We start from the raw sequence: 54,840 nt of genomic DNA on the forward strand, positions 1-54,840 counted from the left end.
GTACCGCAGCGACCTCATAGACGGCTGCCTCGCCGAGACTGGCCTGATCATCAGACCCGCCTGAACCCAGCGACATCACGAGTTCAACCTCAGTAGTGTCGCGTGCTCAGTTCTTCGGGCGGGACACCCCCGTCACGTAGGCGCCGAGGCCGCGCCGGTTGATCGTGCCGCCGGGGATGACCCGGGCGTTCGGCGGTGGCACGGGGACCTTCCGCTTTGCCCGGGTGGTCTGGTCTCCTCCGATCAGGTGCGTGTTGTCCACCTTCGCGGCGCACGGGTTGCCCTTGACCTCGTCGTACGGGCGGCGGCAGCCCCGGCAGTACACCTCGAGCGCCTCGACGCGCTGGGCCTCCTCCGTTTTGAAGCTGCCGCGGAAGTCGGCGATGCTCGCGACTCTCGGCGTGACCATGATCTCGGCCGCCACGACCCACACGTGGGCGACGTCCCGCTTCTTCTTCGCGGCGGGCGGCGCCGGAGGAGCCTTCGGGGCCGGAGCAGCTTTCGCGGTGGGCTCCCAGAGCGGCAGCGTCTGCGCCCTGGCCGGCTTCGCGGGCGCCGCTGTGGGCGCCCGGCGTGGGGTCTTGGCGGGCGTGGGCGTCACCTCGGGTTTGAGCCAGGCGAAGAGGCTCTCCTGCAGGTGTGAGGGGCCTGTCTGGGGCGAAAGGGGCGCTGTCGCGGTCGTCACCGTTCCTCCGGGTCACTGATGGGGTTGACACAAAGCGCAACCGCCTTCACTTCCCGAACGTCAACGGCCAATTTTTGTGACACCTCAACGGAGGAGTGCGAGCCCACGGGGCTCCCTGGGGCATGCCCGGGTCAGTCTCCGTTCTCCTGGAGCTGGAGCAGCTTGTAGAACTCCGAGGCGGTGCCGCGCCCCACGAGCTCCTTGTACGTGCCGCTCTCGATGATGCGGCCGCCTTCGAGGACGACGATGCGGTCGGCGAGGCGGGCATTGGCGAGACGGTGGGTGATGAAGAGAGTCGCCCGGCCGGCGGCGAGGTTCTTGAGGCGCGTGAAGATGCGGTGCTCAGCACGCGCGTCAAGGGCGGCGGTGGGTTCGTCCATGACGAGCACGGGTGCATCGCGGTGGAAGGCGCGGGCGATGGCGATGCGTTGCCACTGGCCGCCGGAGAGGTCGTGTCCGCCCCACCAGGAGCGTGCGAGGGAGGTGTCGAGGCCGTCGGGGAGCTGGGCGATGACGGCGTCGGCGCCGGATGCTTCGGCTGCGGCGTGGATGGCGGGGTCGCCTTCGGGCCGGGGCTGGCCGAGGTGGATGTTGGCGCGGGCGTCGAGGGGCCACCGGGTGTAGTCCTGTGGGACCAGACCGATGTGGCAGTGCACGGTGGCCGGGTCGGCGTCGGCCAGGTTGATGCCGTCCCAGTGGACGGTGCCGCTGGTGGGCAGGTACAGGCCGGTCAGCAGCTTGGCCAGGGTGGTCTTGCCGGAGCCGTTCTCGCCGACGAGGGCGACGACTTCGCCGCGCTTGAGGTCGAGGCTGATGCCGGTGAGCGCGGGCCGGTCGGTGCCGGGGTAGGTGAAGGCGGCGTCGTTGACGCTGATCACCTCGGGCCCGGTCTCCGGGATGCGGGCGGTGCCGCGGCGGGCCGTCCAGGGTCCGGCGACGGCGAGGAAGCGGTGCCAGTCGCCGACGGCGAGCGAGGTGCGGAAGAGTCCGGCCCCGGCGCGCACGGTGGTGCCGAGCGCGGCGGAGGCGGTGCGCAGGGCCAGGGCGGCGGCGCCGGCGGCGGCGAGTTCGATGCGGCCGGTGGAGACGAGCAGGATGAGCGCGGCCCACGCGGCGGCGGTAGCGAGAGCCGTGAGGGCGTCGCCGATGCCACGGACGGTGAGGGCCTTGCGGGTGGCGGTGAGCTGTTCGGCTTCCAGGCGGCTGGAGATGATCTGGTACTGGCTGGTGAGGAAGTCGGCCATGGTGCCGGCGCGGACCTCGTCGGCGGTGGTGTGCTCGGTGGTGTAGGAGCGGAAGACGTTGCGCAGGCGGGAGTCGCCGAGGTTGCGGTGGTGCGCGTCGTGCTCGATCCGCGCGGCGCGCACGGCGCCCCAGGCACAGGGTGCGGCGGCGAGCAGGAGCAGGCCGAGGACGGCGGGGTGCAGGACGGCGACGACGGCGGCGGCGGCGACGATCTGGGCGGCGGCGGAGGTGAGGAGCTGGGCGTCGAGGATCAGGTCGCGGGTCTTGTCGGCGCCGTCGGCGGCGGCCTGGCGGGCGTTTTCGAAGTCGGGGTCCTCGTACGCGGCGAGTTCGGCCGCGGTGGAGGCGGCGATGACGCGCAGGTCTGCTTCCCGGACGACCTGCGGGGCCAGGCGGGCGGCGGCGGCCCTGGTGGCGGCGTCGAAGACGTAGCGGCCGCAGAGTGCGACGCAGAGCACGGCCAGGGCTCCGGCGCAGTCCTGGAGCCCGGAGAGGAGGTCGGTACCGGTGAACAGGCCGGCCAGAACGCGGGTGGTCGCGGCGAGCGCGGCCGCGGTGAGCAGGGCGGCCGCGGTCTGGCAGGCGGCCAGGGTCAGGACGGCGCGATGGTCGGTGGCCCAGCCCAGCCGGATGGCTTCGCGCAGGGTCTTCGGCAGGCGGCGGGCGATGGCCCAGGTCGACATGGTCGCGTTGGCGTCCTGGTACCGGTCGGAGGCCATGCGCATGACGGGGGGCTGGCCGACGGCGGCCGGCGTGATGGTGGCAGTAGAACTCACGGGCCTAGGAACGCGCGCGGTGGTGCTGCGGGGCAACGCCATTGTCAGGGGCATGTGCGCATCGGGGCCGGTCAGACAATCAGCGCGTCAACTTCGCGTTCCAAAGTTCACCCGTTCGAGAAAGCCGTGGTCCGGGGAGACGGAGGCATGTCTCCCCGGACCACGGCGGTTTGTGCGCGCCCTACGGGACGGACAGGACGCGGGTGTAGGGGCGGTCCGCGCCGTCGCCGACGTCGTGGCCGACGGGCCCCTCGACGGTGTCGACCCAGGCGTGTGCGGCGTCGGGCAGCCGGCGGGCTCCCAGGGCCCAGGAGGCGCGGCGGCCGGTGAGGGCGGTCGCGAGGACGGTGGCGAGGCTGATCTCCAGGCACGCGATCCGGCCCGGCCACCACGTGGGGGTGATGTGGCGTACGGCCGTGTCGAGGCGGGCGACCTGCGCGCGGGAGGCGGCCGGGAGGCGGCGCAGGGCGCGGACGGCGGCGATGCGGTGCCTCAGCGGCAGGCGGCTGAGGGTGAGGGAGAGTGCGAGTCCCACGGCGGCGACGGCCCGCTCGGGCAGGGTGGGAGTGTTCAGCGGGGAGGGCACCATCTGCGTCATCGCGTCCACCACCTGCGGCGCGGGGTGCGGGTGGGGTCGATGAGGAGCCCCTCCTGCTTCCACCGGGTGACGAGGTTGTCGATGCCCTGGCGCACGGCGTAGGGGTCGCGGCCGGTGGGGATCGCGAGCTCGTCGGCGAGGCCGTCGGTGGTGCCGTTGGTGACGATCGCCTGCCAGATCCGGGAGACGTCCGGGCTGAGCATCGACCACTTCGCGGTGTGGACGTCGAGGAGCACGATCCCGTGCTCGTCGGCGGCGTGGTGGATGTGGCGGGCCGGGGTCAGCATGATGCCTCCGCGGGAGAGTGGGTGCCGGTGAGCCACCAGGAGGCCGTCAGCATCTGGTGCATGTCCGCGGATCCGATCGGGGTCCGGCCCTGCGCGAGGTGGTCGAGCGTGCCGGTCACGGCCGCGTGGTCGAACAGGCCGGCCGTGACGAGGGGGCTGACGGTGAGGAGGTCGCCCAGCCGTGCGCGGTGCCGCTGGAAGGCCATGACCCGCTGGGCGGTGAAGGACCCCTTCGAGCGGCGCCCCAGCAGCCAGGCGGGCAGATCGGGCAGGGCCGCCGAGAGCAGCGGCTTGAAGGTGTAGAGGCCGCGCCGGGCCGTCGGGGGCACGGCGAACGCGGCGCGGACCACGGTGTTGTCGAGGTACGGGTAGACGGGCCGGACCCCGAGGGCGTCGGCGTAGGGGTCCCAGGCGCGCGCGGCCGCGCCGGTGAACCGCAGCGCGGTCCACTGGTCGAACTCGTCGGCCCGCTCCGGCTGGGAGGTGTCGGCGGCGGCCTGCCGCAGCAGCGCGGCCACCTGGGCACGCCCGTCGGGGGTCAGCCACGAGGCGGCCGCGCCCAGGCGGCACCAGGACCAGCCCACCGTGCCCTGCGCGGGCTGCGGCCGGTTCTTCTCCAGCTGCTCCACGGCCTTCTCCAGCACTCCGGCACGGCCGAGTGCGGCGGTCTCCCGCAGGCCCTTCCAGAACGGGCCGGGCGCCATGTTCCGCAGCCGGGCGTAGGCGACGACCTGGCGGTGCGCGGCGCGGCGCTCGCCCTCTTGCAGCAGCCGGACCCACACTGAGGACGTCGCGTCCAGGACGACGTCGCCGCCGTGTCCGGTCAGGTGGAGCGGCAGGCCGGCCACCGGGGAGAGGTAGGCGCGGTCCATCTCGAACAGGGCGGCGCCCATGGCCGGCTCCAGGCCGGTCGGCTGTCCGGCGGGGAAGGAGAAGGGCAGGTCCTCGGCGGTGCCGTGCGCGATGGTGTGCTCGATGTCGGTGTCCTCGGCGATACGAGCGGCGAAGGAGGCGTCCTCGGCGCTGGTGTAGCCGTCGGTGTAGGTGACCGCGTGCACCCGGCCGACCCGGGAGGCAAGGACGACGGCCGTCGAGGAGTCGAGACCACCCGACAGGTCCGCGCCCACCGTCGCACCGGCGGCGTTAACCCGGTACTGAACGGCCTCGGTGAGAGCGGATCCGAACCGTGCGGCTCCGGACTGCAGGTCCTCGACCGGTGCGGTCGCGGTGATGTCGACGAGCTGCGGTGCCTGCCCGGTACGGAGCAGCAGGCCGTAGCCGCCCGGCACCACGCTGATCCCCTCGTACGGGCTGCGGCCGGGCCAGTGGTCGCTTCCGGCGATGATCCGCGCGGCCGCCAGCGCCAGGTCGGCCACGAGCGGCTTCCCCAGGCGGCGAAGGTCGGTCGCCCATGTCCCGTCGGCGGTGTAGTAGACCGGCCGGAGCCCGGCCAGGTCCCCGCAGACGAACCGCTCCCGCTCGTTCCCGGCGATCACCCAGTACGAGCCCGGCCAGCCCGTCAGGTCCTCCCACCGCCCCGCCCGTACGGCCGCGAGCGCGCCGTGCAGCTCCTTCTCGCCCACCGGGCAGTCGCCGACGACCGCCACGGTGGCGCTGCCCTCGGTCGCGCTGCACGCGCGGCTTCCGGGGCCGGTGCGGACGTCGTCGAGGCCGACGACGCCGATCCCGCTGCCCCCGGTCGCCGGTCCGCCGGCGAGCCACTGCTCTCCCATGCCTCTCTGCCTCCTGCTCGTTTCCGGAAATGGGCCCGGGGGCCGCCGCAGTGCGACGACCCCCGGGTTCGCGTGACGCCGGGGCGGCTCAGCCCTCGAAGTAGTTGTCCTTGTCGGAGTCGTTGAAGACCTGACGCCCGAGGGTGAGCTCGGCGACGTCGTGGGTGTTGATCTCGGCCGCGAAGTCGACGGCGGGGGTGGTGACGGTCTGCTCGGCCATGGCCGGCCTCCTTGGTGTCGGTGGTGCCTTCTTGGGTGGTGCACATCTATGACACCGGATTGGAACTCGCCTTCTTAGAGCGGGAGTTGGTGACTTCTTGGGAGAAAAGTAGGGAGCTGGCGGGACCGGTCGGCCTCGGACATGGCTCCGGGGGCTGCCGCAGTGCGACAGCCCCCGGAGCGGTACGGGATCAGGCCGGTCAGCCCTCGAAGTAGTTGTCCTTGTCGGGGATGCGGCCCGTGTAGGTGCCGAGGGTGAGCTCGGCGACCTCGTGGGTGTTGATCTCGGCCGCGAAGTCGACGGCGGGGGTGGTGGTCTGCTCGGCCATGGCCGGCCTCCTCGGTGTCAGGGGAGTGTCCCCGTGAACGGTGCACGTCCATCAGACCGGGTACGGGCTGCCCGCTGTAGAGCAAGAACTGGTGACTTCCTGGGGGAAAGGTAGGCAGTGGTCAGCGCAGGTCCAGCAGCGTCTCCACGGCCCGCTGGTGGATGGCGTAGACGTCGGGGAGCTCGGCCAGGGAGGCGCGCTCGTCGATGCCGTGCAGGCCTTCGTAGGGGACGCCGAACCCGGCCGTGGCGGGGATGCCGTACCCGGCGAGGAGGTTGCCGATGTTCGACGGGCCCGCGGTCTTCGCCCGCACGTCGAGCCCGGCCGCTCGGGCGGCGGACAGCAGCGCGGCGGCCGGCTGCTCGTTCTCCTCCAGCCGGAACGCGGGCCAGGACGCGACCTCGGTCACCTCCGTCGGAACGGGGGTGGGCAGCTCGGCGTCGAGCTCGGCGACGGCCTTGCGGACCAGGGTCTCGGCGTCGTGCGCGTCGAAGGAGGGGGTGGTGCGGACGTCGACGTTGATGTCGACCCGGTCGGGGGTCACGGAGAAGCCCTCGCCGCCGTGGAAGGCGGTGACGGTGAGCTTCGGTCCGAGCGGGAACCCGGAGGTGCCGTCAGGGCCCGGCAGCTCGGCGGCGTCGAGCAGGCCCACCAGGCGCGCGGCGCGGGTGATGGCGCCGGTGACGGTGCGGCTGGAGCCGGAGTGCCCGGACGGCGCGTGCACGGCGATCGTGGCGCGCCACAGGCCGCGGCCGCCGACGACGACCTCGTCCATGCCGGGATACCCGATGATCACCCCGGCCGGGCGGGCTGCGTGGGGGTCGGCGAGGTAGGCGCGGGCGCCGCCGAAGTTGCCGGTGTGCTCGTCGACGTCCAGGAGCACGGCGAGACCGCCCGCGAAGTCGTTCCCGCGGGCGGTGAGGTCGGCGGCGAGGTGGCAGTACATCGCGGCGGCGAGCTTCGAGTCCGCCGCGCCGCGCCCCAGCAGCCACCCGTCCCTCTCCTGCCCGCAGGTGGGGTGGAACGACCAGCGGGTGGTGTCGCCGTACGGGGCGGTGTCCACGCACGCGTCCAGCGTCCACCAGGGGCCCGGCCGGTCGCCGGCGACCTCGACCAGGAGGCCGACCAGCGCGCCCGCGCTGTCGTGCAGGCGCCGGTGCGGTACCGCGCGGGCGGTCAGCCACTCCTCCAGGACGCCGAGGACGGGGCCGTAGTCGTCGATCCCGCCACGGCTCGGCCGGCGGACCAGCTCTTGCGCGAGCCTCACCACCGACCGCATCGTCTCGTCCTGCCCGGCCGCCTGAGGGCTACTGGTCATGCCCTTCCCACCCCAACTTCCCTATCTGTGGCGCACGGGCAGATCCCGCACGTCCCGTATCGTGCCCAGCAGCCGCGCCGCCGCGCACGCTTCTCGCCCGTGGTGGACGAGACCGGCCGCGGCCTCACCGCCGAGGACGATGCCGCAGTCGAAGCCGTCCGCGCTGTGCAGGGACGGCAGCGGCACCACGGCCTGGCTCTCCGAGGCCACGAAGAAGCGCTCCAGCGTCTCCCCGGGGTCGACAAGTCCGATGTTCAGTGTCCGGACCCCGTTGCGGCGCTCGGCCGGGTCCCTCAGCTCCATGAGCCGCACCAGGTGCTCGGCCAGCTCCGGGTGCCGAGGGGGCCCGTACAGCACGCGCGTGTGCACCAGGTCCGGGTTCTGCGCGACGGCCGTCTCGATCGCGTCCAGGTACGTCTTCTCGCGGCTCCGGCTCCCCGTCACCACCAGGTGCTGCCTGGCGCCGGCCACCACTGAGGTCATCGCCTCCACCAGGTCGGCCCACCGTGTCACGAGCGTGCCCTGCGCCTGGTGCAGAGCCTGCGCGACACCGTTCTGCCCGTCCTGGTGAGCGAACAGCACCTCGCTCGGCTTGCCGTACAGCTCGACCAGACCGCGCCGGTTCCGCAGCCCCGTACGCCGCCGTCCCGACTCCCACGCGCTGAGCTGGCTGGTGTCGCTCGTCCCGCCCGTGATCGCGTTCAGCTCCGCGACTGCCTCCTCCAGCGTGAGGTTCTTCTCCAGCCGTGCGCGCTTGAGTTCCGACTCTCCAAACGTTTCCATCGAAACGTCTCCTCCCGACTCGGCCGTGCTCTCAGAGATCTCAGATCGCCGTGCGGTTGTGCCAGGTGGTACAGAGCGGGGGCGGGAGCGCGCCACCGGATGCGTTCTCCCCTCCCCGAAGTCTTGCTCAGACGGTCAAGGGGCGCTCCCGGCGCACCACGTACAGGCCGGGCCCGTAGGGGCCGTTCTCGTCGTGGGCGATGAGCCGGTCCGCGATCAGCCGCCGGCACGCGCGCAGAAGCTGCGGGGTCAGCAGGCCGTACCGATCGGCGAGTATTCCTGTCGGCAGCGGGGCGCCCTGCCGGTAATGCCCGCTCGCGATCTTTGCGCGTACGTCGCGGTCGAGGGCGACGTCGTCGGGATGCTGTTCATCGCGGCGCAGGCGGTAGGAGCGGCCGGCCCGCGCCCCTCCGCGGTAGACGATCTCGCCGCAGGTGTCGAGGTGCATCAACACGGGGCCGATTTCCGAGGCGTTGAGGTCCAGGTCCATCGCCATGGAGACGGTCGTCGGTAAGTCCGCGCCGAACTCGTACTTGGCCAGATACTGGCGGATCTGATGGAGCAGCGCGGCCCGGCGCTGCAGGAATTCGCGTTGCGTGTCGGGCATCTCGTCGTACGTCGTGCTCATGCTGCGGTCTCCGTGGGGCGGTGCGGACGAACGGTCTTGCCGTCGGGCAGCAGCTCCCCGGTGTCGTCGAAGATCGTGACGCCGTTGCACAGCCGGCCCCACCCCTGCTCGGGGAACAGGACCTGAGTGCGGGCCGCGCCCCGGTCCGGGGAGTCGGCCGTCGGGCACGGCGGGCGGTGGTGGCACATGGAACGTCCTTCGGCAGTCGTGTGGCCCGGCGCGGGATCTTCTGGGCCGTGGGGAGGTACGGGTCGATCAGGCTCCCGCGCCGGGAGCTTGAACTGTCCGGCGGCCCGGTCGAACGTCATCCGGGCCGCCGGACAGAGATCTAGGAGGCCGTCGCGGCGAAGGCGACCACGGTGACGTGGCGCAGTTCGCGGACGACCTGGCGGGCGATGACGAACGGCTCATCCGGCGAGTCGTAGAGGACCAGGGCGTCAGGATCAGGTTCTCCCGGCTCGCCGGGACGGGGGTAGAGCGTGCCCCGGACACCGGCCTTCTCGGCCTCCTGAACGCGGAGCTCGACGTGACCGTCGCGCAGCCGTGGACACGACTGCGTGGCCTTCGTCTTGCAGTCCTCGCACATGGGCGGGATCACGGTGCGCACGCCTTCCCAGACCGTGTCCTCGGCATCGTCGAGGAGCGGCAGCACCCACAGCATCCCGCGCTCGTCGCGCGCGGCCGGCTTGGTGCAGTGCGCGCACAGCAGGCCCCGCATCGCCTCCTGCTGACGAAGCGGATGCAGCTCCCTGGCGTACGCGGGACTGCCCCTACGGGACCCGGAGGTCAACGCCCACAGGATGCCGTCCCGGTCGCGGCGAAGGGCATCCAGGACCGGGTCGGCGTAGGCGACGCCGCGCGAGCTGACCACGGTCTTCGCGGCCCGGACGGTCTCTCCCGTCCACGGGACCACGTACGGCACTGCCGGTTGCATTGGTTGTTCCCCTGCGGGTTGACGGTGGGAAGGCGGTGTAGAACCCCGTTGCCGGAATCGGAACCATTCCGGCAACGGGGGGTAGGGCCGTGCCCGTCGCAGGGACGGTGCGAGCGGGCACGGAGTCTCAGAGGGCGGTACCGAGCTGCGCCGCGAGGGGTTTGTGCGGGGTCGGTTCGGGCCGGTGTCGCGCCAGGAGGGCCCAGAGTGGGCCGGGCGGGATGAGGCGGTCCCTCGCCCAGGGCCGGTACCAGTACGGGCCGGGCGGCTCGGTCCGGTTGAGCGGCGGCAAGGTGATCCGGTGGGGCGCGCCCAGGCACACGGCGTACGAATGCGGCTCCCACCGGTCGGCGGTGCCGGGCGGGACCAGCCAGTAGAACCAGCCGGCCTCGGGGTCCGCGATCACCCCGGCACATCCGCCCTGGATCATGTCCAGCGCGGTGACCGCCGCGCGTGCCTGGGCGGCTCCGGTGATGACGACGTCGAAGAGAGAACCGAGGCGCTCGCGGGTGGGACGGTTCCCCTCGACGCCCTTGAGGGTGCGGATCACCGAGGCGAGGTCACCCATGTCGGGGACCGGCTCCCGCCGGGGCCCGGACCGCTCGATCACGGCGTCCATCAGCTCGGCGGCGCTGGAGACCGTCAGCCGCTCTACGGCCGGGGCGGTCACAGGTCCACCGGGCCGGGCTGCAGCGTGGCGCGCACGGTCTTGCCGTCGTCGTCGGGGAACCAGGAGAGGGCGGCCCCGAGGCGCTGGGCGCCCCACAGGCCGCGCCCCAGCTCGCCCCGGACGGCCTGGGCGAAGCGAGGGAAGTCGGGGACATGGTCCTGGACGTCGATCAGGAGTTCGCGGTGCTCGTTGATCCGGAGCCACGCCTCCAGCCTCCGGCCGGCGCTCTCCTCGGTGAGCCCGTGCTCGACGGCGTTCCGGACCAGGACGTACAGCACGTCCACGGCGACGTGGTGAGGTCCAGGCCACGCCATGATCGTGAGCAGCGCTCGCGCCCTGACCCGGGCGGCCGCGGCCGCGCTGGCGTTGGGCGAGAGCGGGATCACCATCTCGCGTAAGACCTGCGAGGCGGGGGCGCCCGGTGTTGTTTCGGGGGTCTCTTCGGTCAGGGGGAGGGTGCACCAGACCGTCGTGCGGTCCTCCCTGACGCCCCACGAGTCGGCCAGGGCGTCGACGAGAACGAGCCCGCGGCCGTGTTCGGCGTACGGGCCGGCGGGGCGCGGCAGCGGACCGTCGGGGGTGTGGTCGTTCACCTCGATCACGAGGACATCGCCCTGGCGGTCGACGCGGACGTCCACGGTCGGGGCCGACGCGTACAGGATGGCGTTGGTCACCAGCTCGGTGAGCAGCAGGCCCGCGGTGTCCGCCAGATCGGGGCGGCCCCAGTGGTTGAGGCTGGCGCGGAGGATGCGGCGCAGGCGCTGCGGTACGGCGGCGTCCTCCCGGGACATCCCGCCGGAGACGGGATCCGGATGCCGCTCGATGGAGAGGTCGATGGCCGGCGGTGCGCTCTCGCACCATCCCGGGTCTGCTGCGGCACCAGGGATGCGTCGAAGGGCGCGCTCCTGGTCCACGGGGTGTGTCGTCATGCTCACGGGGTCTTCCCTCCGGAGTGGGGTGCCCGGTCCCGACGGGGGGCAGGACCGGACTTTCCTCCATGCGGATGCCGTCACTCCGGCGCCGCGTGACCCAGATAACTCCCTCTTCTGGAGCGGTGGTTAGGGGATCTGGCTCCGAATCTCAGTGAGCCCCCTAGGGGATTTTGGTCATCCCTTTACCTTGCATTGAGTACTCAACGGGCTACCTTGCGTTCATGGAAGCAACGCGCAACGAGGCGCTCGAAGCGTGGATGCGAGAGCACCAGTACAGCGCCAACAGCCTGGCCAAAGCGGTGAATTCAGGCCTGGAAGTGCTCACCGGGAAACCTGGAACCTACGACGGTCGCCACGTCCGCGAGTGGCGCGCGGGCCGGGTCCGCTGGCCCAATGCAGCCACCCGCCAAGTCCTGGCCGACCTCTCCGGGAAGTCCGCGATCGACTTAGGGTTCGTGCCACGGAGCCGCACCTCGTCGGCAGCCGCACCGCAGGAGGACCCCATGTACCGCCGCACCCTCGTCACGGGAGCCATTTCGGTTGCCGTCGCTGCTGCCGCTCCAGGAGCCGCCTCGACCCGCAAGATCGGCATGAGCGACGTCGGCCGCCTGCAGGAAAAGTTCGCTGCTGTGATCGCCAGCGACCACAAGCGCGGCGGCCAGCGCGACATCGAGCAGCAGGCCGCGGACCTCGCCGACACGGCCTTGAACCTCCAGAACTCCGGGAGTGCCACCCAGCGCGTCCGCAGCAGTCTCTACGCCACCGCGGCCAGCTTCCGCTCGTCGGCGATGTGGGCGGCCATTGACGGACGCCGCTTCAAGGACGCCGTCGCCCACATGCGGGAGGCACAGACCCTCGCGGAACTCTCCGGCGACCAAGCGATCAAGTTCCGCATCTGGTCCCACGCCGGCACCCTCTACCGGCACATGGGGCGTCCCGCAGACGCCCGCGCCGCCAACGACGTCGCCCGGAACCTGCACATCACCCGCCGCGACCCGATGTTCGCCTCCCTGGGATTGGCCCGCCAGATGGCCATTCAGGGCGTCTCGCACGAGCTGCGAAGCCTCCCCCGCACCTTCGACCAGGCGCAGGAGGCTATGCACCGCGCCGACCCGAACGCCTGCCGCCCGGTCTGGCTCCTGGCCTTCTGGGACGAGTCAGAGCTTCACTCCCTCGCCCTCAGCGCGCACCTGGCCGCCGGCGACTGGCCAACCGCCGAGTACCACGCGCACCGGTGCCTGGCCTCGCTCCGACCGCACATGCAACGCTCACGCGCCATCGCCACCAGCCGCCTCGCGCAGGCACAGCTCGCACAAGGCGACGTCGACACCGCCACTCACACCGCCATGAAAGTGACATCAGAAGCGGCTACCCAACACCCCCGGGTATCGAGGATGCTGCAAGAGTTCGGCGCTGCCCTGCGCGCTACGGCACCAGGCAGCGTCAACGCGCGCACCTGGACCGAGCACACAGCCGCCTGGAGGGCCCCCGCATGACTTCGGCACCCGCCATCGAACTCCGCTCCTTCACCGATCTGGACGCCGTCCGTGGCGATCTGCTCGACGTGTACGCCGAGGTCCGCGCGCCCCTGCTCCACCTCGCGAACTACGCGGTGAGCAGCTTCGGCGAGCGGCTGGACAGGCACGGGGCCGAAGACGGCTTCCAGGCGGTTCTCGCCTACGAGGGCGGGCACCCGGTGGGCTACGCCTACGGCAACCGGATCGAGGACGGGGACCGTTACTGGCAGCGGATGGACCCGGCACCCAGCGAGAAGTACACGGCGCGCGCGGCCGTCGCATTGAAGGAAATCGGGGTCCGGCCCGTCTGGCGGGGCCTTGGTGTGGCGCGACGCGTCCACGACGCCTTCCTCGCCAGTCGTGATGAGCCGTACGTGACGCTGATGGTCAACCCGGCGGCGGGCGACGGCAAGGTCCACGCCCTGTACCGGTCGTGGGGGTACGAAGACCTCGGCCACAGCCAGCCGTCGCCCGCGTCACCTCGCCTCACCGTGATGATCCGGACGACGGCGTAGGTGTTTCGAGCGAAACGTCTCCCTTCGCCGGGTTGTGCAGCGGCACCCTTTCGAAGGGGTCGTTGCGTTCAGCCTGGGCCGGTCGGACGTACACCGTGCGGGGAACGCGGGATCCGGGCCGCCACCGGCCGGCGCGCTCGAGCTCCTCGTCGGTCGCACCGGCCTGAGCGAGTTCGGTAGCAGCGCCGGCGCGCAGTCCCTGGGAGGAGACGTGCCGGCCGTCGGTGACGAGTCCGGCCGCGGCGAACCAGTGCTTCACCCGGTCGTTCACGGTCTGCCCCCGAAGGTGCAGGCCTCGGACGGTGGCGGTCTTCGCCCGGGTCTCGGCCGTGGCCACCTTGCCGTTCTTGAGCACCTGCCGGAACACGGGGCCGCTCGTGATGCCCTGCTCGGCCATGTAGTCGAGCCACCGGGTGAGCCGGGGGACGAGCTGGAGGTCTGCGCGGTCCTTGAGGACGAGGTTCTGCTCCTCGTCGTGCGTCTTGTCCTCGAGGAGCCAGACGAGAACACCGCCCGCGGTGAAGGTCAGGTCCTCGATCTCGAGGTTGGCGTCCTCAACGCTTCGGCCCAGGAACCGGTAGCCGAAGGCGAACATCGCAGCGTCGCGGCACCCGACCGCTCGACCGTCCTCCTCCGCCTTCTCCATCATCGGGATCAGGTACGGCAAGGTGAGAGGGAACGCCCGGCGCACACGGAGCGCCCGCTTGTTGTTCTTCCGGTACACCTCGAGAAGCCGCAGGTAGAGGCTGTTATCCGGCTGCTTCCCCGGCGGCATGGCCGTCTTGATCTGCGACATGTAGTTCTTGATCGTCGAGACCTTGAGGCCGCGGGCCATCAGGTGCCGGCTGTACTCGGTGTACGTCGCCGTCGTGCACGGCACCGGCACCCGGCCTTCCTGGACGCACCAGGCCTTGAAGGCACGCATCGGGCCGGTGTCCGCCGGATCGGTGTCCTGCAGGATCGCGGCGGTCTCGTCGCTGACGTACAGATCCCGCTCGGTGTACGCCGGGCCGTCGGCGGCGGTCGGTAGCTCCTGGCCCGGGAACAGCACGGTGTTGTGGTCGACGAGCGGCCGGAGACCCGGTTCGTCGATGAGCGCCAGGGCCTCGCTCTCGTCGACGAGCTCGGCGTCGATGATCTCGTCTGCGGCGTCGACGCTCATCGCAGCTTGCCCCAGTCGAACCACGGCCGAATGCCCTGGGCGGCCATCCGGCGTTCGCCGAGCTGCCAGAAGTCCGGTTCGAGGCTCAGGCGGCCGTTCTCCCAACGCCACTCGTACTCGCGGCCGAACAACTGGACGGGCCTGCCGTGATCTCGGCTTGCCGTCATCGCTCGCTCCACTGCCAGCAGCCACGGGCGCAGTCCTCCGGCCGGTGCCACTTTGCGGGCTTTCCGGACAGGAGGGAGGCGGCGTCGTAGTGCACGCCCTCCTTCATCAGTTCGGTGAACCGCGGGGCCTGCCACATGTGGCCGCCGCCGTGGCCCTCGGACGGGGTCCAGCCGGGGTGGATCGGCTTCACGCAGGGGTGTCCGGTCTCCGGCGCCGGGATCGGGCAGGGGAGGGTGCCGTCGGAGATCGGTTCGGGGAACTCGGGGTGGGTGCGCCACTGGTCGGCGATGTTCTTGAGCCCCCACCACTCGTTCTCGATCTTCTCCGGGTCGCCGCCGGCCCAGGCGTCGAGGAACGCCTGATGCTCGGCCTGCGCCTCCTTCCGCTTCTTCCGGTACTCGTCCATGGGGCCCTCGTCCGCGAGGGGGTACACCGCTCGGAGGTCGTCCTCGAGCCGGTCGCGGATGAACTCGTACCAGGCGAGGGCGGACTGCTCGGTGATGAGGGGGTGCGCGGGGCGGGTGAGCTCTGCGGAAGTGCCCTGGTCAGCCACGGGTGACCGCGTAGTGGTGTTCATCGAGAAGGGGTCCATTCATCGTCCTTGAGGACCGCGCGGTGCTGACGCTCCCAGAGTTCGCCGCAGTTGAAGCAGAGCAGACACGGCTCCTGCTTGTTCTCAGCCACCGCGGCTTTGACCAGCGTGTCCATTCCGCAGTCCGGGCAGCCGATCTGGACGGCGGCATCGAAGCGGCGGAAGGCGTCGGGCTCGCGGCTTCCAGTTCGCAGACTCAGGTAGTCGGCGCAGGCCGACTCGGGCTCCCCGTACTCAAAGAGGCAGAACTGGCAGCTGATGGTCGGGGTACCGACCACCAGCGCCCACTGGTCGCACTGGGGGCACTGCACGGTCTGCTTCGTCAGCCGGGCCAGTGCCGCCGCGAGTCCGTTCATCCGCTCGTCCACGAGCCGCTGGATCCTGTGCAGGTTGGTCCGCAGACGTCCCATCGTCTCCGCGACGCCGGGCTCGGCCTTGAGGTGCAGATGGATGAAGTCCAGCAGGAAGCTCAGGACTTGCGCCGCCTGGGCGTCGACTGCGTAGGCATTTTCGACGTGGGCGAAGTGCGTCAGGCCGTTCCGGATCCGCTGGAGCTTGCTGATGGCGGTCCGGCCGTCCTCCGGAATGTGCAGTGAGACGATCCCCTGCAGCCGCTGCAGAGCCTGGTCGATCGTGCAGCTGATGAAGTCGCCGTTGGCGTAGGCCTGCTGCGTTGCCTGACCGGGGTTGGCGAAGACGAGACTCCAGTGCTCCTTCACGAGGCGCGCCTTCAGAAGTACCTCGGTGGCGGCCTGGAGGTGCAGCACGCCGTACTTGAGGGAGCGCGCATCGGGCGGAGCTGTCCCCTCGAGGTGCTCGACGGCGCTGAGCAGGTAGTCGAGCCCGTTGCTTACCGGCGTGAACTCCACGTCCGGTCGTCTGTTCGGGCGGGGGTTGGGGGTGCTCTCGTTACTCACAGGCACGCCGCCTTGTCGTTGTGGTCGGAGACCTTGATCGGGCGGCCCCAGATTACCGACAACAATTGCAGTTGTTGTCGGCTGCTGGGAGGTGACGAAATAGAGTCGTACTCGGGGCGGAGGGCGCCGCCCGAGCTCGTGAGGTCGAGGGATACCCGATGCGGGTGCAACTTTTACATTCGATTTTTCACCTAGAAAAACTCTCCACTCAACCCGCCCGGGGCTGTCGGCAGACCCCAGTGCAAGTGCAGGCGGGGAGTGCCACTTGTTGGCCTCGGGTTCTACGAGTCTTGAAAGTGCGTTTCATCCCGCCTGGGTTGCTTCATTGCAGTTCAGGCGGCGGAACGTTTCGGGACGGCTGGGGCAGTAGACGTCTTTTGTGGCAGGTGAGGCGGATGACAGGCTTCGGGGTCCGTTTCGGTCCTTTCGGTCCAGTCTGACCCCAACATGCCCCCATTTAGGCCGCTTTATGCCCTGCGGCGGGACTGCAGCCGTCGATACTACAGAAACATGTCTCGCAGACAGCGGCCGTAGTGGAAGGGCTGCACCCCACCCACGGGTGCAGCCCTTTTGCGTACAGGAAGGCGGGCTTCCCGCCGTATTCCGGATGACGCTCTGGCCGGCCGTTGTGAGCGTCCGGCGGCAGTGCCCTGGTACTTACCACCGGGCTTACCACGCAGGTCGCAGGCCGCTTACCACCGAACTCACCATGCGGAGTTATGGCCCCGTGACGGCCCGCGCTCCTGGTGGTCAGCCCGGCGGTGAAGGGGCCGTCGAAGAGTGAGGCATCAGCTTCGCCGACCTCTTCAAGGAGCCCCGGATGCCTCCGTCCGCCCCACTCCGCCCGTGCCGTGACCCCGGTCCGGCAGGCGCTTGTTCCCGCGTCACCCCTCTGCGCGGATGCCGCGCGTTCCTGGTACGGGCCGGTGTGTGGGCGGCACTCGCCGCCGGCCCCACCGCCCTCCTGGTCGCTCTCGACCGGCCGGCTCTCGCGCCGGTGAAGCCGCCCGCCGCCGCCCGTCCCGCCGCCGTTCAGCAGACCGCCGACCGCATCGGCGACAGTGGGGCCGCGGGGTTCGCGGAGACGGTCCTGGGCTTGTGGCTGGAGTCCGGCACGGCCACCGAGTCATCCTCGGAGATGGCCCAGCTCCGACTGCTGGCACCGGGCGTTCCGGCCCCGCGATGGGGCCGCCGGTCCGTCGCGGTCGTCCAGGTCGCCGCCGTCCGGACCGAGCGGCGGGGGACCGGGGCCTGGGCGGTGACGGTTGCCGCGCGCCTCGCGGACGCCGTCGCCGGTGTGCCGGAGGGCCAGTCGGCGCGGGGGCTTCGGTTCTTCACCGTCCCCGTCACCGAGACCGGCAGCGGTGACGGCCGGGCGTACGTGGCCGGGGCGCCGATGGAAGCGGCCGGACCGCAGGCCGGGCGTGAGCCCGCCTCGCCGTACACCGCCCGGGTCGAGGACACCGCGCTCGCCGACACGATCGGCGGCTTCCTGTCCGCGTTCCTCGGCGCCGACGGCGCGGTCGAGCGCTACCTCGCGCCGGGGACAGCCCTGGCCCGCCCCGAGGCCCGGTTCCCAGCCGTCGAGACCCTCCAGGTCCTCTCCCAGGGCCGGCCCGCCGGCGCCGGACAGGACGGTGCGACCGCCCGCGTCCGCGCCGAGGTGACCGCCACCGACGCGGCCGGCCGGTCCTGGCCGATGGCGTACGCGCTCACCCTCACCGCCCGCGACGGCCGCTGGGAGGTCGCCTCCCTCGACACCGGCCCCGCGGCCCCGGCCGCTTCCCGTCCCTGACCCCTCACCACCCACCCCTGGTTCTTCTGAAGGAGCCCGTCATGAGCACCACTTCCGTCGTCCTCGCCACCCCGATCAAGGAGATCGGCGACCACCTGCTCAGCCTGAGCGGCGAGTGGGGCGAGAAGGCCCTGATGGTCGTCATCCTCATCTCCGTCGTCATCGCCGTGGGCAGCAAGATGAGCGTCAAGGCCGGGATCGGCGCCCTGATCGGCCTGGTCGTCTGCGTCGGCATCTACCAGTCCCGCGACGAGCTGGCAGACGCGTTCAAGGAAGAGATCACCAACGTCAGCACCTCGACGCCGGCCTCGACCGCGCCGACGGACAAGTGACGGCCGCGCGAGCATGAGCGTGACTCCCGCCGGGCCCGCGTCCCGGGTCGGCCGCAACTACACCAAGGGCCGCACCCACCCCTGGGTCCTGGGCAAGCTGGGCGACTTCGTCCTCTGGTTCGGCCCCTATAACGCCGGCCAGCTCGTCATCGCGGCCGTCGGCGTCCTGGTCCTGATCAAGACGTTCGACTGGTGGTCAGGGCTCGGGCCCATCCCGGTCCTCGCCCTCGGCGTTCTGGTGTGGGCGGCCCGCGCCCAGCGGGTCGGCGGCCGCGCTCCGATGTGGGTCCTCTACGGACTGGCCCGGCGGGCGCTCCAGCCGAAGGCGGGCCGGATCGGCGGCAAGACCGCCCGCCCGCCACGGACGCAGCACCTGACCGGCACCGTCCTGATTGAGCACACCACCGGGCCCACTGCCCCGACGGGACGCGCCGACCGGCCGGCCGGGACCGGCAGGGCGGGGGAGCGTACCGGCCCTCGCCCGGCCGGCAGGCCCGCCCGCGGCCGTCACCCGGCCGACACCGAGCCGGCCGCCCCGGCGCCCGCCCCCAGGCCCGCCCGGACTCCTGTCAGAACACCCAGGGGCGGTGGCCCGGCCCCGACTCCCCTGCAGCAGATGCTCCATGACCGATCGAAGACGAAGGCAGCAGCCCGATGAAGCTTCCTCTGCGGCACATCGTCGACCACCTCGTCTGGTCGACCAGCGGCACCGTGTGGGCCGTGTGGTCCCTCACCCCGGCCGGCTCCCGCTACATGCCGGACCGTACCCGCGAGCAGATCACCGCCCAGGTCACCGCTCTGGTCCGCTCCCTGCCCGGCAGCGCCCGGCTGTTCGGGCTGTGCGCCCGGATCGACGCGGGCGAGGTCGTCGCCGCGACCCTGGACGGCGTCGACTACCGGCGGCACGACGCGTGGGCGGAGGTCGCCGAGGCCCAGCTGCGGCTGCTGGCGGGCGAGGACCTGGACGAGCCGGTGGACATGTACCGGCGCACCCTGTGGCTGGCCGTCCCGCTTCCCGTACTCGGCGGCCGGGGGCAGTGGCAGGCGACGGCCGGGACCGCGTGGTCGGAGCTCGCGGGACTGCTGGGGCTGCCGCCGGTGCCGGTGAGGGCCCGCGAGGTCGCCGCGTACCGGGAGCGCGCCGAACAGGTGGAGGCCGAACTCACCGGCGGGATCACGCTGCGCCGGGCGACGCCGGCGGAGATCGTCTGGATGCACCAGCACGCCGTCGGCCGCGGCCTGGAAGCCGAACTCCTCGGCGAGGCCGAGCGCTCACCGCTGCGGGGCAGCCACCTGTCGGGCGGGATCCTGCGCTCCCCGTCCCATGCCGACCTCGGCCACGTCCTCCTCCTCGAAGGCGGCCGCCCCACCGGCACACCGGAGCAGGGCCGCAGGCGAGCGGAAGGGCGGGGGAGCGGCGGGGCGGCCGGGAGCCTGGCCGGCAGGCGCTGGCTCCAGGTCGACTCCGAGGCCGGCACCTCCTACCAGGCGCACCTGGCGCTGGCGGAGACGCCCCGTCGGTTCACCGCGGCCGGAGCGGAGTTCTTCGCCGAGCTGGACCGGCTGCCGTTTGCGGTCGACTGGGTCGTCGACCTGTCGACCGTCGCCTCCGAGAAGGTCGTCGCCGCGGTCACGAAGAAGAAGCGGGACCTGGTCGACCAGGCCGACCAGTACGCCGCCCGCCGTACGACCGGACTGCCGGACGCTCTGCACGATGCCGCCGACGACCTGGGCGACCTCGGGGCCCGCGCCTCGCGGTCCAGCGTCGAGGTCGAGGTGCAGTCCGTGACCGCCCTGACCGTCTGGGGCACCACACCGGCCGAGTGCGACCAGCGGGCCGCCGCCCTGCAGGCCCGCCTCAAGGGAGCGAACTACCGGCTCGTGCGCCCGGTCGGCGGCCAGGAGGAACTCTTCACCCTCGGCCTGCCCGCCGCGGTGGCACCGGCGACGATCCGCCAGTACGTCCAGCACGAACTGGGCGAGGACTGGGCGATGCACGGCGCCCTGTACGGGCAGACCTTCGGCGACCCGACAGGTGCGATGATCGGCTACTCGCAGGACATCGGCACGATCTGTCCGGTCCTGCTGAACATCGCCGACGCCCCCGTCCGCAACGCCAGCGCGTCGTTCGCGCTCGCCGGCGACCTCGGCGGCGGCAAGTCGACCCTGCTCAAGCTGATCACGGGATCCATCGTCGACCGCGGCGGCCGGGCGATCGCGATCGACCGCACCAAGTCCCGCGAGTGGGCCCGCTTCGCCCGCGCGGCTGCCCCGGGCCGCTGCCAGGTCGTCGACGCCGCCGCCGCGGACATGTCGATCGACCCCCTGCGGGTGTTCTCCGACCCGGCCGTCGGCGCCCGCTACGCCCTGTCCTACCTGACCGTGCAGCTCGGCGTCGGGGCGATGACCGAGCACGGCGCCCTGCTGAAGACAGCGGTCAAGAAGGCCGCCGCCGCCCCCGCGCCGTCGATGTCCCTCGTCCTTCACGCCCTGGAGGAGACGTCCCTGGAGGACAGTGCCCGGGGCCGGCGCGCGGCCGCGCTCGTCGAATGGCTCCGGGTCGCGGCCGACGAGCCGCTCGCCGCAGCCGTCTTCGACCCCGCCCTGCCGCCGCTCGACCTGGCCGGCGACCTCACCTCCGACTTCGTCGTCATCACCACCACCGGCCTGACCCTCCCGCCCCGCGAGGCCGCGACCAACCCCGAACTGCTGCGCTCCCAGCCGCTGGAGGCACTGATCGGCCGCGCCGTGCTCTACCTGATCGCCGCCATCGCCCGCGAGACCGCGTTCACCGACCCCCGCTTCACCCTCCTGCCCCTGGACGAGGCGTACTGGCTCACCTCCTCCGCCGAGGGCCAGGCGCTGATCGACGAGATCGTCTACGACGGCCGCAAGCACGGCGCCGGCGTCGGCCTCGGCTGCCACGACGTCCTCGAGCTCGGCACCTCCACCACTCAAGGACTGCTCGCCTACCGCTTCCTCGCCCGCACCGCCGACCCCGTCCTCGCCGCCCGCGGCCTGACCTGGCTCGGCCTGCCCGGCACCGACGAGGACCTGCTGCGCATGGTCACCACCGACCTCTCCCCTTACGGAAAGCCCGAACGGGCCGGCGAGTTCCTGGCCCGCGACCCCCGCATGAACGTCGGCCGCTTCAAAGTCCTCATCCCCGACCTCGAGCGCATCACCACCGGCATCTACACCACGCCCACCGGCCCCCACACCGAGACCGCTCCCGAGCCGTCCCGCTACGAGTCCGCCGCCCCGGCCCTACCGGCCGTCACCGGAGGCACCCGGTGACCGACACCTTCGCCCCGCGCTCCCGCACGGGCCGCATCCGCTGCCTGCTCACCACCCTGCTGTTCACGGTCGCCCTCATCACCGCGGTCGCCGCCGCCAACAACACCGACGCCCCCGATGCTTGGTGGCCTCGGACCGGCGGTGCCTTCACCCCTCCCACCGGTCCGCAGAACGTCCTGGACGCCCCGGCGCCGGGGACGGCGGGGCTGGACTCCGCGGTCTGTGGTGTCGGCCTCGACCATGCCTCCTGCACGCACCCCTCTCCCGACTCCGTGCCCGACGGGGCGGGGCCGGCGGTTGGGGCGCCGGTCACCTTGAGCGTGTGGAAGATGGCCCTGCTCCTGCTGCCGGTCGCTGCCGGCCTCACGGTCATCGGCCGCACCCGGAGCCGCTCGCGGAAGGCGACCTCCCGATGAGCGGCTTCACCCGCCTGACGCGCCACCGCGCCGTCGTCCTTGTCGTCGTCACCGTGCTGCTGTGGGCGGCGGGGGAGGGGATCGCCGCGGCCGCCGACCCGGGAGGCGGGGGAGGGGGCGGGATTCTCGGCCCGCTGAACGTGACCTCCTCCGAAGGCGTTCCCATCGACCGCTACGAACTCGACCCGGTGGAGCAGGCCCAGGAGGCGCAGGGCGGCCCGGACGATCAGGACCCCGGCTCCGTGTCCGCCAGCATGGACAGCGTCGGGGCCACCGTCCGGGGGTTCCTCGCCTCCGGCCTCTTCGCTCTCTCCCGCACTGCCACCGGCTTCGCCTGCTGGCTGATCGACCAGGTCTACCACTTCCCGATCATCGAGAAGCTCACCGGACCGGCCCAGCACATTTCCGATGCCTATGAGCGGGACATCATCGGCCCGCTCGGCCTCGCAGGGATCACCCTGGCCTGGGCCTTCGTCTTCGGGCTCGTCATGATCATGCGGGGGCGGGTCGCCCGCGGCGCCGGCGAACTCGTCCTCTCCCTGCTGATCTCCGCTCTCACCGCCACCACTCTGGTTCAGCCGGCCGTCCTCCTCGGCTACGACGGTCCCGTCCAGCAGACCCAGCGCGCCGCCTTGGAAGCCGCGACCATCACCACGAACGCCGGCAACGCCGGCCCGCGCGTCGTCACCGGCCCCTGCGCCCTGCTGCACGGCGACCCCCAGGACATCTGCCTGCGCCAGGAACAGGCCCGCACCTCCACCGCCGCCGAACAGGACCGGATCAAACGGTGCCAGCCGCTGACCGGAGCCGCCCGACAGGTCTGCCTGAGCGGCGAAAAGCCACTGAACGCCGCCGACGTCTCCGTGCCGATCACCCGCACCCTCACCGACAGCCTCGTCGTCCAGCCCTACATGCTCCTCCAGTACGGCCGCGTCCTGGAGAAGGACGACCCCCTCTACAAGGCCCACACCCAGCTCATCGCCACCAAGAAGACCCCCGACACCAGCGCGTGCCGCGACCTGACCGGACCGGGAAAGGACATGTGCGAGAAGACCGCCGCACAGCTCAACCCCGGCCTGAGCGAACTCGACAAGGCCGGCCCCGAAGGCAAGGCGGCCATCGAGCGGATGATGAAGCCCGACTGGGACAAGGTCCTCGGCGCGCTCCTCGTCCTGATCGCCGCGCTCATCATCGTTCTCGTCATCGTCGCCATGGCCCTGGCCCTGATCGCCGCCCAGTTCGGGTGCGTGATCGCCGCCATCGGCGCCGTCGCCGTCTTCCCCGTCGCGATCCTGCCCGGCCCCGGCCGCGGCCTGCTGTGGAAGTGGCTCGGCTACCTCGCCGGCTGCATGCTCATCCTCGTCGCCACCGCCGTCTTCATCCCGCTCTTCGGCATCGCCGCCCAGGCGGTCCTCGCCGACAGCACGAGCACCCTGCTCGAACGGCTCCTCATCCTCGACGGACTCGTCCTGACCGCACTGGTCATGTACAAGCGGATCGTCCGAGGCAGCCGCGCCGTCGGCACCCGCCTCGCGCGACGCATGAGTTACGCCAAGATCGGCGGCAGTCACCTCATGGGAGGCGCCGCCGCCGACACCGCCGCCGCGTTCTCCGCCCTCGGCATCGGAGGCGCCGCCGGATCCTCCGCCCACGCCGCTCTGCTCACCCGCAGCGGCTTCGCCACCGAAGCCCTCGACGCGGCCCGCGGCTCCCTCGCCCCCTTCCAGCTCGGTCTCAAGACCGCGCACGCGGCCCTGATCGGCCCGAAGCGCCCCGCGATCAAGCCTGCGGCAGTCGGCCCCGACGGCCGCCCTCTCCCACCCACCGAGCCCACGCCCGGGTCCGCCGGCGCCACCGCCACGACCGCCCCCGAGGGTTCGGCCATCGGCCGGGTGACCGTCCCCCGGGCCCCGCACGGCCGCCCGATCCGCGGCCGCCACACACCCACCCACCCCACCCACGCCCCCACCGGCCCGCGGCCGGGCCGGGAGCAGAGGGAAGAAGGTGTGGTGCCGGCCGGGGCCCGGCTGGAGGCGGCGCTGCGCACCACCCGTGGCGGTCGCGCCCTGGTCGCCACCTCCAAGATCGCCTACCACTCCACCCTCGGCCTGCCCGCCACCTGGAACCGGGCCACCCGCGCCGGCAGTACCCGGGCCTCCGCCCTGGGCGCCGAGCTCGGCCGGCAGCACGACCACTACCGCGGTGCCCGCCAGCGCTGGGTCTCCGACAGCCGGGCCGGCCTCGGCTTCGGCCACACCCCCGAAGAAGCCCCGGCCGACGGCTCCTCGACCGGCGGGCCCGCCGGCCCCCAGCCGCCGACTCCGCCCGCGCCGCCCGAGGGGACTCTGTGACCCGCCGCCTCGGATGCGGGACGGTCCTGCTCGCGCTGCTCAGCGCCCCGCTCCTCGTCCTCCTCCTGGTCATCACCGCCCAGTCCGGGGCCCGGCCGACAACCGCCCCGCCGATCGAGATGGTCGGCGAGGTGTCGGGCATCCCCGCCCGCATGCTCACCGCCTACCAGAACGCCGCCGCCCGCCTGCCGCGCGAGGTGCCCTCCTGCAAGGGCATGCGCTGGGCCGTACTCGCCGGCATCGCCCGCATCGAGTCCAACCACGCCTCCGGGCGCACCATCACCGCCCAGGGCGACATCACCCCCCGGATCCTCGGCCCCGTCCTCGACGGCTCCGGCGCCGGCGGCAACCACACCGCCTTCCCCGACACCGACGGCGGCCGCTGGGACGGCACCGCCACCAGCGAACGCGCCGTCGGCCCCTTCCAGTTCCTGCCCTCCACCTGGAACAGCTCCGGCCGCGACGCCAACAACGACGGGGCCACCGACCCGCACAACGCCGACGACGCCGCCCTCGGAGCCGCCGTCTACCTCTGCGGCAACGGCCGCAACCTCGCCGACCGCACCCAACTCAGAGCAGCGATCTACCAGTACAACCACTCCACCGCCTACGTGAACGACGTCCTGGGCTGGATCGACCGCTACAGCCAGCTGGCCACCGGCACCATCCCCATCGGCCGGCCCGCCACCGGCAACGCCCGCACCGTCATCAACGCCGCCCTCGCCCAGACCGGCGTCCCCTACTCCTGGGGCGGCGGCAACGCCAACGGCCCCAGCACCGGCATCTGCTGCTCACCCAGCGGAAAGAGCGGAGTGCACATCCGCGGCTTCGACTGCTCCGGCCTCACCCTCTACGCCTACGCCCAGGTCGGCATCAACCTGCCCCGCACCGCCGCCGAACAGGCCGGCGAAGGACGCCGCATCCCCGCCTCCGCCGGAATCAAGGCGCTCCGCCCCGGCGACCTCGTCTTCTTCGCCTTCGATCCCACCCGCGACTCCACCATCCACCACGTCGCCATCTACCTCGGAAACGGACAGATGATCAACGCTCCCCGCCCCGGCACCCAGGTGCGCTCCGAGGCCCTGTGGGACGACGGCTTCGCCGGAGGGGCCCGCCTGCTGTGACCACTCCCGCCGCCCCCTACGACCGCCCGCTCCTTCTCGGCCTGGCTCTCCTCCTCGCCGGTGCCGTCGTCCTCCTCCACGAGGGCACCGCACCCCGCCCCGCCCCGGACAGCACCCAGGCCGTCGCCATACGCACCACACCCCCGGCCATCCACCCCCCGGCCACCCACCCCGCGGCCCCTGCCCGCCCGGCGGCTGGCCCGGGGGACACGGACGGCACGACCACACCGGACCCGACCACCGGCACCCCCGCCGCGAGCACCCGGCCCGTCCCGAGCGACCAGCCGGTATCCGGCGACGGACCGGCCGGCGACTACGCCATCCAGCGCCTCCTCGACCGCTCCACCCCCACGGACCTCCCGCCCTCGACCGCACGCCACCTCACCCGCCTCGCCGCCCGCGTCTGGATCGCCGAGACCACCGGCACCGGCCGGACCACCTGGCCCGCCTACTTCACCGGCAGCGACCTGCGTGCCCCTTACCACGACGTACGGGTCCAGGCCGCCGTCGCACACCAGGCAGGCCAGCTCGCCGGCCGCGCCGAGGTCCGGCTGGTGTGGGCGGGCGCGGACGCGGCGGGAGAGTTCCGGGACGGGCGGACCGCCCGTGTCCTGCTGGAGCTTCACCACAACGAGTGGGAGCCCGTCCGATGACCCTGACTCCGGTGCCCCGTTATTCCATGGGTTTTCCTGCCGGTTCCGGCGACCTTTTTTCGAATGATTCCAGCCGCGATTGCCGAAAGTTTGTCAAGTCCCCTAACCGGCTGTGTAGTTGGCCATGTCTTTGCGTAATGTATGGCGCATATCCTGCGGCCCCATCAGTACCCGGGAACGGACTTCACGCAGGTGAGGGCAAACACCCGCATATGCCACGGGAGGCGAGAATGACCCGCACGTGCAACCGGCAACAGTGGCGGAAAATCACATTGGCGTGCGCGACGGCAGTTCTCGCGGTCGGCTGCACCAGCAATGAACCGGCCTCACCGAAGCCGCCCACCACCCCGGCCGCGACCACCGTGACCCCCGAACCGAGCAAAAAGCCCGTGGACCCGGCTGAGACCGCGAAGAAGGAAGCGATCGCCACCTACCTCTCCCACTGGAAGGAGGTGGAGAAGCGCTACGCCGACAAGACCGGCAAGGCCGGCGACCTGAAGAGGTACGCCGCAGCGGCGGCCTTGGCACAGGTGGAGCAGGACTCCAAGAACATGAGGGAGAAGAAGGTCCTCCTCCTCGGCACAGTCACTGTGGGCAACCCTGCGGCCGTCAGCGCGGACATCAACCGCAAGATTCCGAACGTCATCATCTCCAGCTGCCTGGACATCTCCCGCTGGCGAGCCCTTGACGCGGACACCCAGAAGCCCATTGACCTGCCGAAGGAGCGACTCCTTCGCTACGTCATCAAGACCACCGTCGAGAAGTGGCCCGAGGGCTGGCGCGTGATCCGCGACGAGCCACAGGACAAGAAGTGCTGACCCCCCGACGGGCAACTGCTGTGGCCACGGTCGTCCTCAGCGCCGCTATGACCTCTGCGATCCCAGCGCAGGCGGGCGGCCCCGGCGGAACAGGAGACACGAAATGCGGCGCCTTCATCTGCCGCGTCGAGGTCGATGTGCCGCCAGGCGGAGGCGAGAGCAGCGGTGGCGGTTCATCGACGGCAGGCGGTAACTCGGGAGGCGGCGGAGGTACGCAGGACAAGCCGGCCACTCAGCCGGTCTGCACCTACAAGAAACTGGATCCTCAGCCGCCCGCCGGCAGCCTCGACTGGGAAGGGCATACAGCCGGCGACGGCGCCGTGTACGAAGAGACGTGCACCTACGACAACGGGCTGACTGAGTTCTCTGAAGTGCGCAACGTCTGGCGAGCGGCACCTCCCGCTGCCGCCGCCGTGGACCCGGCCGTTCTGGCTCAGCAGGCCGTCGACCAGATGGTGCTGCGCGGCCCGGAGATCGGCATCGTGCCGAAGCCGGGCGGCGTGGGCCTGGTCGGGATGCCCGTCTACATGTGGACTGCGCGGGGCCCGGAGACGTACGGGCCGAACACCGCCTCCGCCTCGGCCGGCGGCATCACCGTCACGGCGACGGCGAAGGTGCAGCGGATCGTGTGGCAGATGGGCGACGGGAAGACCGTCACTTGCACCACGCCCGGCACCCCCTACAAGCCGTCGTACGGCAAGCGGCCGTCGCCGGACTGCGGGCACCGCTACACCCAGCCCTCCACGGCCGGTTCGTACCACGTGGTGGCCACCTCGACGTGGGCGGTCGACTGGCAGGCCACGACCGGGCAGTCCGGCCGGCTGACCCAGACCCGGCAGAGCGCGGTCGACATCAGGGTCGGCGAGCTCCAGGCCGTCGGCAGCTGACCCACCCCCTCTACTCCACTGCGCATGTCGCGTCGTTTCACTCAGGAGAGGCGAAAGACCGTGAGCAAGACCGCCGTTTCCCCGGCCGCGGGCCAGGTCCCCGCGCAGCCCGCGCCCCCGCAGATCCCTGGGGCGACAGCCGGGTTCAGGGCCCGGCGCCGGCGCCCGGGCATGTACGCGCTCGCCGTCGCGCTGATCGCGGCCGGCGGCAGCGGCGGGTTCCTGGCGTTCCAGGCGACGGGGGAGCGGACCCCGGTCCTCGCGGTCGCCCACGCGGTGCAGGTCGGCGACGTCATCAAGGACGCCGACCTGATCGAGGCCCAGGTCCAGCTCGATCCCGCTCTCAAGCCCGTGCTCGCGGCCGACCGGGACAAGGTCGTCGGCAAGCGGGCCGCCGTCGCCCTCACCCCCGGCTCCCTCCTCACTCAGGGGCAGGCGACCACGCGGACGCTGGTGAAGGCGGGAGAGCGGCTGGTCGGTATCGGGCTGAAGGCGTCGCAGATGCCCGCGACCCGCCTGTCCCCGGGGGACAAGGTCCTGGTCGTGGCCACCCCCGCGGAAGGGCAGACCGCGGCCGGTGAAGGCGGCAAGCAGCCCGAGCCGGTGCAGATCGCCGCGCGGATCGTGAAGGTGGGCGAGAAGCAGGCCACCACCGGCGACACCGTCGTCGACGTCGCCGTGCCCTCCCAGTTCGGCCCGACGCTCGCCGCCCAGGCCGCGACCGGCGACGTCGCCCTCGTCGTCGACGCCCCCGGAGGTTCCTGATGGCCGTCATCGCCCTGACCGGCCTGCCCGGCGCCCCCGGCGTCACCAGTACCGCGCTCGCCCTGCTGCGCACCTGGCCGCTGGAAGAGGGCCGGCGCATGGTGCTGGCCGAGTGCGACCCGGACGGCGGCGCCGTCCTCCCCGGTGCGCTCCAGGGTCAGATCCAGGCCGACCGGGGCCTGCGGAACCTCGCGCTGTCCTCGCGGACACAGGACCTGGTGACCGCGTTCTGGCCGCAGCTGATCGCGCTGGAGAACGACGAGAAGCGCAGCGAACGCAACCGGCTGCTGCTGCCCGGCCTGACCTCCCCCGACCAGGCCCCGAGCCTCAGCCCCGTATGGGGGGAGCTGGCAGACCTGTTCGCCGGCATCGAGGCCCACGGCCACGACGTCCTGGTCGACCTCGGCCGCTCCGGCGCCTTCGGCCAGCCCGGTGTCCTCGCGCTGCGCGCCGACACTGTCCTGCTGGTCCTGCGCGGCACGGTCCGCAGCGTCCACGCCGCCGCCACCCGCATCAAGACCCTGCGCACCATGCTGGACGGCGAGTCCGGCCGCGGCGCCGGCGCTCTTGGGCTGCTCCTCATCCGCCAAGGACCGTACGGGCCCCGGGAGGTCGAGGCCGAGCTCGGCGTGCGGGTCGTGGCGAGCCTGCCGTACCGGCCGGACGAGGCAGCCGTCCTGTCCGACGGCGCCCCCGAGAGCGGCAAGTTCATGACGTCGAAGCTGATGAACGCCGCCCGCGACGCCACCACCCCGATCCGCCAGCACGTCGCCACCCGCCGCGCCCGCCTCACCTCCCCGATCCAGCAGCGACTGCTGAAGGGAGTGCCCGGTGCGCGCTAACCCCGTCTACCCCACCGCCGCACCCCTTCCGCAGCCTGCCGCGCCGAGCGGCCTGCCTCCCCACGTCCACGCGCCGCACGGGGAAGCCCGGTCCGCAGGACAGGGCGCGACGGCCGCGTACCGGGCTGCCGTCGCGGCACACACCCCCCGTGTGCAGGTCGACGCGGCCGCAGCCGGCGAGATGAAGCGGCAGGTCAACGACCACCTGCTGGCCGAGGCGAAGCTGAACCCGGGCCTGGTCGGCAAGACACGCGAGCAGCGGGCCCGTGCCCTGATCAGCGAGCGCGTCGCCGTGTGGGGTGATGCGGCCCGCCAGATCCGGGCGGTGACCCCGGCCGAGGAGGAGCAGCTCGCGGCCCTCGTCTTCGACATGCTCTTCCGCTCGGGCCGGCTCCAGCGACACCTGGACGACCCGCGCGTGGAGGACATCTGGATCAACGGCCACGACCGGGTGTTCCTCAAATACTCCGGTGACAGCGAGCCCGTACAGGCCGACCCGGTCGCCGAGTCCGAGGAGGAGCTCCAGGAGCTGGTGCGTGACCTGATCCGCAACAGCGGACAGTCCGGTCGTACGTTCTCCACCGCCAGCCCGGACGTCGCGCTCCGCCTCCCCGACGGCTCGCGCCTCCAGGCCCTGCACCCGGAGATCACCGGCGAGCGGACGTTCGTCACGATCCGCCGCCACCGCCTGCAGAACGCCACCCTCGACGACCTCGTCGCCGCCGGCGCCATGGACACCACCATCGCCGCCCTGCTGCGCGCCTGCGTCCGCGCACGCCGCAACGTGATCGTCGTCGGCGAGCAGAGCAGCGGGAAGACGACCCTGATGCGCGCGCTGCTGCGGGAGATCCCGCAGCACGAGCGGTTCGGCACGGTGGAGACCGAGTTCGAACTGTGGGCCCACCAGAACGGCTACCACACCCAGGTCGTCCCGATGGAGGCCCGCGAGTCCAACGGCGAACGCGTCGAGGGCCGCGCGGTCGGCGAGATCACCCTGCTCGACCTGATGTACCGGGCCAAGCGCATGTCACTCAAGCGCGTCATCGTCGGAGAGGTCCGCGGCCCGGAGATCACCGCGATGATGCAGGCCCTGACCAGCGACCGGCCCGGCTCCATGTGCACGATGCACGCCTCCGAGCCGCACGTCGTCTTCGACCGCATCGCCGAGCTCTACCTCCTGGCCCGCGGCAACTTCTCCGAGCAGCTCGCCTACCGGCAGATCGCCAACGGCCTGCACTTCGTCGCCTTCATGTCCGTCGACGAGTCCGGACCCGCCCCGCGCCGCCTGGTCTCCCACATCTGGGAGATCACCGGCATCGGCGAGAACGGCCGCCCCGCCTACAACGAGATCTTCCGCCCCGCCTCCGAGGAAGACCTGCGCGCCGTACCGGCCGCCCCCCTCTCCCCGCGTTCCCGCCGGCGTCTGGAACTGGCCGGGTTCGCCACGCATCTCCTCGACCAGTCGGCCACCCACGCCTGGACAGGGGGAGTGTGATGGGAGCGTTGTGGTGGACCCTGTGCGGGGCCCTCATCGCCGGCGGCGTCCTCGCCGCGATCATCGCCACCGTCGGCACGACCGCCCCCAAGACCGCCGGCCGGGCGGCCCGACTGCGCACGGCCTGGACCGGAGGCCCCGGCGGACAGCGAGAGGCGGCCCGCCGCCGCGCCCAGCTCACCGCGGCCGGCGTCACCTTCGTGGTGGTGTGGTTCGTCTCCGGCGTGTTCGTCGCCGCCCTCCTCCTCGGTGCGGGTGTCGTCGGTGTGCCGTGGCTGCTGGACGCCGGGTCCGGCGGCAAGGCCCGGATCGTGAAGCTGGAGGCCCTCGCGGAGTGGACCCAGCGGCTGTCGGAGATCCTGCGTCTCGGCTTCGCCCTGGAGCAGGCCCTGGTCACCAGCCGGAAGAACCCCCCGGCGGCGCTCGCGGAAGAGGTCGCCGAGCTCGCCGACAAGATCAAGGCCGGCTGGCTTCCCGTGGACGCGCTGCGCGACTTCGCCGACCGCCTCGACGACGTCACCGCCGACAAGGCGTGCGCCGCGCTGATGCTCTGCGCCGTCGACCCCGGCCCCGGGCTCGCCCAGGTCCTCGAGGACACCGCCGCCCAGCTGCGCGAGGAAGTCGCCGCCCGCCGCAAGATCGAGGCCGACCGCGCCAAGTCCCGCACCGCCATGCGCTCGATGACCCTGATCTGCGTCGCCCTGGTCCTGGTCGGCTTCCTCATCCCCTACACCGCCCCCTACGCCACCGCGCTCGGCCAGCTCGTCCTGGCCCTGCTCGGGGCGGCGTTCGCCGCCGTGCTGTGGTGGACACGCAAGCTCGCCAGCCACACCCCGGTGCCCCGCTTCCTGATCAACGACCCGCGCAGCCGCGTCAAGCAGCCCGAACCGGCAGGGGAGCAGCCGTGAGCCAGACCGTCCTCGTCATCTGCGGCGCCACCCTCGGCGGCGGCATCGCCCTTCTCGCCCGGGAACTGCTGCCCTCGGCGCCGCGCCTGGGCCCCGCCCTGCGCCGCCTCAACCCTCCCGCAGCCGGCCCCGGGCAGCGGCCGGCCACCGCATCGGCCTCACCTTTGGGCGGGGCGTGGGCCGGGCGGCTGGCCGAACGCCTCCGGCTGCCGCGGGCCGACCTCGACCTGCTCGCACAGAGCCCGGAACAGTTCGTCACCCACAAGGTCGCGCTCGCCCTGCTCGGGCTGCTCGTCCCCCTTGTCCCGGCGATCGGCTGGGTCCTGATGGGCCTGTCCGTACCGCTGTTCATCCCCGGCCTCGCCGGGGTCCTGCTCGCCCCCGTGCTGTGGCTCGTCCCCGATTGGGCGGTCAAGAGCGAAGCGGCCAAGGCCCGTACCGAGTTCGCGCACGCGGCGGCCGCCTGGATGGACCTGGTCGCCACCCGCATGGCGTCCAACGTCGCCGCCGACCAGGCCCTCGAGGACGCCGCCCGCATCGGCCGAGGCTGGGCCTTCGCCCGCATCCAGGAAGCCCTCCTGCGCGCCCGCACGGAGAAGTCCTCCCCGTGGGCCGCGCTCGACGAGCTGGGCACCCAGCTGAACCTGCCGGTGCTGACCGACGTCGCCGACATCATGCGCCTGTCCTCCGACGACGGCACCTCCGTCTACGACACCCTCCGCAACCGCGCCAAGGGCCTCACAGGCGAGCTGCTGACCGCGGACGCGGCCCGTGCGAACGCCGACAGCGAAAAGCTCCACACCCCCGCCGCCCTGCTCGCCGTCATCGCCATGATCGCCATGGCGTTCCCGGCCGTCCTCAACATCTTCTCCATCTGACCCACCACCAGGCCCCCGCCCATACGGGGCCGTCCGACCAGAAGGAACCTTTCATGAAGAGCCCGCTCCTCTACGCCCAGGCCGCGCTCACCGTCACCGCCGGAGTGCTCCGCTCCCGCCTGGAGGCCCTGAAGCAGGCGAACAAGGAAGGCGGCGACCGGGGCGACAGCCCGATCTCGACCGTCGTCATCATCGTGGCCGCCGTCGCGGGCGCCCTCCTCATCGCCGGCGGACTGGCCGCCGCCTACGGCCGCGCGAACGGCAAGCTCTCCGGCATCCTCGGCGGCTGATGACCACCCGGGACCACGACGCCATGCAGGCCACGCCCTTCCGCCGCCTCCTGTCGCAGGCCCACGACCGGGACCGAGGATCCACCCCCATCCAGGTGGCGATCATCTTCCCGGTCGTCATCCTGCTCATCTTCGGCATCGTGCAGGGCTTCACCATCGCCTGGGCCCACAACGCCGTCGCCACCGCCGCCCGCGAAGGCGTCTCCGCAGGCCGCATGTACGAGGCCGGGCCCGGCGACGGGGCCGCCAAGGCCCGCAAGGCCGCCGCCGACCTCGGCGGCAACCTCCTCACCGGCGTCCACGTCTCCACCTCCGGCACCACCCGCGACCGCATGAGCATCCATGTCGAGGGCCAGGCCGTCTCCCTCGTCCCCGGCCTTAAGAGCATCACCGTCAGCTCCTCGGCGTCCGGACCGATCGAGCGCTGGACCACCCCAGGGGGCAACTGATGGCCGCCCGACGGAGACTTCATACGGGCACGGGCACGGGCCCGCGTCCGCGCGGTCGGCTGCGGGGGGACCGGGGCGACGTCGCGATCGAGGCGGTCATCGTCGTTCCCCTGCTCCTGGCGCTCGCCCTGGTCGTCATCGCCGGCGCCCGCCTGTCCCTGGCCGGACAGACCGTGGACGCCGCTGCCCAGGCCGCCGCCCGCGCGGCCTCCCTGGAACGCAACCCGGCCGCCGGCCAGTCCGCCGCCCAGGCCGCGGCCGCCGATGTCCTCGCCCAGGAAGGCCAGCCCTGCACCTCCACGAGCGTCCGCGCCGCCACCAGCGGACTCGGCGTCGCCCTGGGCGAGACATCCACGGTCACCGTCACCGTCTCCTGCCGCGTCCCGATCGGGGATCTTCTGCTGTTCGGCGGCGGCCCCGGGGTGCGGACGATGAAAGCCAGCTTCACCTCCGTCGTCGACACCTACAGGGGACGCGGATGACCACCACCAACCATCCCCAGCACCATCGCCGCCGACGTCTGAGCGATGACCGGGGCGCCATCTCGCCGTTCGTCGCCATCGTCACCGTCCCCCTGCTCCTGCTCGGCGGCCTCCTGGCCGTGGACGCCTTCGGGGTCAGCCGCGCCCACGAACGCACCGACGCCGCCGCCACCGAAGCCGCCCGCGCCGCAGCCCAGGCCATCGACCCCGCCAAGGCAGTCGCCGGCGAAGCCGTCGTCGCCGACCCGAACGCCGCGAGCGCCGCCGCCCGCGCCTACCTCGCCCGCGCCGGCTTCCGCGGCACCGTCACCGTCACCGACGGCGGACGACGCATCCAGGTCCACGCCACCGGCAGCTACCGCGGCCGCTTCGTCCCCCACACCTGGACCGTGACCGCCCTCAGCTCCGCCACGCTCCTGCACGGCATCACCCGACCCACGAAGGACTGACCCGCCGATGCCCGCACACCGCTCCCTCGCCAGACGCCTGCCCCGCGCCCTGGCCTCCGTACTCGTCCTCGCCGCGGTCACTGCCGGCCTGCCCTGGATCCTCATGGAGGCCACCACCGCCGTCTGGGCCTCCGGCATCGACGCCTTCACCCACCTGCTCACCCGCACTGACACCGGCGCCGCGTTCCTCCTCGCCCTGGTCGCCGTCGGCTGGATCGCCTGGGCCACGTTCATGGCGTCGCTCCTGGTCGAGATCCCCGCCCAGCTCCGCGGCCGCACCGCACCCCGCCTACCGGGACTGCGCCTGTCCCAGCGCGCCGCCGGCACCCTCGTCAGCGGCATCCTCATCCTGTTCGCCTCCAGCACCCTGGCCACCGCAGCCCCCGCCCTGGCCGCCCCCGCCCCGAGCGCGCCCGCGGCCACCGCGGCCGCGCTCCCCGCCACCACCCCGCAGACCCACACCGCCCCGACCACAACGGCCACCGAGAAGACGGCCGAGCAGACCTACACCGTCCGCGCCGTACGGCCTGCCGAGAGCCTGTGGTCCATCGCCGAGAAGCTGTACGGGCACGGCGAGCAGTACACCAAGATCGCCGACGCCAACGAGGGCCGCACCATGGCCGACGGCACCGTGTTCCACGCTGACGCGCCCATCCGGCCCGGCTGGATCCTGCGCCTCCCCGACACACCCACCGTCGACGCGGTGCCCGCCCCGGCCCCGCAGCAGGCCGACTCCTACACCGTGACCGGCGGAGACACCCTGTGGCAGGTCGCCGAAGAACAGCTCGGCGACGGCGACCGCTACCCCGAGATCTTCGACGCCAACAAGAACAAGACCCAGCCCGACGGCGGCCGCCTGACCGATCCCGACGACATCCACACCGGCTGGAAGCTGACCATCCCGCACACCGCCGCCCCCACCACCCCGCCGGCCGAGGCGACCCCGCCTCCGCCCCGGACCACCGACAAGCCCACCACTCCGGCGAAGCCTGCTCTGGCCGCGCCGGTGCCGGCCCAGACCGCTCCGGCGCCGGCGGTCTCCGCCCCGCCGGCCACCGCGCCCACGGCCGTTCCGGACCGCACCAAGGCCCCCGCCCTGGCACAGACCCCGACCCGCGCCATCACCCCCGCCCCGGCCACACCGACATCACCCGCCGCCCGCCCCGAGGGCCCGTCGACGGCGTCCCCCTCTCCTTCAGCCGAGCCCGCGGCGCCTGCGGCAGAGGAAGCCGACAGCAGCCTGATCTCCGAAGTGGCGGGGATCGGGATGCTCGCCGCCGGCAGCCTCCTGCTCACCCTCGGCACCGTGCGCATGCTCCAACGCCGCCGCCGCAAGCCCGGCCAGCTGCCCGCCCCCCTCGACAACGAAGCCGCCGAGCAGACCCTCCACGCGGCCGCCGACCCCGGCAGCCTCGAACTCCTCGACCTCGCCCTGCGCACTCTCGCCCACCACGCCGACCGCGAGGGCCTCGCCCTTCCGGCCGCGACCGGCGCCAGGATCACCGCCCGCACCGTCGAACTCCTCCTCCCCGCCGCCCCGCACCCCGCCCCGGACAGCGACGAAGACGTCGACGACCTGCCCCTGCCGGGGGAGGAGGCTCCCGCTCTGGCGCCGTTCACCCTCGCCGCCCCGGGCCGCTGGGTACTGGACCGCGCCCAGGACCTCCTCGACCCCGCCGACGCGGCGCACATCCCCGCCCCCTACCCCGGCCTGGTCACCCTCGGCACCGACCCCGACGGCAACCACCTCCTGATCAACCTGAACGTCTCCCGCGTCCTGCTCCTCGACGGCACCCCCGCCGCCGTACGCGACACCGCCCGCGTCCTCGCCCTCGAAGCCGCCACCAGCACGTGGAGCGACCACGCCGAGATCATCACCGTCGGTCTCGGCGACGAACTGCCCACCCTCCTCCCGCAGAACCGCCTGCGCGCCGTCCCCCACCTCGCCGCCGCCCGTGCCGACCTCGCCGAACTCCTCCTGGAACAGCGCCAGCAGGCCGATGCCGATGACGCCCCGTCCCGCATGCCCTGGACCTTGGTCTGTGCCGTCGACATAGAGGAGGGCGAGGCCAAGCTCCTGGCCGACACCCTCACCGCGGCCCGTGAACTGCCCGTCGCGCTCGTCCTGCCCGCCCAGGGAACCGCTGGCGCCTTCGGCGCCTTCGACGACGCCATCCACCTCGCTGTCGGCACCCCCCGCCCCCAGCACGTCGACATCCTCGACGCCGACCTGATCGTCCAGTCCCTGCCTGAAGACGACTACCAGGCATTCGCCGGCCTGCTCCGGCAGGCCGATCAGCCGGCCCAGCCCGCCGAGGAACCCTGGACCCAGGTCCCGCCCACCACGGTGAGCGTCAGCGACGACGGCGACACGAGCCCGGCCGGTCTGCCCCCCACCCCGTTCGCCGCGTTCACCGCGACCCGCCCTCTCGCCTCCGTCCCTCCGCTCCCCGCCCCGGCCGCCGTCTCCGAGCAGGACAGCGCGGGGGAGACGGAGAAGCAGGGAGGGACGGAAGAGCAGAGCAGCGCAGCCGACTCGACCGGCCCCGGCCACACCACCGGCAGTGGCACGGAGGAAGGGCAGGAGCGAGGCGCCGCCCCGCTCCCGGAGACGGCAGGTACCGTCCCGGCCGCCGGGTCTGCAGCGCCGGCCGCGCAGGCGACGCAGGCCGTCCCTGAAGCAGGCCAGGACCTCGGTGAGGACGAGTCAGACGACGCCGTAGACCTGCACGCCCCCGAGGTCCAGGTCCTCGGCCCGGTCGCCGTGACCGGCATCCAGGCATCCGGCCACGGCCCCAAGCTCGCCCAGCTCGCCGCCTACCTCTACTTCAAGCCCGGCCCGCCCGACACCGTCCGCGAGGCGATGGACCCCCGCTCCCCCTGGGGCACCGCCACCCTCCAGACCCGCATCTCCCAGCTCCGAAACACCCTGGGCACCGATCCCGACGGCACCCTCTACCTCCCGCGCGACCGCACCGGCATCTACAAGCTCTCCCCGAAGGTCCGCAGCGACTGGGACCGCTTCACCCGCCTCGCCGCACGCGGCCTGACCCGAGGACCGTCCGCGGGCATCCCGGACCTCGAAGCCGCCCTCGCCCTGGTGCGGGGCATTCCCTTCGGCGGCACACCGCCGACCTGGGCCGCCACCCGCTACCAGGAGATGCTCGTCCGCATCACCGACACCGTCCACACCCTCGCCACCTGGCACCGCCAGTCAGCCCGCCCCGACCTCGACGCAGCCCGCCGCGTCATCCGCCAGGGCCTCGACATCGACGACAGCGCCGAACTCCTCTACCAGGACTGGATGCTCATCGAGAACCAGGCGGGCAACCGAGAAGGGGTCCACACCGCGTACGAAACCCTCCTCACCATCAACCGCCGCCTCGACGTCAGCACCGAACCCGAAACCGAGGCCATCTACGAGGAGATCGTCAGACGCAGCGCGCATGAACGGAAAGAGTCGCTGACGAACCCTGGCGAATTCCAGGGGGCGTTGCGGGGACTGGGATAGGGCCCGGGAGCGATGGTCTGACCGGAGCAAGGCGGTGCTCGCTGTCGACGACACGGAGATCCTCATACCCGCGCTGCGGCAGGCCTCGGAACAGGAGCAGGCCCGGCCCCGACTCATGCCCGATGCGGCAGGGCCCCGGGCAACAGTCCGGGGCCCTGCCGCATCGCTCGCTTGCTGCGCCTACAGCGTGCTGTCGTTCACGGTGGCCAGTACCAGGTCGAAGCATGGCCGACCATGCGGCATGGCCGTATGGCCCCGACCACTCCGACGAGTCACCGGTACGGGCACAGCGCGTCTCGGCAGCACCGCTCGGCCGCATAGCCGAGCACGGCGAGCTATCCCAGGCCGACGTGGCGATCCTGGCCCCGCGGGGCTGCCCCCCTCGCCCTCGCTCAGGCTGGGTCCCGCCTTCCGTACGGCCGCCCGGGGGGTTGGTGGTACGAGCCGAAGTTCGACGGTTCTCCAGGCCCCTTGCGCGTGTCTCAGCGCGGTGACTGGAGCCGAGAGTGCGGCGCGCGTTCTCTTGAAGATCTGAGCTCTTCGCTTTGCGACGGGAACGCGCCGATGCCGACCGTTCTCGCAGCGGCCCGCGATGGCCGACGGTCACGGTCGGAGACGTGCGTGCACCCTGCTTCTCCTACGCGGGTGGGGCGACGAGACGGTAGCCGACGCCACGTACGGTCTCGATCAGGATCGGCATGCGCAGCTTGGCACGCAAGGACGTGGCGTACACCTCCAGGAGGCATTCATTCCTTGGTGAACCGGTGGGCCAGAGCTCGCTGATGATCTGGTCCCGATATTGATGGCGCTCTTTGAATCTGGCTCTGACCGCGCTTGCGTGAGAGGTGTTGATCTCGATCGTGTTGTGCGGCTGATGGGGCATCCTGGTGCGATGGATGATGCTGAGGCGCAGTGGCAATCGTGGTTGTCCGGGCTCGCTCCGTCGAAGCGGGCCGCGGCGGAGTCGCTCCGAACGCAGTTCGAGGCTCTCGGCGCGACTGGTGCGCCGGATTGGGCGAGGTCGGAGATCGATGAGAACCAGCCGCAGTTGACTCGCTTCGTGCTGCTCCGGTCCCTGTGGCGTGGTGTGATCGACGGATGGGCAGGCCCGGGAGCCTTGGAGCAAGTAGCGGCGGCTCGGCGCTTGCTGGATGCGGGTGCGGACAGGGATGACCTCGAGCTCCTGGCTCGGGCAGTTGCCTACGAAGCGGTCTTCGCCACGGTTGACGAGCTTGATGGCGGTGGAGATGTGAACGTGTCCGGTGTCGACGCCGGCTGGGTGGTCGTGGAGTCCGGCGAGGATGGGTCCCCCACTGGCCGCCGCCTCTCGGGTCTTCATGAGGACCTGCTGACGATGGATCCGAGTGGCCGCGACGGAGCGGACCTCTGGCGGTAAGCCATCTGGCAAGGCCGGGAGATGCCGCCATCACGGTCGGGTGAGGATGCGTATCCGCAGGAGTCGGAACGATGCCCGCCCATACATGGCTCTTTTGATCGTTTTCACGCGGTTGACGTGACCTTCCACGATGCCGGAGCTCCATTCGAGGGTCAGTCCGGCGGTGACCGCGTCGAGGTCCTGGCGGAGGAACGAGGCGAACTTCGCGACGGAAATGAGGCCGGACTGTTCAGCCTGGCGGATCCAGTCGAGTAGCAGTTGGCCTCGACGGTGACGGACCAGGCTTGTGAAGACTCTGGCAAGATCGCAGGCCCGCGCGATGTCGGGGCAGGCCAGGCGGACCTGGTCGAGTTGCTCGATCTCCTTGGCGCTGAGGTCGTTGCGGTTCCGCATGATCCAGGTGGTGATCCGGCGCGGGCTTGGAATCTCGCCGGGGGCCGACGGGGCCGTGCCTGCCTGCGAGGTGCGCAGGTAAGCGGTGAGTGTCGAGTAGCCGCCGCGGAATCCGCGCCCGTGGATCTCCCGGAAAAGAGTCCGGCCGCTGGTCACGCCTGCGGCGTACTGCTGCTGTAGGTACGGCTTGAAGGCGTCCAGCGGCTCGGGGCGCCGGTCGCGGGCGCTGCTGATGAGGTTATCGAGGCCGGTGTCGCGGTAGCGGCGGATCGTCTTGCGGTCGAGCTGAAGGCGGCGGGCGATGTCGCTGAGCGGGTAGCCCGCGGCAACCATGCGGGTGACTTCGGCGTGGTGGTGCAGGACGCGCTGCACGATACGCGTGGGTGGGAGTGCGTCCACCAGCGGCATCTGGATCGGTCGGTCGTTTCCCCGCTCAGCGTGCTTCTTCACACAAGACCGGTGCTGGTGGCAGGTCTTCTCGACCGCGGCTGACAGGTTCTGGAGCAGGTGCCAGCGGTCCGCGATCTGCAGGGCGTTTGGGGCGGCCTCTTTGGCCGCCTTCGTGTAGGCGCTGGCGCGGTCTCGGCAGATGATCTCCGCGCCGGGGTGTGCGGTCAGCCAGGCGGCGAAGGTCTCCGAGGTCCGGTCGGGCAACACGTCGACGACACGGCCGCTCTCCACATCGATCAGGATCGTCCCGTAGCGGCGCCCACGCCGGAAAGCGAACTCGTCCACGCCGAGCACTCTCGGCGCACGCTCGGGTACCTCAGGCGCTTCAAGGAGCCCCAGGAGGCGGGTCCGGCCAGCCGCGAGGCTGATCTTGCGGCACAGGCGCTCCCCGGCCCGTCCGCCGAGCTCGGTCGCGATAGACCGCAGCCAGCACTTCAACCGGAGGCTGGACCGCCGACGTCGCTCGCTGAGGCCCTCGACCTGCTCGACGAAGGTCCGGCGCTCGCACCGCTCGTGGTCGCAGTAGAACCGCCGGACCCGGAGCCGTATAGAGAATTTCTGTCCAGCCAGAGGCAGTTCGGCAAGCCTTCGCCAGTACGTGGAATGGACTCGACGTCCCCGGCGTCCGCAGTACGAGCAGCATGGCGGACGCCCACATGCCGCCACCTCCAGCACCACGAGCCGGGGCTCAATGATCAACTGCTCCAACTCGACATCGACTCCAGGGAGCAGCACATCCTTGATCGCGCACAGGCTCACGAGTAGGAGATGCCCCAGGGAATCGATTCTGCATGCATGGCGCTGACGTGGGCTTTCACGCAAGCGCGGTCAGAGCCTTGAATCTCCTCAGGTGTTGCTCTTCCGGTGGCCAAACCTGCTCTGGTGATCTCCCCATCCATCGCGTGATCTCTTCGGCGTGTCGAACTGGTGTCGGCATGTCGTGGAGAGCCTGGGTGAGCTACGAGTTCGGCCTGTTGAGGGGCCCCGGATGCTCACCTGGGAGGAAGACGTGGATGCTCACGCCCTGCGTCGTCAGGGCTGGTCGATTTCGGCGATCGCCCGGCATCTGGGGCACGACCGCAAGACGATCCGCGCCTATCTGAACGGCGAGCGAGTCCCGGGATATCGGCGCCAGTCGCCAGTCGCCGGACACGTTCGTGCCTTTCTTGGAGTACTGCCGCCAGCGGCTCAGCGACGACCCCCATTTGTGGGCCTCGACGCTCTTCGACGAGCTAGTGGAGCTCGGCTATGCGGGTGGCTACTCCACCTTCACCCGGGCATTGCGGCGATACCAAGCACGTCCGCACTGCGAGCCATGCCAAGCATCCAGCGGTCGGGACGTGGCGATCATCGCGCATCCTCCCGGTGAGGAGATCCAGTTCGACTGGGTCGAGCTCCCGGACCCGCCCGCGGAGTGGGGCGTCGGCGCCAACGCGCATCTCCTCGTCGGCACCCTGGCTCACTCGGGACGATGGCGGGCCGTGCTCGCGGATGCAGAGACTTTCCCGCACCTGGTCCAGGCCGTCGACGGTGTGCTGCGGCGCCTGGACGGAACCGCCCGACGGTGGCGGTTCGACCGGATGGCCACCGTTTGCTACCCGCCGACCAGACGGATCCTGCCGACGTTCGCCGCCGTCGCGAAGTACTACGGAGCCGGCGTCGACATCTGCCCGCCACGGCGAGGCAACCGCAAGGGCGTCGTCGAGAAGGCCAACCACTCAGCGGCCCAACGCTGGTGGCGAACCGTCCCGGACGGCATCAGCATCGATGCAGGTCAGAACGGCATCGACAAACTGGCCGTGCAGATGGATCTCCGCAAGCGCAAGCTCGACGGAGCTTCGACCACCGTCGCCGTGCTCGCCGAGGCCGAGCCGCTGCTGGAACTGCCGACCCGCCCGTTCCCCGCCGAGCTGGAGCAGACCCGCGTCGTCAGCCCTCAAGGACTGGTCTCGTTCGCCGGCAACCACTACTCCGTCCCGCCCGGCCTGACCGGCGCGCATGTCACGGTCCGGATCCGCCTCGGCGAGGACGACCTGCATGTGGTCACCGCCGGCCGTGCGGTCATCGCCCACCACCGCCGGGCACCGGACGGAACCGGGCAGACCATCCGGGACGCCGGGCACGTCATCGCCCTCGAACGAGCCGTTCTGGCCTCGTTCTCCGACAAGGCGCCCTGCCGCACCAAGGTTCGCCGGCCTCCATCGGCCGCGGCCCAGGCGGAAGCCGACAAGCTTCGCGGCCGCCCTGAAGCGGATGTCGCGAACCGGGTCGTGATCGACCTGTCCCACTACGCCGCCGTCGCCGACCTGCTGCGGCAGGCCCCCACCCACGAGGAGCGTGAGAGTGAGTGACACCATGCCGATGAGCGAGGCCCGGCGCTACCAGCAGCTGCGAGGACACCTGTCCTATCTGAAACTCAACGATGCGGCCGAAGTCCTGCCCCGCGTTCTGGACCAGGCCCGAGCCGAGCGGATGACCCTCACCACCGCCCTGGAGAAGCTCCTCGAAATCGAGGTCGAGGCGACCGAGGCCCGCAAACTCTCCTCTCGGCTGAGGTTCGCCTGCCTGCCAGAACCATGGACCTTGAACGACTTCGACTTCGCCGCTCAGCCCGGCGTCGACGAGAAGCTCATCCGTGACCTGGCCACGCTGCGGTTCCTCGACAACGCCTCCAACGTCCTGCTGGTCGGGCCGCCCGGCGTCGGCAAGACCACGCTGGCCGTCGCACTCGCCCGCTCGGCGGTCGACGCCGGCCACCGCGTCTACTTCACCACCGCCGCCGAGCTCGCCGCCAAGTGCCACAAGGCCGCTGGTCGAGCATCATGCGGTTCTTCGTCGGCCCCCGCCTGCTCGTGATCGACGAACTTGGCTACCTCCCGCTGCCGGGCGACGGCGCCTCCGCTCTCTTCCAGGTGATCAACCAGAGGTATCTGAAGTCGAGCACGATCCTCACGACCAATGTCGGTATTGCCGACTGGGCCGGCGCGTTCGGCGACGCCACCGTCGCCGCCGCGATGCTCGACCGGCTCCTTCACCGCGCCGGCGTCGTCGGCATCGACGGACCGTCCTACCGGCTTCGCTCGCACCAGTCTCACGCCGACAACCTCCGCAAAGGAGTGGCCGGACGTGCTGGTTGAACTCCGGGCCTGTCCCATCTGCTGGATTCAGTTCCAGGTCAACCCCCAGGCAACCGCCACACATACTGCACCCCTCGCTGCAAAGCTGAAGCAGCCAGGCGACGACGCCATGAACGCGACGAAGCCATCAACACAGCGGAGACCGACGTGGTCACGCGGCAGTCACCGGCACCCACACCCCTGACGCCGACAGCTATCCGCAACTGCCCGCACTGCGACAAACCCGTCACCATCGTGGCGCTTCTCGCCACCCCCGAGGCTGCGCGGCCCACCATCCCCGCAGCAAGTCCCGATGTCATCCCCATGCGTCGCAGCTGAGGGAACGCACGTCACTGACCTTGCCGGCCCCAGGCGGCGGCAGGGTCAGTCGGCGTTCTCGAACGAGGCACCGATGTTGTTCCACATGAAAGCGTCCTTCCAATCCGGTCGCCTCTTGGCCCAGCCGCTCAGTGCGCCGATCACCTTCTCCTGGGAGATTGTCCGGGTCTGGTAGTGCTCTGCCGCCGTCCCGTCACGGAACTCCAGCTGATAGGTGTTGTCATCCCTCAGCCACACCTGCACATACCAATCGCCGGCCGCCTCATCGTCGACGCGCTCGACGATCACGAAGGCGTTGCCCCGGCCGAGGTTCGCCACCATCCGGCTCAAGGCCGTGGGCCCCGGATTCCTCACCTGACGACCGTGCTCGTCTCTTGCCTGCAGCATGGCCCGATCATTCCCCACAGCTCTGACACCCGTCGAAGAGCAACCACGTCACGTCCACTCTCGCTCCTCGCGTTCCCCAGTTGGTTCACTCCGTGAACCGACTGGGGCGAAGAGTAGTTGTGAGGAAAATTCGGGATCGGCATCACTGCCCGGGTGCCGAAGGGGGCCGGCCGGGTGCTACTCCTGGCGCCCGAAGCGGTCGTGCATGTGCCTGATGACGGTCTGCGTCTGTGAGTCAGTTGCATCCGGAATGAATCGGAAGGATGTGATCCGGTTTTCTTTGACCTCTAGTTCGTCGATTCCCCTGACACGTTCCGCTCCCAGGGCGGTGATCGTGTCGCTGCGGACCTCCAGCAGCGCGTAGATCCAGTTGTCGCCCTGTGCGATCCGGATGGTCTTCAGCGTGCCGTGCCTGCCTGTCACCATGTCGTCGATGTACTGGCGGATGGAGTCGACGTGCCGGTCTCCGGGGAAGGCCGCCACGACTGACTCGGCAGTGGTGGCACTGCTGTCGAAGAGTTCCATCACCGCTTCCAGGTCCCCGGCGTTGACGCGCTCGACGTATGTGGTGAAGACCTCAACAGGGTCGTTGTGGGCGGTCATCGTTCTCCCTTTGCGTTCTTGAGGCGCTGAGCCCTTTCAGTGGCTTTCCCAGAAGGGTGAGTGGTTCTGTGAGGCCGACTTGTGATCTGCAGTAGTGCCCAGCCTTCACCTGGCTGTGGCTTCTTTGAGAGTGTCGTCGAGCCAGTCGTAGATGCGGGCTGTCAGGATGCGCTGTGCCCCGGGTTGGCAGTGGTGGCCGGCGCCTTCCTGTGTGGTGAAGCGCAGGAAGGTCTTGGGGCAGGTGAGGTGGTCGTAGAGTTTTTGCGCCTGGCCCTGGAAGAACATCTCGTCCTCGGCATCGCAGACGAGGGTGGGGCACTGGATCCGCTCCGCGGTTCCATCGCGCAGCGTGTAGTCGAGGTAGGCGGCGGCAAAAGCGCGGGGGGTTTTCACACCCATCACGTACATCCCGTGGTGGACGGCCCAGCGCATGGTCGGGTTGGCAGACATCATCTGTTCGAGCAGGGCGTCGAGTTCGGCATCGGAGTCGGCACGAAGACGCTGTTCGGCTTCCTGACGGCTTCCGGGGATGCCGCGGATGGACACCTCTCCCAGGTCGAAGACGCCGTCGACGGCGATGAGCGCGGCCAGGCGGTGCTCATAGGCCGCTGCCCTGGGTGCGAGCAGTCCGCTCATGCTGATGCCGAGCAGGGCGATGCGGGAGTTGTCGACCTCTGGCAGGGTCTCGGCGAAGTCCACGACCGGCGTGATCACGTTCTCCCAGTCCGGCCGGAACGCCAGTTGCTCGCGGTGCAGCGGTCCGGGCTGCCCCGGGCCATCGAATGTCAGCACCGTGTAGCCGCGTTCGACGGCGGCGAGCGCGCCCATGAAGTGCAGTTCCTCGGCGGTGCCGTCGAAACCGGTCGATATGATCAAGGTCGGCCGCGGGGTGCCACTGGAGTCGACCCGGTAGAGGTAGCCGGGCAGGGTGGTGCCCTCATACGGGATACGTACCGGCTCAATCCTGGGAGTGAACAGCGCGGCCGCGGCACGGAAGCATTCCACGCTGCGGTCATAGGCGTGCGTGTGGCGCGGATCGCACGGCACGCCGTGCAGGAAGAATTCCGCCGACCGGTAGTAGTTCGACGCGCGCAGCCATCCGTCCCGGGCGCTGACCAGGTGTCCGGCGGCCATGGATGCCTGCGCCTCGTCGGCGACGCGGTCCGCGGTGGCCAGCCACTCGTCGTGCCAGCTGCCGTAGTCGCCTTCGGTGATGCGTTCGGCCGTGGACGCCACCTCGCCGAAGTCAGCGCCACCATAGGCGATGTGACCGAGCGAACGCAGGGTCTCGAACCAGAACTGGGGATCGCCGGGGAAGAGCAGCGGCTTCATGACCCTCTCCTTAAAGCACAGGGATGTGCGTCGGGGTGCGAGCCTGGATCGTAAGGCTGCCCCTCCAGCAAAGGCAAGGGGATGTGCTTTTGTGTGATGGAGATGAAGGTGCGCTCATCCCCGCCCTGTGTGCTTCGCCCTCCCGCCCCAGGGCCGCCGGCCCTCAGACTCGACCTGACTCCCCCTGCTGAAAGGGCAGCCCGCATCTGCCGCTCGGCCCGGGCGGCAGATGCGAAAAACACTTACAAAAGGGCCGGCTGCCATTCATCCCCGGAACGGTGGGCCTCTTCAGAAGGAGCCGCTGACCAGGTGGCGACCCCGTTCCGTGAAGGTGGAGCACCACCGAGCCTCTTTCAGCCTGGCTCTCAGGAGTGAAAATCCAAGTGGTTAGAGAGGCGGACGAGTCGTCTTGTGTCAACGCGCTGCCTTCGGGGCAGGCTGCAAGGCCGCGAAAAGCCCATCAGGCCGAGGAGGCGAGGAGACGGTTGACGAGGATCTGCGCGTAATCGTCGGACTCGGGCGGCAGGCCGAGGATCGCGCGCAGATAGAGCGGCGCGAGGATCTGGTCGAGGATCTGACCCGTTGCAGGAGGGCTCTCCCCTCGCCGGATGGCCCGGGTGCGTAGTTCCTCGATGGCCTGGGCCCGCGCGACAAAATACTGTGCACGCCCCATACGGTCCTGCGACCCCGCAGGCATGGAGAGAGCCAGCGCCCGCATGATCAGCTGGCCATGAGACGTAGTGAGGCTGGACTCCCCCGCTGCAGCCCATGCGAGGAGATCCCCCCGCAGAGAACCGGTATCCGGCACAGGCCAGTGCTCCTCAAGCTGAGTCACCGCCACATCAGTAAGAAGGGCATCACGGTTTCCCCAGCGACGGTAGATACTCGTATGGTTCACACCCGCACGCTGAGCGATCGCAGGGATGGTGAGCTCCTCCACCCCAGGATCGGACAACATGTCGATCACCGCTTGATGGACTGCCGCCCTCACCCGCTGCGAGCGCCCACCAGGACGAGCCGCAGGACGCCCAGAGGTATTGGTTGCCTTCATCACCTCATCTTAAAACCCACGGCTACACACCAGATCAAGCACACAAGACGCCGCCGACCCACCATGCCAACGACGCCGCGCCCCCGCACCCACAACCCTCCCAACTAGCCACATACTCCTCATGCACATCCCTGCTGACCTGCTGCTTCACCCCACAGAGACAAGATGAAACGGCTCAGGGCAGTTGCTGCTGCTTGGAGGGCGTTGTCGTAGGCGATCGAGGACGATTGGCCGGGGCGGGAGTGCCTGCGTCGGGTGTTGTATCGGGTCAACCAGCGGAAGGCGTCGCGCCTGGCCTCACGCTCGCTCGACCAGCCTCAGCGGCCTTTGAGGCCCCTGTCGTGAAGACGGCGTTGAAACTTTCCGCAGCGGCGTTGTCCGCGCTGGAGTCGATTGCGCCCCTGCTCTGCCGGCCCCCTGCTGACCTGTAGATTTCAGTGAAGGCCCTGCTCGTGTATTGCGACCCGTAATCGGTATGCATGGCCCCTCCGGCCAGGCTCCCGCGGGTTCGCTCTACGGCCGCCAGGGAGTCGGTGACAAGCTCGGTGCGCATGGGGTCGGCGATGGCCCATCCGGCCAGCCGGCGTGAGGCGAGGTCGACGACGGTCGCGAGGTAGAGCGGCTTCGCGCCGCTGACTGGCAGGTAGGTGATGTCGTCGCCGACGACTTCGTGTTCACCGAGGCTGCGGTGAAGTCACGTTCGATCAGATCCGATGCCTTCGCCGCGGTCTGCTCCGCGCGTGTGGTGCGGTGTCGGCGGCGCAGACGGACTCCCCCGAGCCCGATGGTCCGCATGATTCTCGCCACGCGCTTGTGATTGACCGCTGGACCGGCCCTCGTCAACGGAGCTCGGCGCGGTTGCTCCTGGGGGCTCTGTGGGTGCCATCGGAGCCCTCGTGGACCTTGCGTATCCGGGCCGTGAGCCCAGCCTTGACGGCCTGCGGGGCCGTCCGTGCTGCCGTACTGCGACGCCAGTAGTAGAAGCTCGAGTGCGGGAACCCGAGGATGTCGCAGAGCCGTTTCACGCCGTGATGACGCTGGTGATCTTCAACGAACTGGCATTGGTTCGCCAGCGTGTCTCCGTTGCCAAACGCCGGCTGCCTTGCGGGGTATGTCGCGCTCTTCCTCCAGCTCGCGGATCTTCTTGCGGACCGCGGCCGGCTTCGTCTGAGCGTTGTCACCGCTGGCCTGCGAGACGGCCGACTGTATCGAAGGGGAGCCGGAGCGACGGCCGTCGGCGACCCGGATTCAGTTCCGAAGTGTCTCGGTGTTCACCCCGAGATCACCGGCGACCGACTTGATCTTCGCTCCCGGCCCCGACCAGTTCATGGCGACCACGTCCGCCTTGAACACGACGGGGCAATGCTTCATCCCCACAGGAACTCCGTTCCCCTGGACCATCAAGATCCAAGTCTTCCCGGTGTCCAAAATCCGGGGTCAAGGCCCAAAAGAGCCCGCCAAGGCAGGCCCATCCAGGCCCGGAACAAGACCGCTGATCGCTTTGCGGTAACGCCCCCACCGACCGTCACACCACCTCCACAGCGACAAGCACGGCTCCAACCCAGCCCGCTCAACACCCCTCAAACCACCCCCCACCCCGGACCCGGACGGGCTGGACGGGCGAGGCGGGCAGGCCAGAGAGGGCGGGGCGAAGCGGGCGAGGTAGGCCAAGGCGGGAGGGGGCAGGCCCGGGAGGAGGCGGGAAGAACGAGCCACTGACCCGGTAGCCGTATGATCCGGCGGACGGGGCCGAGCTGGTATTTCTGCGCCGAGCTGCCGTCTGGGGGCGTCACCGTCCCGTTCGGGCGGTGTCTTTCGGACCGTCTTGGGAAACGCCGCTTGCCGTCAGCGGCAGAGCTCGTGCTGCACCCCTTCACGCGGGGCGGGGGTCGAAACCGGAGCCAAAAGCACATATCTTTGCTACTGGGGTAGTGCTGGATTACAGTGGCGGCCAGGCAAGGGCGCAGCCGTGCGGCGATGCGCAAGGCCGCGACCGCCCATCGCACCGGATGGTCGGCGCCTCGAAATCGCTGGCGGGTGGGGGTGGAAAAACCGCCCCGGCCACAGGGTTTCCTGCCCCTCCGAGCCCGGCCCGGCAGGCTGCGGAACACCACCGGACCAAGGCGAGGCGGTCCTCTGTCCCGCACGCCTGGAGAGGGGTGCGGCCATGCTGCAGACGCCCTCTGGTGCCAGAGGCCCCACGCGGTCGCCGACCCGGCGTGTCACCGACCCCGATCACAGCGGAAAGGCGTTCCAATGATGCTGCCGTTCAGCAAGTCCGAGACGAAAGGGCACAACACAGGCCTGACCCTGACCGCCGCTGCGTTCGTCTTCATGGTGTTGCGGCTGTTTGCCGTGTCCGAATACAACTGGCACACGGCCTTTGCGATCCTGCACACCATCGATCTGGACGACACCATCGGCCTCGTGCTGGGAACAGCCATGGCCGACTCCCTTGCCTCAGCACTGATGCTCACCCTACTGGTACCGATCGCCGTCTTCCGCCTGGTATCGGCAATACGGGCAGCCCGCGAAGATATAAAACACGCACAAGAACAACTCCGCCCCCCTCAACGCCCCGACCTGACCGGATCTCTTCTCCTCCTGATCGCACTGGTCGCCTTCAGTGCCTACGCAGCCACTTTCCACGCCTGGTGGCCAGCCCTCCTCGCCGGCGCCGTAAGCCTCCTCCCCCTCGCCGTAGTCCGCGCCGTCAAAGCAGGTGGACGAATCAGACACACCACCCTCTGGGCCAGTCGCCACCTCGCAGCCCTCGCGGGCCTGGCCATCCTCCTGGGTGCAGCAACCATCCGTACACCCTGGATGCCCATGGAACACATAGAACTACGCCACAATCAGACCATAACCGGATTCGTTATCGAAGAAGACCCCGCATTCCTGAAAATACTCACCGAAGAAGAACGCGAAATCCTGATTGTGAATAACCAAAACATTCTCACGCGCACAGAAATAGCAGCGCCCTGAACCTCCTCGTTCCTGGGTCTCAGGAATGAAGAGCCAAGTCTCTACCGGAGGTCGACGGCATCTGAGGTGCCCCATAAGGCCGAGGATGAAAGAAGCCCGCTTAGCTCTCTTTTATCCTGATTAGTTGCGGGTCGACAGTGTGTAGATGGCTTGGATGATGGCGCCGATGCGAGGGGTGGAGCATCTGGCTTGTCGGAGGATCAACCAGGAATTCTACTACGCAAAGGGCTGTCCGCCGGGATTTTCAGACAGATGTGGTCGCGGTTGAGCTCTGGTGTTGATCGGACTGTTCGTGGTGGTTTTGGTGATGCGTTCGGTGCCGTAGCAGATGGCGGTGATGGTGGCTTGGCGGATAAGAAGTCGTCTCATTTGGTGCTGAAGAGAGCTCGTAGCAGATGAGGGTGCAGGCGATGGCGGTGAAGGGGCCAGGAGGTGTTCGACCTTGCGCTCGTAGCGCCGGTGCAGGCGGCGGTAGCCGCCCAGCCAGGACATCGTGCGCTCGATCGTCCAGCGGTGTCGGCCCAGTCGTGTGGAGGATTCGACGCCTCTGCGGGCGATGCGGTGGTGGATGCCGCGCGAGCGGAGCCATCGGCGCAGGTGGTCGTAGTCGTATCCCTTGTCCGCATGGAGCTTGGTGGGCCGTCGCCGGCGCGTGCCGCGGCGGGAGCGGATCGGAGGAATGCCGCGCAGCCGCGGCTCAAGCGCCTGACTGTCGTGGAGGTTCGCGCCGGAGATCCCGACGGAGATGGGCAGACCGGTCCGCTCGGTGATCAAGTGGATCTTCGATCCCTTCTTGCCCCAGTCGACAGGCTTCGGACCTGTCAGCTACCCCTTTCAGGGCCCGCATGTTCACCGAGTCGATCGCGCAGCGCGACCGGTCCAGGCCGCCTCGAGCGCCCAGTTCGTCGAGGATGACGCGGTGCAGCTTGGCCCAGGCCCGGGCGGTACTCCACTCGGTGAGGCGCTGGTGTGCGGTCGGCTCCGAGGGCCCGAAGACCGGCGGAAGCTGCCGCCAGGTGCAGCCTGTCGTGGCCACGAAGACGATCGAGGCCAGCACTTCGCGGCCCCCATGTCGGCGTCGGCCGCCGCCCTGCGGTCGTGCCGGAGCGGGCGGGACCACCCGCTGGGACAGCTCCCACAGCCTGTCTGGCACCAAACGCTCGACCATCACCACACGGCGCAGACTACTTAGCGGGCCAAATGAGATGACCTCATGCCTGTTTCCCGCAACACCGTACCTGTGTCGTCTGCCCCTCCTGCCCCAGTGCCGAAGGTGCCAGGCCCGCGAGGAATGGGAAGACTTCGCCCCGCACCGGCCCGTCGCCGTTGCCTCGAACCGGCTTGGCAGCCCGCCTGCTTTATGGCGGGCTGCCAAGAAGGACCACGGTCAGCGCGTGGAGCGAGACATCTGGTCAGCCCGTGAGAGTGAAATAGGTCCCACGCTGAGTCTCGAACTCAACCCGCGCGCCGATGGTCGCGGCGTCGAACCTGTACCAGGAGTCCACTTCGTTCTTGAGGAGGCCGACACTGGTCGTGTTGACCTTCCAGGCGAGGATATCGGTGGCCCTGATCGGAGTCAGGAAGGTGAGCTCGTCTCCGCCCGTCCCAGTGCCGTGGAAAACAGCGACCCGTTCGGCAGTGGCCAATGAGCTTCCCTTGATGTAGACCTTGACATCCCTATTCATCTGGGTTACAGCCTTGCCCGGCGCACCCCACTCCGCCCGCAGTTCGTCGTCCGTGACCTCCCTCAATCCGAGGTCCTGGACACTCTTGAAGGCGTAGATGTAGTCCGTACCGCCGGTGGACGATCCCGAGCTTGCTTGACCTGCGTTCACGTACGCGGCACCCCAACTGCAGGCAACGGCTCCGATGAGGCCTCCAACGTTCCCGTTCGTCTTCTTGTACTCGCGGGTTGCCTCGGGAATGTTGCTGAAGACATGCAGAGCGGCGAGCAGCTCGCGAACAGATTCAACAGGGTTGGTCCGTCGAGGATGGAACCCGTCCGAGCTCAGGATATCCCACGGAGGCCGCGTATCCTGCCTGGACAGATCGGTCGCGGGCGCACCGCCGAGCGGCGGAGTCTTGCGTCGAAGCTCGCTGGAGAATTCCTCGACTGTACGCCGAGCTTCCTTCTCGCCCATCGCTCGGAGCTCTGCATTTCTCGCTTCTACGCGCGCCCCGGCAGCCTTCGAGTTCTGCGTGAACCGATTCCCCTTTTCGGCCATGTTCCTTTCTGAGATCTCGGCCATCACCTTCTCTCGTACGGAGATGTCCGCTGTTACGAGCTCTTCCCAGGAGTTGAGGCCATGCCGGGCAAGCAGCTCTTGGTCATTCCGTACGACGTTCCTCTCTGTAGTGACGGCATAAGAGAAAGATTGGAAGTCGTTCTCGAGCGATACGTCCAAGTCGACGTCATAGAGACGGACGGCATTAACCTCCTCCATTAGCGCGACCTGAATGACTTCCTCCACCTGCTCCTGAGGAAGACTCCTTCGAAGGTCAGACTCTCGGGCCTTCTGGAAGATCGGGTTGCCTTCGTACTTCTTAAGTACGCCTTGAACGGCATTGGCGAAGGTCGCTTCGGGAAGCTTTGGCTTGGCAGCCGCCGGCGCCTTCTTCATCGCGGGAGGAGGCGGCGGAACGCTGTTGCTGTTGGGGTCGGGGAAGGGAAGAGTGGGCTCGGTCATCTGCGTGAATTCCTTACATACTGGATGGCTTCTCAGGGGTGCGCGACGATCGAGGCATAAGCGATGCTTGCCAGATCATTGACTTGATCGGTCGTCACAGAGTAGTCGGCAAGGCATTCAGCGAGCGCTTCCTTAATGATTACGGAGACGAGCTGATTGAACAACTCCAGTTCCTCACTTTGCAGCGACTGCTCCATGGCGTGCTCATCTGCGGGGTGCACTCCCTCGCGGGAGTCTTCAGCATCACGGGTGGAGTGATGAACGCCGAACCATTCGCTTTCGGAGACCCAGTCGCTGTGCCCATCGGAGTACTGAACCTGGTCATCGTGCACGGTCTTCCAGCCCGGCCGTGTCCCGTTGTCGTCCCACACAGGTCCGGAATGGTCGACGGAAGCTGAATCGGCGATGTACTCGTCTTCATCCGGATCGTAGAGGCTGACGCTGAGAACGTAGACGAGTGCTTCGGAAAGCTCCGTCGACCCGACATGATAACCACCACTCTCGCAAAGTGTGGCGATCATGTTTGACAGGGTGGGGTTGCCGTCAGCCTGGGGGAAATCGAGGTCACCGAGATACGACTCGGGAAGGTTTTTCCTCACCAGCTGAACAGCGCTCACGTAGTCCAGGTTTCCGAATGCCTCAAGAAGCTCCCGGGCTACGTCCGGATCCTGAAGGATCTGCGGGTGCTGTTCCCACAGATATGCGACGATCTGCTGATCTGTCATTTGCTTCGCTATCCTCTTCTAAGAGCTCATAATGCGATCTTGGGTGTTGATCGGGCCGTTGCTGCCGCCTTGGCCCGAGAAGGCTCCTGGCCCACGGCCGGTGCCGGACCGACCGTGCCTACAGGGCACCTTGTACGTGCTGATCAATGACATCGCCTGACAACTGCTGCCCCTGGAGCTGGGGTTCGGCTCCGGCCAGGCCTCCCATGTCCGTACGAAAAAGGGGGCGCCGACACCGGTCCGTCGCCGGTCGACCGGCGGAAGACGGACAGCAAGCACCGCCTGATCTGCGACGGGCACGGCCCCCGCTGAAGGTCATCACGACTGCGGCCGACGTCAACGACGTCACCCAGATCCTCGTCCCGGTCGACGGCATCCCGCCCCTCGCGGGTCGACCCGGTCGTCCGAGGCGTCGCCCCAGGCCCTGCTCGGCGACAAGGGCGGTAAGGGCTACGACTCCGGCCCCCACCGCCGCGAACTGCGAAAGTGCCGGATCCTGCCCGTGATCCCCCACAGGGGCGCCCCGAACATCGAGGGGCTGGGCAGACTCCGCTGCATCGTCGAGCAGACCTTCGCCCTGTTCCACCCGTTCAAACGCCTCACCGTCCGCTGGGAATGCCGCACCGAACTCCACGATGTCTTCGCCTCCCTCGTCTGCGGCCTCATCTGTTGGAGGCGTCTCAAAAAGATCCGAACATAATCGCGTTACGAACTCATAGGACTGAGCAGGCAGGCAGTGGGGCATCATTGACGGTGCGTCCGCGTGACAGGCTCTTGAGGAAGTCGCTCGCACGGTGACGGGTCCAAGCCCAAACGTTGAGTCACGTAAGCGGCGATCCGTCGACGTACCGGCAGCGGATCCCACGGCGACTGGTTCACGAACTGCTGCAGGGCCTACATGTTCCCGTCCGGAAACCGCTTGGACATCGGCTGGACCGACTTGCGCCGGCCGCCCAGGATCAGGCCCCGCAGGTCACACCCGCCCCACCGCCGCTGATCCTGCCGCGGAAGCGAGGCGAACACATCGGCAACGAACTCCGCCACCTCACCCCGGAGCCGTTCCACCCCTCCCCAGCTCCTGGCCGGAAGATGCCCGTCACCAGGCAAGATCACCCGACGTGACGAAGTCCTACTAGGGAAAATCCCTGATCTGTGATCCGCCCAATCGGCGTTCACTGGTTGCGGAACAGGACAGAGCAAGCCGTTCGGGAGTGATCGCTCGTCCGGGGCGTGAAGGACCGTGCCCGACCGCGCGGCGTTCGCTCGGCTTCCTGACCGACGGCGGACACCACAGAAGCCGCGATCAGCGAGCACGGGCGCTGAGTCCTTGACCGTCATCCGTCGATCACCACTCCCGCCGCAGGCCCTCGCGGCCAGGAAGCGCACGCCCTCGCTCGAACCGACCGCGTGGCGGATGCGACCTCTGCCGAACGAAGTCGGCACGGGGCTCCGCGGGTGCTGCCACCTCGGATCTTCTGCAGCGCGTCGCGATGACCTCGTGCGGCTCATACCGGGTACCGGCACGACGCCGGCCGGACCACCCATGGGTGCGGTCGGGACAGACGGAGAGGGCTGGATTAGCTATGGAAGAGCCGCGTCGCCTCGGCGGCCGGTACGAGCTGGGCC

At 70.0% G+C, this 54,840-nt stretch carries 52 protein-coding genes and 5 pseudogenes; 27 read left to right on the forward strand and 30 right to left on the reverse strand.

Going from position 1 to position 54,840, the window contains the following annotated elements:
- Positions 1-106: 106 nt before the first annotated feature.
- The 14 genes from ACZ66Z_RS34100 to ACZ66Z_RS34165 form a co-directional block, all read right to left on the reverse strand.
- On the reverse strand, positions 107-601 hold the full coding sequence (locus ACZ66Z_RS34100; RefSeq protein ID WP_469939634.1) for a hypothetical protein: 495 nt from the start codon (positions 599-601) through the stop codon (positions 107-109).
- Positions 602-816: 215 nt separating this feature from the next.
- The gene (locus tag ACZ66Z_RS34105) at positions 817-2,706 is read right to left on the reverse strand and encodes an ATP-binding cassette domain-containing protein (protein WP_469939636.1); all 1,890 of its coding nucleotides are present in this window, start codon (positions 2,704-2,706) and stop codon (positions 817-819) included.
- A 181-nt stretch (positions 2,707-2,887) separates the two neighbouring features.
- Positions 2,888-3,304 (reverse strand): lasso peptide biosynthesis B2 protein, encoded by a 417-nt coding sequence (locus tag ACZ66Z_RS34110; RefSeq protein WP_469939638.1) that lies wholly within the window; start codon positions 3,302-3,304, stop codon positions 2,888-2,890.
- Entirely contained in the window at positions 3,301-3,591 is a 291-nt protein-coding gene (locus ACZ66Z_RS34115) for a PqqD family protein (protein WP_469939640.1), read from the reverse strand. The genes ACZ66Z_RS34110 and ACZ66Z_RS34115 overlap by 4 nt, the downstream gene beginning before the upstream one ends.
- A complete protein-coding gene (locus ACZ66Z_RS34120; protein WP_469939642.1) occupies positions 3,585-5,324 on the reverse strand; it encodes an asparagine synthase-related protein in 1,740 nt (579 codons plus the stop codon). The genes ACZ66Z_RS34115 and ACZ66Z_RS34120 overlap by 7 nt, the downstream gene beginning before the upstream one ends.
- An 88-nt stretch (positions 5,325-5,412) precedes the next feature.
- Positions 5,413-5,544 carry a hypothetical protein gene (locus ACZ66Z_RS34125; RefSeq protein WP_469939644.1) on the reverse strand — a complete coding sequence of 44 codons (132 nt, stop codon included), beginning with the start codon at positions 5,542-5,544 and terminating at the stop codon, positions 5,413-5,415.
- Positions 5,545-5,743: 199 nt separating this feature from the next.
- A complete protein-coding gene (locus tag ACZ66Z_RS34130) occupies positions 5,744-5,872 on the reverse strand; it encodes a hypothetical protein (RefSeq protein ID WP_469939645.1) in 129 nt (42 codons plus the stop codon).
- A gap of 121 nt (positions 5,873-5,993) precedes the next feature.
- On the reverse strand, positions 5,994-7,190 hold the full coding sequence (locus ACZ66Z_RS34135) for a M20 family metallopeptidase (protein ID WP_469939647.1): 1,197 nt from the start codon (positions 7,188-7,190) through the stop codon (positions 5,994-5,996).
- A 21-nt stretch (positions 7,191-7,211) separates the two neighbouring features.
- A complete protein-coding gene (locus tag ACZ66Z_RS34140) occupies positions 7,212-7,973 on the reverse strand; it encodes an XRE family transcriptional regulator (RefSeq protein ID WP_469939649.1) in 762 nt (253 codons plus the stop codon).
- Between the two features lie 127 nt (positions 7,974-8,100).
- On the reverse strand, positions 8,101-8,601 hold the full coding sequence (locus ACZ66Z_RS34145; protein ID WP_469939651.1) for a hypothetical protein: 501 nt from the start codon (positions 8,599-8,601) through the stop codon (positions 8,101-8,103).
- The gene (locus ACZ66Z_RS34150; protein ID WP_469939653.1) at positions 8,598-8,789 is read right to left on the reverse strand and encodes a DUF5999 family protein; all 192 of its coding nucleotides are present in this window, start codon (positions 8,787-8,789) and stop codon (positions 8,598-8,600) included. Before ACZ66Z_RS34150 ends, ACZ66Z_RS34145 begins: the two co-directional genes overlap by 4 nt.
- Positions 8,790-8,929: 140 nt before the next feature.
- A complete protein-coding gene (locus tag ACZ66Z_RS34155) occupies positions 8,930-9,535 on the reverse strand; it encodes a hypothetical protein (protein ID WP_469939655.1) in 606 nt (201 codons plus the stop codon).
- 127 nt (positions 9,536-9,662) lie between these two features.
- Positions 9,663-10,205: a hypothetical protein gene (locus tag ACZ66Z_RS34160; protein WP_469939657.1), complete on the reverse strand. Its 543-nt coding sequence runs from the start codon at positions 10,203-10,205 to the stop codon at positions 9,663-9,665.
- Entirely contained in the window at positions 10,202-11,134 is a 933-nt protein-coding gene (locus tag ACZ66Z_RS34165) for an ATP-binding protein (RefSeq protein WP_469939724.1), read from the reverse strand. Before ACZ66Z_RS34165 ends, ACZ66Z_RS34160 begins: the two co-directional genes overlap by 4 nt.
- Before the next feature lie 224 nt (positions 11,135-11,358).
- On the opposite strand from ACZ66Z_RS34165, the gene ACZ66Z_RS34170 reads away from it, so the two are divergent.
- Together ACZ66Z_RS34170 and ACZ66Z_RS34175 are read left to right on the forward strand one after the other, a co-directional pair.
- Entirely contained in the window at positions 11,359-12,633 is a 1,275-nt protein-coding gene (locus ACZ66Z_RS34170) for an XRE family transcriptional regulator (protein ID WP_469939659.1), read from the forward strand.
- Positions 12,630-13,169, forward strand: coding sequence for a GNAT family N-acetyltransferase (locus ACZ66Z_RS34175; RefSeq protein WP_469939661.1), 540 nt, complete (start codon positions 12,630-12,632; stop codon positions 13,167-13,169). The genes ACZ66Z_RS34170 and ACZ66Z_RS34175 overlap by 4 nt, the downstream gene beginning before the upstream one ends.
- Here ACZ66Z_RS34175 and ACZ66Z_RS34180 read toward each other — a convergent pair.
- Genes ACZ66Z_RS34180 through ACZ66Z_RS34195 form a run of 4 tightly spaced genes read right to left on the reverse strand, consistent with a single transcriptional unit; the run spans position 13,141 to position 15,960 of the window.
- The gene (locus tag ACZ66Z_RS34180; protein ID WP_469939663.1) at positions 13,141-14,331 is read right to left on the reverse strand and encodes a tyrosine-type recombinase/integrase; all 1,191 of its coding nucleotides are present in this window, start codon (positions 14,329-14,331) and stop codon (positions 13,141-13,143) included. The genes ACZ66Z_RS34175 and ACZ66Z_RS34180 overlap by 29 nt on opposite strands.
- A complete protein-coding gene (locus ACZ66Z_RS34185; RefSeq protein ID WP_469939665.1) occupies positions 14,328-14,498 on the reverse strand; it encodes a hypothetical protein in 171 nt (56 codons plus the stop codon). Before ACZ66Z_RS34185 ends, ACZ66Z_RS34180 begins: the two co-directional genes overlap by 4 nt.
- Complete coding sequence (locus ACZ66Z_RS34190; RefSeq protein ID WP_469939667.1) at positions 14,495-15,052, reverse strand: hypothetical protein; 558 nt, start codon at positions 15,050-15,052, stop codon at positions 14,495-14,497. The genes ACZ66Z_RS34185 and ACZ66Z_RS34190 overlap by 4 nt, the downstream gene beginning before the upstream one ends.
- A 20-nt stretch (positions 15,053-15,072) precedes the next feature.
- Positions 15,073-15,960, reverse strand: coding sequence for a hypothetical protein (locus ACZ66Z_RS34195; protein WP_469939669.1), 888 nt, complete (start codon positions 15,958-15,960; stop codon positions 15,073-15,075).
- 976 nt (positions 15,961-16,936) lie between these two features.
- Between ACZ66Z_RS34195 and ACZ66Z_RS34200 the strand changes: the two genes are divergently transcribed.
- The 20 genes from ACZ66Z_RS34200 (at position 16,937) to ACZ66Z_RS34295 (ending at position 37,750) form a co-directional block, all read left to right on the forward strand.
- Positions 16,937-17,803, forward strand: a complete 867-nt coding sequence (locus ACZ66Z_RS34200) for a conjugal transfer protein (RefSeq protein WP_469939670.1) — start codon at positions 16,937-16,939, stop codon at positions 17,801-17,803.
- Positions 17,804-17,844: 41 nt separating this feature from the next.
- On the forward strand, positions 17,845-18,135 hold the full coding sequence (locus ACZ66Z_RS34205; RefSeq protein WP_469939672.1) for a hypothetical protein: 291 nt from the start codon (positions 17,845-17,847) through the stop codon (positions 18,133-18,135).
- A 13-nt stretch (positions 18,136-18,148) separates the two neighbouring features.
- On the forward strand, positions 18,149-18,793 hold the full coding sequence (locus ACZ66Z_RS34210; protein ID WP_469939674.1) for a hypothetical protein: 645 nt from the start codon (positions 18,149-18,151) through the stop codon (positions 18,791-18,793).
- Positions 18,790-21,432: an ATP-binding protein gene (locus ACZ66Z_RS34215; RefSeq protein ID WP_469939675.1), complete on the forward strand. Its 2,643-nt coding sequence runs from the start codon at positions 18,790-18,792 to the stop codon at positions 21,430-21,432. Before ACZ66Z_RS34210 ends, ACZ66Z_RS34215 begins: the two co-directional genes overlap by 4 nt.
- Positions 21,429-21,848, forward strand: a complete 420-nt coding sequence (locus ACZ66Z_RS34220) for a hypothetical protein (protein ID WP_469939677.1) — start codon at positions 21,429-21,431, stop codon at positions 21,846-21,848. The genes ACZ66Z_RS34215 and ACZ66Z_RS34220 overlap by 4 nt, the downstream gene beginning before the upstream one ends.
- Positions 21,845-24,199, forward strand: a complete 2,355-nt coding sequence (locus tag ACZ66Z_RS34225; protein WP_469939679.1) for a hypothetical protein — start codon at positions 21,845-21,847, stop codon at positions 24,197-24,199. Before ACZ66Z_RS34220 ends, ACZ66Z_RS34225 begins: the two co-directional genes overlap by 4 nt.
- Positions 24,196-25,323: a C40 family peptidase gene (locus ACZ66Z_RS34230; RefSeq protein WP_469939680.1), complete on the forward strand. Its 1,128-nt coding sequence runs from the start codon at positions 24,196-24,198 to the stop codon at positions 25,321-25,323. Before ACZ66Z_RS34225 ends, ACZ66Z_RS34230 begins: the two co-directional genes overlap by 4 nt.
- Complete coding sequence (locus tag ACZ66Z_RS34235; protein ID WP_469939682.1) at positions 25,320-25,976, forward strand: hypothetical protein; 657 nt, start codon at positions 25,320-25,322, stop codon at positions 25,974-25,976. The genes ACZ66Z_RS34230 and ACZ66Z_RS34235 overlap by 4 nt, the downstream gene beginning before the upstream one ends.
- A gap of 230 nt (positions 25,977-26,206) precedes the next feature.
- Positions 26,207-26,794: a hypothetical protein gene (locus ACZ66Z_RS34240; RefSeq protein WP_469939684.1), complete on the forward strand. Its 588-nt coding sequence runs from the start codon at positions 26,207-26,209 to the stop codon at positions 26,792-26,794.
- Positions 26,795-27,114: 320 nt separating this feature from the next.
- Positions 27,115-27,681 carry an ATP/GTP-binding protein gene (locus tag ACZ66Z_RS34245; protein ID WP_469939686.1) on the forward strand — a complete coding sequence of 189 codons (567 nt, stop codon included), beginning with the start codon at positions 27,115-27,117 and terminating at the stop codon, positions 27,679-27,681.
- Positions 27,682-27,741: 60 nt separating this feature from the next.
- Entirely contained in the window at positions 27,742-28,446 is a 705-nt protein-coding gene (locus ACZ66Z_RS34250) for an SAF domain-containing protein (protein ID WP_469939688.1), read from the forward strand.
- Positions 28,446-29,288 carry a hypothetical protein gene (locus ACZ66Z_RS34255; RefSeq protein ID WP_469939690.1) on the forward strand — a complete coding sequence of 281 codons (843 nt, stop codon included), beginning with the start codon at positions 28,446-28,448 and terminating at the stop codon, positions 29,286-29,288. Before ACZ66Z_RS34250 ends, ACZ66Z_RS34255 begins: the two co-directional genes overlap by 1 nt.
- Positions 29,278-30,783 (forward strand): CpaF family protein, encoded by a 1,506-nt coding sequence (locus ACZ66Z_RS34260; protein WP_469939692.1) that lies wholly within the window; start codon positions 29,278-29,280, stop codon positions 30,781-30,783. Before ACZ66Z_RS34255 ends, ACZ66Z_RS34260 begins: the two co-directional genes overlap by 11 nt.
- Positions 30,783-31,691, forward strand: coding sequence for a type II secretion system F family protein (locus ACZ66Z_RS34265; protein WP_469939694.1), 909 nt, complete (start codon positions 30,783-30,785; stop codon positions 31,689-31,691). The genes ACZ66Z_RS34260 and ACZ66Z_RS34265 overlap by 1 nt, the downstream gene beginning before the upstream one ends.
- On the forward strand, positions 31,688-32,569 hold the full coding sequence (locus ACZ66Z_RS34270) for a type II secretion system F family protein (protein ID WP_469939696.1): 882 nt from the start codon (positions 31,688-31,690) through the stop codon (positions 32,567-32,569). Before ACZ66Z_RS34265 ends, ACZ66Z_RS34270 begins: the two co-directional genes overlap by 4 nt.
- A 53-nt stretch (positions 32,570-32,622) precedes the next feature.
- Positions 32,623-32,859: a hypothetical protein gene (locus ACZ66Z_RS34275; protein WP_469939698.1), complete on the forward strand. Its 237-nt coding sequence runs from the start codon at positions 32,623-32,625 to the stop codon at positions 32,857-32,859.
- On the forward strand, positions 32,859-33,308 hold the full coding sequence (locus ACZ66Z_RS34280) for a TadE/TadG family type IV pilus assembly protein (protein WP_469939700.1): 450 nt from the start codon (positions 32,859-32,861) through the stop codon (positions 33,306-33,308). Before ACZ66Z_RS34275 ends, ACZ66Z_RS34280 begins: the two co-directional genes overlap by 1 nt.
- Positions 33,308-33,790: a TadE/TadG family type IV pilus assembly protein gene (locus tag ACZ66Z_RS34285; protein WP_469939702.1), complete on the forward strand. Its 483-nt coding sequence runs from the start codon at positions 33,308-33,310 to the stop codon at positions 33,788-33,790. The genes ACZ66Z_RS34280 and ACZ66Z_RS34285 overlap by 1 nt, the downstream gene beginning before the upstream one ends.
- A complete protein-coding gene (locus ACZ66Z_RS34290) occupies positions 33,787-34,239 on the forward strand; it encodes a pilus assembly protein TadG-related protein (protein ID WP_469939703.1) in 453 nt (150 codons plus the stop codon). The genes ACZ66Z_RS34285 and ACZ66Z_RS34290 overlap by 4 nt, the downstream gene beginning before the upstream one ends.
- Before the next feature lie 7 nt (positions 34,240-34,246).
- Entirely contained in the window at positions 34,247-37,750 is a 3,504-nt protein-coding gene (locus ACZ66Z_RS34295) for a LysM peptidoglycan-binding domain-containing protein (RefSeq protein ID WP_469939705.1), read from the forward strand.
- 637 nt (positions 37,751-38,387) lie between these two features.
- Here ACZ66Z_RS34295 and ACZ66Z_RS34300 read toward each other — a convergent pair.
- Positions 38,388-39,089, reverse strand: coding sequence for a winged helix-turn-helix domain-containing protein (locus tag ACZ66Z_RS34300; protein ID WP_469939706.1), 702 nt, complete (start codon positions 39,087-39,089; stop codon positions 38,388-38,390).
- 87 nt (positions 39,090-39,176) lie between these two features.
- Positions 39,177-40,748 carry an ISL3 family transposase gene (locus ACZ66Z_RS34305; protein WP_469939708.1) on the reverse strand — a complete coding sequence of 524 codons (1,572 nt, stop codon included), beginning with the start codon at positions 40,746-40,748 and terminating at the stop codon, positions 39,177-39,179.
- A gap of 229 nt (positions 40,749-40,977) precedes the next feature.
- On the opposite strand from ACZ66Z_RS34305, the pseudogene ACZ66Z_RS34310 reads away from it, so the two are divergent.
- The 3 genes and pseudogenes from ACZ66Z_RS34310 to istB form a co-directional block, all read left to right on the forward strand.
- A pseudogene (locus ACZ66Z_RS34310) lies at positions 40,978-41,064 on the forward strand (hypothetical protein); the annotation flags it as partial.
- A gap of 91 nt (positions 41,065-41,155) precedes the next feature.
- Positions 41,156-42,340, forward strand: a complete 1,185-nt coding sequence (locus ACZ66Z_RS34315) for a Mu transposase domain-containing protein (RefSeq protein WP_469939709.1) — start codon at positions 41,156-41,158, stop codon at positions 42,338-42,340.
- A gap of 10 nt (positions 42,341-42,350) precedes the next feature.
- Positions 42,351-43,126 (forward strand): annotated as a pseudogene (istB, locus tag ACZ66Z_RS34320) (IS21-like element helper ATPase IstB).
- Between the two features lie 363 nt (positions 43,127-43,489).
- On the opposite strand, the gene ACZ66Z_RS34325 reads toward istB, so the two are convergent.
- From ACZ66Z_RS34325 to ACZ66Z_RS34350, 6 genes and pseudogenes are all read right to left on the reverse strand, one after another.
- Entirely contained in the window at positions 43,490-43,831 is a 342-nt protein-coding gene (locus ACZ66Z_RS34325) for a hypothetical protein (protein ID WP_469939711.1), read from the reverse strand.
- 177 nt (positions 43,832-44,008) lie between these two features.
- Positions 44,009-44,434 (reverse strand): nuclear transport factor 2 family protein, encoded by a 426-nt coding sequence (locus ACZ66Z_RS34330; protein ID WP_469939712.1) that lies wholly within the window; start codon positions 44,432-44,434, stop codon positions 44,009-44,011.
- A gap of 105 nt (positions 44,435-44,539) precedes the next feature.
- A complete protein-coding gene (locus tag ACZ66Z_RS34335) occupies positions 44,540-45,766 on the reverse strand; it encodes an alpha/beta hydrolase family protein (RefSeq protein ID WP_469939713.1) in 1,227 nt (408 codons plus the stop codon).
- A gap of 460 nt (positions 45,767-46,226) precedes the next feature.
- The gene (locus ACZ66Z_RS34340) at positions 46,227-46,724 is read right to left on the reverse strand and encodes a TetR/AcrR family transcriptional regulator (RefSeq protein WP_469939725.1); all 498 of its coding nucleotides are present in this window, start codon (positions 46,722-46,724) and stop codon (positions 46,227-46,229) included.
- A 361-nt stretch (positions 46,725-47,085) separates the two neighbouring features.
- A pseudogene (locus ACZ66Z_RS34345) lies at positions 47,086-47,472 on the reverse strand (transposase); the annotation flags it as partial.
- 593 nt (positions 47,473-48,065) lie between these two features.
- Positions 48,066-48,188, reverse strand: coding sequence for a hypothetical protein (locus ACZ66Z_RS34350; protein ID WP_469939715.1), 123 nt, complete (start codon positions 48,186-48,188; stop codon positions 48,066-48,068).
- 885 nt (positions 48,189-49,073) lie between these two features.
- On the opposite strand from ACZ66Z_RS34350, the gene ACZ66Z_RS34355 reads away from it, so the two are divergent.
- Positions 49,074-49,802 carry a hypothetical protein gene (locus ACZ66Z_RS34355; protein ID WP_469939717.1) on the forward strand — a complete coding sequence of 243 codons (729 nt, stop codon included), beginning with the start codon at positions 49,074-49,076 and terminating at the stop codon, positions 49,800-49,802.
- Between the two features lie 388 nt (positions 49,803-50,190).
- On the opposite strand, the pseudogene ACZ66Z_RS34360 reads toward ACZ66Z_RS34355, so the two are convergent.
- The 3 genes and pseudogenes from ACZ66Z_RS34360 to ACZ66Z_RS34370 form a co-directional block, all read right to left on the reverse strand.
- Positions 50,191-50,970 (reverse strand): annotated as a pseudogene (locus ACZ66Z_RS34360) (IS5 family transposase); the annotation flags it as partial.
- A 244-nt stretch (positions 50,971-51,214) separates the two neighbouring features.
- A complete protein-coding gene (locus ACZ66Z_RS34365) occupies positions 51,215-52,489 on the reverse strand; it encodes a hypothetical protein (RefSeq protein ID WP_469939719.1) in 1,275 nt (424 codons plus the stop codon).
- A gap of 32 nt (positions 52,490-52,521) precedes the next feature.
- A complete protein-coding gene (locus ACZ66Z_RS34370) occupies positions 52,522-53,214 on the reverse strand; it encodes a hypothetical protein (protein ID WP_469939721.1) in 693 nt (230 codons plus the stop codon).
- 502 nt (positions 53,215-53,716) lie between these two features.
- Here ACZ66Z_RS34370 and ACZ66Z_RS34375 point away from each other — a divergent pair.
- A complete protein-coding gene (locus tag ACZ66Z_RS34375) occupies positions 53,717-53,914 on the forward strand; it encodes a hypothetical protein (RefSeq protein WP_469939723.1) in 198 nt (65 codons plus the stop codon).
- A 101-nt stretch (positions 53,915-54,015) separates the two neighbouring features.
- Here ACZ66Z_RS34375 and ACZ66Z_RS34380 read toward each other — a convergent pair.
- Positions 54,016-54,279 (reverse strand): annotated as a pseudogene (locus ACZ66Z_RS34380) (transposase); the annotation flags it as partial.
- Positions 54,280-54,840 lie beyond the last annotated feature (561 nt).

The sequence above is a fragment of the Streptomyces sp. NPDC107498 genome, from assembly GCF_055582805.1.

What these genes read in the sequence shown, in the direction of transcription:
- ACZ66Z_RS34215 (WP_469939675.1), top strand. Translation starts at nt 18,790, where the DNA reads ATGAAGCTTCCTCTGCGGCACATCGTCGACCACCTCGTCTGGTCGACC.
- ACZ66Z_RS34370 (WP_469939721.1), bottom strand. Translation starts at nt 53,214, where the DNA reads ATGACAGATCAGCAGATCGTCGCATATCTGTGGGAACAGCACCCGCAG.
- ACZ66Z_RS34255 (WP_469939690.1), top strand. Translation starts at nt 28,446, where the DNA reads ATGGCCGTCATCGCCCTGACCGGCCTGCCCGGCGCCCCCGGCGTCACC.
- ACZ66Z_RS34140 (WP_469939649.1), bottom strand. Translation starts at nt 7,973, where the DNA reads ATGGAAACGTTTGGAGAGTCGGAACTCAAGCGCGCACGGCTGGAGAAG.
- ACZ66Z_RS34110 (WP_469939638.1), bottom strand. Translation starts at nt 3,304, where the DNA reads ATGACGCAGATGGTGCCCTCCCCGCTGAACACTCCCACCCTGCCCGAG.
- ACZ66Z_RS34295 (WP_469939705.1), top strand. Translation starts at nt 34,247, where the DNA reads ATGCCCGCACACCGCTCCCTCGCCAGACGCCTGCCCCGCGCCCTGGCC.
- ACZ66Z_RS34335 (WP_469939713.1), bottom strand. Translation starts at nt 45,766, where the DNA reads ATGAAGCCGCTGCTCTTCCCCGGCGATCCCCAGTTCTGGTTCGAGACC.
- ACZ66Z_RS34175 (WP_469939661.1), top strand. Translation starts at nt 12,630, where the DNA reads ATGACTTCGGCACCCGCCATCGAACTCCGCTCCTTCACCGATCTGGAC.
- ACZ66Z_RS34365 (WP_469939719.1), bottom strand. Translation starts at nt 52,489, where the DNA reads ATGACCGAGCCCACTCTTCCCTTCCCCGACCCCAACAGCAACAGCGTT.
- ACZ66Z_RS34150 (WP_469939653.1), bottom strand. Translation starts at nt 8,789, where the DNA reads ATGTGCCACCACCGCCCGCCGTGCCCGACGGCCGACTCCCCGGACCGG.
- ACZ66Z_RS34165 (WP_469939724.1), bottom strand. Translation starts at nt 11,134, where the DNA reads ATGACGACACACCCCGTGGACCAGGAGCGCGCCCTTCGACGCATCCCT.
- ACZ66Z_RS34205 (WP_469939672.1), top strand. Translation starts at nt 17,845, where the DNA reads ATGAGCACCACTTCCGTCGTCCTCGCCACCCCGATCAAGGAGATCGGC.
- ACZ66Z_RS34135 (WP_469939647.1), bottom strand. Translation starts at nt 7,190, where the DNA reads ATGACCAGTAGCCCTCAGGCGGCCGGGCAGGACGAGACGATGCGGTCG.
- ACZ66Z_RS34225 (WP_469939679.1), top strand. Translation starts at nt 21,845, where the DNA reads ATGAGCGGCTTCACCCGCCTGACGCGCCACCGCGCCGTCGTCCTTGTC.
- ACZ66Z_RS34280 (WP_469939700.1), top strand. Translation starts at nt 32,859, where the DNA reads ATGACCACCCGGGACCACGACGCCATGCAGGCCACGCCCTTCCGCCGC.
- ACZ66Z_RS34125 (WP_469939644.1), bottom strand. Translation starts at nt 5,544, where the DNA reads ATGGCCGAGCAGACCGTCACCACCCCCGCCGTCGACTTCGCGGCCGAG.
- ACZ66Z_RS34290 (WP_469939703.1), top strand. Translation starts at nt 33,787, where the DNA reads ATGACCACCACCAACCATCCCCAGCACCATCGCCGCCGACGTCTGAGC.
- ACZ66Z_RS34120 (WP_469939642.1), bottom strand. Translation starts at nt 5,324, where the DNA reads ATGGGAGAGCAGTGGCTCGCCGGCGGACCGGCGACCGGGGGCAGCGGG.
- ACZ66Z_RS34115 (WP_469939640.1), bottom strand. Translation starts at nt 3,591, where the DNA reads ATGCTGACCCCGGCCCGCCACATCCACCACGCCGCCGACGAGCACGGG.
- ACZ66Z_RS34300 (WP_469939706.1), bottom strand. Translation starts at nt 39,089, where the DNA reads ATGAAGACCCGAGAGGCGGCGGCCAGTGGGGGACCCATCCTCGCCGGA.
- ACZ66Z_RS34350 (WP_469939715.1), bottom strand. Translation starts at nt 48,188, where the DNA reads ATGAAGCATTGCCCCGTCGTGTTCAAGGCGGACGTGGTCGCCATGAAC.
- ACZ66Z_RS34185 (WP_469939665.1), bottom strand. Translation starts at nt 14,498, where the DNA reads ATGACGGCAAGCCGAGATCACGGCAGGCCCGTCCAGTTGTTCGGCCGC.
- ACZ66Z_RS34170 (WP_469939659.1), top strand. Translation starts at nt 11,359, where the DNA reads ATGGAAGCAACGCGCAACGAGGCGCTCGAAGCGTGGATGCGAGAGCAC.
- ACZ66Z_RS34340 (WP_469939725.1), bottom strand. Translation starts at nt 46,724, where the DNA reads ATGTTGTCCGATCCTGGGGTGGAGGAGCTCACCATCCCTGCGATCGCT.
- ACZ66Z_RS34130 (WP_469939645.1), bottom strand. Translation starts at nt 5,872, where the DNA reads ATGGCCGAGCAGACCACCACCCCCGCCGTCGACTTCGCGGCCGAGATC.
- ACZ66Z_RS34265 (WP_469939694.1), top strand. Translation starts at nt 30,783, where the DNA reads ATGGGAGCGTTGTGGTGGACCCTGTGCGGGGCCCTCATCGCCGGCGGC.
- ACZ66Z_RS34210 (WP_469939674.1), top strand. Translation starts at nt 18,149, where the DNA reads ATGAGCGTGACTCCCGCCGGGCCCGCGTCCCGGGTCGGCCGCAACTAC.
- ACZ66Z_RS34155 (WP_469939655.1), bottom strand. Translation starts at nt 9,535, where the DNA reads ATGCAACCGGCAGTGCCGTACGTGGTCCCGTGGACGGGAGAGACCGTC.
- ACZ66Z_RS34275 (WP_469939698.1), top strand. Translation starts at nt 32,623, where the DNA reads ATGAAGAGCCCGCTCCTCTACGCCCAGGCCGCGCTCACCGTCACCGCC.
- ACZ66Z_RS34145 (WP_469939651.1), bottom strand. Translation starts at nt 8,601, where the DNA reads ATGAGCACGACGTACGACGAGATGCCCGACACGCAACGCGAATTCCTG.
- ACZ66Z_RS34180 (WP_469939663.1), bottom strand. Translation starts at nt 14,331, where the DNA reads ATGAGCGTCGACGCCGCAGACGAGATCATCGACGCCGAGCTCGTCGAC.
- ACZ66Z_RS34330 (WP_469939712.1), bottom strand. Translation starts at nt 44,434, where the DNA reads ATGACCGCCCACAACGACCCTGTTGAGGTCTTCACCACATACGTCGAG.
- ACZ66Z_RS34325 (WP_469939711.1), bottom strand. Translation starts at nt 43,831, where the DNA reads ATGCTGCAGGCAAGAGACGAGCACGGTCGTCAGGTGAGGAATCCGGGG.
- ACZ66Z_RS34285 (WP_469939702.1), top strand. Translation starts at nt 33,308, where the DNA reads ATGGCCGCCCGACGGAGACTTCATACGGGCACGGGCACGGGCCCGCGT.
- ACZ66Z_RS34240 (WP_469939684.1), top strand. Translation starts at nt 26,207, where the DNA reads ATGACCCGCACGTGCAACCGGCAACAGTGGCGGAAAATCACATTGGCG.
- ACZ66Z_RS34355 (WP_469939717.1), top strand. Translation starts at nt 49,074, where the DNA reads ATGATGCTGCCGTTCAGCAAGTCCGAGACGAAAGGGCACAACACAGGC.